This window comes from Parabacteroides sp. AM08-6 (assembly GCF_003473295.1).
Classification (GTDB): Bacteria; Bacteroidota; Bacteroidia; order Bacteroidales; family Tannerellaceae; genus Parabacteroides.
Map to the genome: position 1 here is coordinate 1 of NZ_QRMP01000018.1, position 57,671 is coordinate 57,671.

At 41.6% G+C, this 57,671-nt stretch carries 46 protein-coding genes, 1 tRNA gene and 2 pseudogenes (1 of these 49 running past the window's edge); 22 read left to right on the forward strand and 27 right to left on the reverse strand.

Going from position 1 to position 57,671, the window contains the following annotated elements; translation table 11 throughout:
- Nucleotides 1–11: 11 nt before the first annotated feature.
- The 6 genes from DW103_RS11650 to DW103_RS11675 form a co-directional block, all read right to left on the reverse strand.
- Entirely contained in the window at nt 12–677 is a 666-nt protein-coding gene (locus tag DW103_RS11650; protein WP_122276316.1) for a DUF3164 family protein, read from the reverse strand.
- Nucleotides 678–707: 30 nt separating this feature from the next.
- Entirely contained in the window at nt 708–929 is a 222-nt protein-coding gene (locus DW103_RS11655) for a hypothetical protein (protein ID WP_122273626.1), read from the reverse strand.
- Complete coding sequence (locus DW103_RS11660) at nt 929–1,420, reverse strand: hypothetical protein (protein ID WP_147381206.1); 492 nt, start codon at nt 1,418–1,420, stop codon at nt 929–931. Before DW103_RS11660 ends, DW103_RS11655 begins: the two co-directional genes overlap by 1 nt.
- 70 nt (nt 1,421–1,490) lie before the next feature.
- Complete coding sequence (locus tag DW103_RS11665) at nt 1,491–1,757, reverse strand: hypothetical protein (RefSeq protein ID WP_147381207.1); 267 nt, start codon at nt 1,755–1,757, stop codon at nt 1,491–1,493.
- Nucleotides 1,758–1,783: 26 nt separating this feature from the next.
- The gene (locus tag DW103_RS11670; protein ID WP_122276322.1) at nt 1,784–2,761 is read right to left on the reverse strand and encodes an ATP-binding protein; all 978 of its coding nucleotides are present in this window, start codon (nt 2,759–2,761) and stop codon (nt 1,784–1,786) included.
- Nucleotides 2,758–4,320, reverse strand: a complete 1,563-nt coding sequence (locus DW103_RS11675; protein WP_370453479.1) for a hypothetical protein — start codon at nt 4,318–4,320, stop codon at nt 2,758–2,760. Before DW103_RS11675 ends, DW103_RS11670 begins: the two co-directional genes overlap by 4 nt.
- A 111-nt stretch (nt 4,321–4,431) precedes the next feature.
- Between DW103_RS11675 and DW103_RS18635 the strand changes: the two genes are divergently transcribed.
- Nucleotides 4,432–4,848: a hypothetical protein gene (locus tag DW103_RS18635; protein ID WP_370453480.1), complete on the forward strand. Its 417-nt coding sequence runs from the start codon at nt 4,432–4,434 to the stop codon at nt 4,846–4,848.
- A gap of 163 nt (nt 4,849–5,011) precedes the next feature.
- Here DW103_RS18635 and DW103_RS11680 read toward each other — a convergent pair.
- The 5 genes from DW103_RS11680 to DW103_RS11700 all read right to left on the reverse strand — a co-directional run bounded on the left by DW103_RS11680 (nt 5,012) and on the right by DW103_RS11700 (nt 6,607).
- Nucleotides 5,012–5,093: transfer RNA gene (locus DW103_RS11680), tRNA-OTHER, on the reverse strand.
- Between the two features lie 72 nt (nt 5,094–5,165).
- Entirely contained in the window at nt 5,166–5,402 is a 237-nt protein-coding gene (locus DW103_RS11685) for a hypothetical protein (protein ID WP_122276326.1), read from the reverse strand.
- Between the two features lies 1 nt (nt 5,403).
- Entirely contained in the window at nt 5,404–5,781 is a 378-nt protein-coding gene (locus tag DW103_RS11690) for a hypothetical protein (protein WP_122276328.1), read from the reverse strand.
- A 355-nt stretch (nt 5,782–6,136) separates the two neighbouring features.
- A complete protein-coding gene (locus DW103_RS11695) occupies nt 6,137–6,409 on the reverse strand; it encodes a hypothetical protein (RefSeq protein ID WP_122276330.1) in 273 nt (90 codons plus the stop codon).
- A gap of 12 nt (nt 6,410–6,421) precedes the next feature.
- Nucleotides 6,422–6,607: a hypothetical protein gene (locus DW103_RS11700; RefSeq protein ID WP_122276332.1), complete on the reverse strand. Its 186-nt coding sequence runs from the start codon at nt 6,605–6,607 to the stop codon at nt 6,422–6,424.
- Nucleotides 6,608–6,730: 123 nt separating this feature from the next.
- Between DW103_RS11700 and DW103_RS11705 the strand changes: the two genes are divergently transcribed.
- The 4 genes from DW103_RS11705 (at nt 6,731) to DW103_RS11720 (ending at nt 9,768) form a co-directional block, all read left to right on the forward strand.
- On the forward strand, nt 6,731–7,378 hold the full coding sequence (locus tag DW103_RS11705) for a S24 family peptidase (protein ID WP_122276334.1): 648 nt from the start codon (nt 6,731–6,733) through the stop codon (nt 7,376–7,378).
- Nucleotides 7,379–7,892: 514 nt separating this feature from the next.
- Nucleotides 7,893–8,381: an RNA polymerase sigma factor gene (locus DW103_RS11710; protein ID WP_122276336.1), complete on the forward strand. Its 489-nt coding sequence runs from the start codon at nt 7,893–7,895 to the stop codon at nt 8,379–8,381.
- A 13-nt stretch (nt 8,382–8,394) separates the two neighbouring features.
- Entirely contained in the window at nt 8,395–8,955 is a 561-nt protein-coding gene (locus DW103_RS11715) for a hypothetical protein (protein WP_122276338.1), read from the forward strand.
- 159 nt (nt 8,956–9,114) lie between these two features.
- Nucleotides 9,115–9,768, forward strand: a complete 654-nt coding sequence (locus DW103_RS11720; protein ID WP_147381208.1) for a PorT family protein — start codon at nt 9,115–9,117, stop codon at nt 9,766–9,768.
- 24 nt (nt 9,769–9,792) lie between these two features.
- Here DW103_RS11720 and DW103_RS11725 read toward each other — a convergent pair whose 3' ends face one another.
- The 6 genes and pseudogenes from DW103_RS11725 to DW103_RS11745 all read right to left on the reverse strand — a co-directional run bounded on the left by DW103_RS11725 (nt 9,793) and on the right by DW103_RS11745 (nt 16,668).
- Complete coding sequence (locus tag DW103_RS11725) at nt 9,793–11,001, reverse strand: hypothetical protein (protein WP_122276342.1); 1,209 nt, start codon at nt 10,999–11,001, stop codon at nt 9,793–9,795.
- Nucleotides 11,002–11,064: 63 nt separating this feature from the next.
- Nucleotides 11,065–12,975 (reverse strand): DUF349 domain-containing protein, encoded by a 1,911-nt coding sequence (locus tag DW103_RS11730; RefSeq protein ID WP_122276344.1) that lies wholly within the window; start codon nt 12,973–12,975, stop codon nt 11,065–11,067.
- Between the two features lie 228 nt (nt 12,976–13,203).
- Nucleotides 13,204–14,439: a sodium ion-translocating decarboxylase subunit beta gene (locus DW103_RS11735; protein WP_122276346.1), complete on the reverse strand. Its 1,236-nt coding sequence runs from the start codon at nt 14,437–14,439 to the stop codon at nt 13,204–13,206.
- Nucleotides 14,436–14,813 (reverse strand): annotated as a pseudogene (locus DW103_RS18640) (acetyl-CoA carboxylase biotin carboxyl carrier protein subunit); the annotation flags it as partial. The pseudogene DW103_RS18640 and the gene DW103_RS11735, both read right to left, overlap by 4 nt.
- A 24-nt stretch (nt 14,814–14,837) precedes the next feature.
- Nucleotides 14,838–16,364: pseudogene (locus tag DW103_RS11740) on the reverse strand (oxaloacetate decarboxylase); the annotation flags it as partial.
- A gap of 22 nt (nt 16,365–16,386) precedes the next feature.
- On the reverse strand, nt 16,387–16,668 hold the full coding sequence (locus tag DW103_RS11745; protein WP_122276350.1) for an OadG family protein: 282 nt from the start codon (nt 16,666–16,668) through the stop codon (nt 16,387–16,389).
- A 646-nt stretch (nt 16,669–17,314) separates the two neighbouring features.
- Here DW103_RS11745 and DW103_RS11755 point away from each other — a divergent pair.
- From DW103_RS11755 to DW103_RS11780, 6 genes are all read left to right on the forward strand, one after another.
- Nucleotides 17,315–18,280, forward strand: coding sequence for a tetratricopeptide repeat protein (locus tag DW103_RS11755; RefSeq protein ID WP_122276354.1), 966 nt, complete (start codon nt 17,315–17,317; stop codon nt 18,278–18,280).
- A gap of 105 nt (nt 18,281–18,385) precedes the next feature.
- Nucleotides 18,386–18,538: a 50S ribosomal protein L34 gene (gene rpmH / locus DW103_RS11760; protein WP_005633099.1), complete on the forward strand. Its 153-nt coding sequence runs from the start codon at nt 18,386–18,388 to the stop codon at nt 18,536–18,538.
- Between the two features lie 120 nt (nt 18,539–18,658).
- Nucleotides 18,659–19,288, forward strand: coding sequence for a PASTA domain-containing protein (locus DW103_RS11765; RefSeq protein WP_122276417.1), 630 nt, complete (start codon nt 18,659–18,661; stop codon nt 19,286–19,288).
- Nucleotides 19,289–19,290: 2 nt separating this feature from the next.
- On the forward strand, nt 19,291–20,364 hold the full coding sequence (locus DW103_RS11770) for an RluA family pseudouridine synthase (RefSeq protein WP_122276356.1): 1,074 nt from the start codon (nt 19,291–19,293) through the stop codon (nt 20,362–20,364).
- Nucleotides 20,365–20,366: 2 nt separating this feature from the next.
- Complete coding sequence (locus DW103_RS11775; protein WP_122276419.1) at nt 20,367–21,344, forward strand: D-alanine--D-alanine ligase; 978 nt, start codon at nt 20,367–20,369, stop codon at nt 21,342–21,344.
- A gap of 5 nt (nt 21,345–21,349) precedes the next feature.
- Nucleotides 21,350–22,504, forward strand: a complete 1,155-nt coding sequence (locus tag DW103_RS11780; RefSeq protein WP_122276358.1) for a 1-acyl-sn-glycerol-3-phosphate acyltransferase — start codon at nt 21,350–21,352, stop codon at nt 22,502–22,504.
- 88 nt (nt 22,505–22,592) lie between these two features.
- Here the strand turns inward: DW103_RS11780 and DW103_RS11785 are convergent, their stop codons facing one another.
- Nucleotides 22,593–26,564 carry a hybrid sensor histidine kinase/response regulator transcription factor gene (locus tag DW103_RS11785; protein ID WP_122276422.1) on the reverse strand — a complete coding sequence of 1,324 codons (3,972 nt, stop codon included), beginning with the start codon at nt 26,562–26,564 and terminating at the stop codon, nt 22,593–22,595.
- Between the two features lie 225 nt (nt 26,565–26,789).
- On the opposite strand from DW103_RS11785, the gene DW103_RS11790 reads away from it, so the two are divergent.
- The 3 genes from DW103_RS11790 to rocF all read left to right on the forward strand — a co-directional run bounded on the left by DW103_RS11790 (nt 26,790) and on the right by rocF (nt 30,376).
- On the forward strand, nt 26,790–28,019 hold the full coding sequence (locus DW103_RS11790) for an MFS transporter (protein WP_122276360.1): 1,230 nt from the start codon (nt 26,790–26,792) through the stop codon (nt 28,017–28,019).
- Nucleotides 28,020–28,259: 240 nt separating this feature from the next.
- Complete coding sequence (gene rocD / locus DW103_RS11795) at nt 28,260–29,468, forward strand: ornithine--oxo-acid transaminase (RefSeq protein ID WP_122276362.1); 1,209 nt, start codon at nt 28,260–28,262, stop codon at nt 29,466–29,468.
- 11 nt (nt 29,469–29,479) lie between these two features.
- Complete coding sequence (gene rocF / locus DW103_RS11800) at nt 29,480–30,376, forward strand: arginase (protein WP_122276364.1); 897 nt, start codon at nt 29,480–29,482, stop codon at nt 30,374–30,376.
- 380 nt (nt 30,377–30,756) lie between these two features.
- On the opposite strand, the gene DW103_RS11810 is transcribed toward rocF, so the two are convergent.
- Nucleotides 30,757–33,051 (reverse strand): BamA/TamA family outer membrane protein, encoded by a 2,295-nt coding sequence (locus tag DW103_RS11810; protein WP_122276424.1) that lies wholly within the window; start codon nt 33,049–33,051, stop codon nt 30,757–30,759.
- 73 nt (nt 33,052–33,124) lie between these two features.
- Entirely contained in the window at nt 33,125–36,424 is a 3,300-nt protein-coding gene (locus DW103_RS11815; protein ID WP_370453481.1) for a translocation/assembly module TamB domain-containing protein, read from the reverse strand.
- Between DW103_RS11815 and DW103_RS18645 the strand changes: the two genes are divergently transcribed.
- The 3 genes from DW103_RS18645 to DW103_RS11825 all read left to right on the forward strand — a co-directional run bounded on the left by DW103_RS18645 (nt 36,380) and on the right by DW103_RS11825 (nt 39,330).
- Nucleotides 36,380–36,553, forward strand: coding sequence for a DUF3060 domain-containing protein (locus DW103_RS18645; protein WP_370453482.1), 174 nt, complete (start codon nt 36,380–36,382; stop codon nt 36,551–36,553). The two genes, DW103_RS11815 and DW103_RS18645, sit on opposite strands and share 45 nt — an antisense overlap.
- Before the next feature lie 1,334 nt (nt 36,554–37,887).
- Entirely contained in the window at nt 37,888–38,673 is a 786-nt protein-coding gene (locus DW103_RS11820) for an inositol monophosphatase family protein (protein WP_122276370.1), read from the forward strand.
- A gap of 93 nt (nt 38,674–38,766) precedes the next feature.
- Nucleotides 38,767–39,330 carry an epoxyqueuosine reductase QueH gene (locus tag DW103_RS11825; RefSeq protein ID WP_122276372.1) on the forward strand — a complete coding sequence of 188 codons (564 nt, stop codon included), beginning with the start codon at nt 38,767–38,769 and terminating at the stop codon, nt 39,328–39,330.
- Here DW103_RS11825 and DW103_RS11830 read toward each other — a convergent pair.
- From DW103_RS11830 to DW103_RS11850, 5 genes are all read right to left on the reverse strand, one after another.
- Entirely contained in the window at nt 39,319–41,136 is a 1,818-nt protein-coding gene (locus DW103_RS11830) for a tetratricopeptide repeat protein (protein ID WP_122276374.1), read from the reverse strand. The genes DW103_RS11825 and DW103_RS11830 overlap by 12 nt on opposite strands.
- Nucleotides 41,137–41,620: 484 nt before the next feature.
- Nucleotides 41,621–44,878 carry an efflux RND transporter permease subunit gene (locus DW103_RS11835; protein WP_122276376.1) on the reverse strand — a complete coding sequence of 1,086 codons (3,258 nt, stop codon included), beginning with the start codon at nt 44,876–44,878 and terminating at the stop codon, nt 41,621–41,623.
- A 14-nt stretch (nt 44,879–44,892) separates the two neighbouring features.
- Nucleotides 44,893–46,374 carry a TolC family protein gene (locus DW103_RS11840; protein WP_122276378.1) on the reverse strand — a complete coding sequence of 494 codons (1,482 nt, stop codon included), beginning with the start codon at nt 46,372–46,374 and terminating at the stop codon, nt 44,893–44,895.
- Complete coding sequence (locus tag DW103_RS11845) at nt 46,371–49,475, reverse strand: efflux RND transporter permease subunit (protein ID WP_122276380.1); 3,105 nt, start codon at nt 49,473–49,475, stop codon at nt 46,371–46,373. Before DW103_RS11845 ends, DW103_RS11840 begins: the two co-directional genes overlap by 4 nt.
- Nucleotides 49,476–49,526: 51 nt before the next feature.
- Nucleotides 49,527–50,594: an efflux RND transporter periplasmic adaptor subunit gene (locus DW103_RS11850; protein WP_122276382.1), complete on the reverse strand. Its 1,068-nt coding sequence runs from the start codon at nt 50,592–50,594 to the stop codon at nt 49,527–49,529.
- A 676-nt stretch (nt 50,595–51,270) separates the two neighbouring features.
- On the opposite strand from DW103_RS11850, the gene DW103_RS11855 reads away from it, so the two are divergent.
- Together DW103_RS11855 and DW103_RS11860 are read left to right on the forward strand one after the other, a co-directional pair.
- The gene (locus tag DW103_RS11855; protein WP_158576692.1) at nt 51,271–51,726 is read left to right on the forward strand and encodes a hypothetical protein; all 456 of its coding nucleotides are present in this window, start codon (nt 51,271–51,273) and stop codon (nt 51,724–51,726) included.
- 669 nt (nt 51,727–52,395) lie between these two features.
- Nucleotides 52,396–53,580: a 6-bladed beta-propeller gene (locus DW103_RS11860; RefSeq protein ID WP_122276386.1), complete on the forward strand. Its 1,185-nt coding sequence runs from the start codon at nt 52,396–52,398 to the stop codon at nt 53,578–53,580.
- A gap of 290 nt (nt 53,581–53,870) precedes the next feature.
- Here the strand turns inward: DW103_RS11860 and DW103_RS11865 are convergent, their stop codons facing one another.
- Both DW103_RS11865 and DW103_RS18595 read right to left on the reverse strand, forming a co-directional pair.
- A complete protein-coding gene (locus DW103_RS11865) occupies nt 53,871–54,992 on the reverse strand; it encodes a Fic family protein (RefSeq protein ID WP_122276388.1) in 1,122 nt (373 codons plus the stop codon).
- 13 nt (nt 54,993–55,005) lie between these two features.
- A complete protein-coding gene (locus tag DW103_RS18595; RefSeq protein ID WP_255418460.1) occupies nt 55,006–55,128 on the reverse strand; it encodes a hypothetical protein in 123 nt (40 codons plus the stop codon).
- A gap of 330 nt (nt 55,129–55,458) precedes the next feature.
- On the opposite strand from DW103_RS18595, the gene DW103_RS11875 reads away from it, so the two are divergent.
- The 3 genes from DW103_RS11875 to trpS form a co-directional block, all read left to right on the forward strand.
- Entirely contained in the window at nt 55,459–56,352 is an 894-nt protein-coding gene (locus DW103_RS11875) for an ion transporter (protein WP_122276426.1), read from the forward strand.
- 89 nt (nt 56,353–56,441) lie between these two features.
- Nucleotides 56,442–56,669 carry a hypothetical protein gene (locus DW103_RS11880; RefSeq protein ID WP_147381209.1) on the forward strand — a complete coding sequence of 76 codons (228 nt, stop codon included), beginning with the start codon at nt 56,442–56,444 and terminating at the stop codon, nt 56,667–56,669.
- A gap of 44 nt (nt 56,670–56,713) precedes the next feature.
- Nucleotides 56,714–57,671, forward strand: the 5' portion of a protein-coding gene (gene trpS / locus DW103_RS11885; protein ID WP_122276394.1) for a tryptophan--tRNA ligase. Its footprint extends 92 nt past the window's final position; 958 of the gene's 1,050 nt are visible here — the first part of the coding sequence; it begins with the start codon at nt 56,714–56,716; its stop codon lies beyond the right edge, outside the window.

Consider the following 57,671-nt stretch of genomic DNA (forward strand, 5'->3'; position numbering starts at 1 on the left):
ATACGCTCATGCTACAGGCGATTAAAAGATGGTTCCAGCTTTCGCCATACGCCTATAGCGTCTTTTTTCCAGAAATAAAAGTTGATGGCCGTACCGTCGACAATATTACTTTCGCGAAATAGCTTCATGATGGAAGTATATTCTTCGTTGGCAAAACGTTCCTCCATTTCATACAATTTCGAAATGGACTTATAGTCCAAATCACCGTATTTGTTGCGCTCCAACAAAGTCATTGCCAACTGGTACATTAAGTTTTCAGTACCTTCAGGAGTCTGCTTTACCCAAGCGAGAAGAAAGTCGATTAAACGGGTAGCCGCAACGTCAGCACGTTCGTCAAAACGTTTCACCTTGTTACTTTTCACCTCAATTTTAAAATCACCGGACTTGATGGTATAACTTAGTTGTCCCGGATTTCTAAGTTGTCCGTATTCGGACAATACTTCACGAAATGCTGCCGTCTCATCACACATAAAGGAATGTAAGCCTGATACTTCCTCTATTACAGATAAAACCTTCGTACTGATTTTTTGTACCAATTCAGCCCGAATAGCTTCATACGCCTCCCGCTTAATAAGTGCCTGGCGACGTTCTTCTTCCTTTTTCGCTCTTTCTTCCTCTCTTTTGGCCTTGGCCATTTCAGCCAATTCCTTACTTGTTAAACTGCTTAAATCTTTCATTTCTGTTTTATTTACTTGTTAATCATGTTTTTATCTCCTAAAATCCTCATTCACCTCCAGCGCGCTTTCGCCTTTAAGGTCGAGTACTTTTTTATCTATCCAATTCAGACGACTAATCAGCTTGCCATTATCCTCTGTCGGATGGTCGAAAATCCAATCCAGGATACCATCGCTTTCGGTCTCCAGGGATTTAACCTGTTCCTCTTCCTCCGGAGTAAGGATTTTTACCGGTTCTTGCTTCATTCGTCCCATTAGTTCTTCGATATTATGTAATCCAATGCCGGGTCACCGTTTATATCGATGCTGTTTTTCTTGCAATACAAGCTGTAAATTGCCGTTAGCCGGCTTTCGGGAATCTTGTTGAAGTTTCCGCAGTTGGCCGCCCGGCAGGCAATGGCCATCGCATAGCGTATTTTGTCGGCAGGGGTATCGAACTTATATCCCAATTTGTCAATCCAGGTACAGATTGCAGCTATGACACGTTTGGCAGCTTTGTCGCGCTCTTCGTCATAGCGCGCCAGACGTTGGTGGCTGTCTCCCTTCATCGCCTCAATCATCATGCTGTAACGTTCCGGATACTTCCGATACATTTCCGTAAGCGAACAGGTAAGACCATCGCTGTATTGGCTTACCAAGCCTTCCTTTATCACGTCCTTGTATTGTTCCTTATAACCGGGGACATTACGAATAAGCGTCCAGAACAAGGCATGAGGCGTACGTTTTGAAACTTTCTTTGTTACCATAATTTTGTTTTTTATGATTGATTGCTCCCGGAGGCGGAATCGAACCGCCTCGCGATAACCGTTCGGGATATTATTTCTTTTGTTTCCAGACAAGTTGCCGTTCCAGCAATCCATCTTCCTTTACATTATTGTAAATCTCACCACGGCAAAATTCACAAAGACGGTCAACCGGATCAGCCCGGAGGCTGCAATAACCTTTTCCACATACACCGCATACGGAAAATTCTACCTCTACCTGTTCACGCATTGTCTTATCTTTGGCCTTGCAGATGTCTACGTGAACTTTGTCCTTCCTGCACCGGGTACAGATGGCCTTTTCGTCTAATTTCAGTTCCATTTTATCAGTGTTTAAATAATGAATAATCAATCTTTTATTGGAAGCCTGTATTTCATCCTGAAAAAGCGTTCAGTAAGAGGAACACCCATTTCGTCAGCCTCACGCATGGCTGGAACGAGGAAATCATACAATTCACCGTAATTCTCACATACGGCCCGGACCGTGTTTTTGAAACTTGCGGGATAAGGCATATCGGACAGGAAGGCGTTGAAACTTCTATCCAATGGGGTAATGTGACGGATGCCGGCCTTGAAACGGCGATAAAATTGGGGTATCCCTGGTTTGTTCTTCGCTTTTAGCCTGTCCAGAGTGATGATAAGTTGGTCCGTCCCGATTAATACCGTGGCGCAACTCCATTTGATTGTGTCGTACATGGCCTTTAAAGCCTGTATGGTGGTCATGGTCAAGTTCTCGGCTTCATCGAAAATAATCATAGGCTTGCTTCCTTCGAACCGTCCTTGCGTATACAGCCAGACATTCAGTTCGGTTAGACGGCGGCTTATTGTCCTTCCCTCCACGTTCCGCCCCGTAGCCTCGGCCATTTTGTCGATCAGGTCGTTTACCTTGTCATATTTGTGGCAAGTCACCACGAAAACGCGGTTCGGAAACTCCTTTTTGAAACGGTCAACCGTATATGTCTTCCCGGCTCCGCTCTCACAAATCAAGACACGGGTGGCGCTGGTGGCGAGAGCTTCACGCAATTCCAAATCTATTTCCTTGTATTGCGGTGTATCCACGTGAGGCCAATACTCCTTTGCCAGCTTCAAACCTATGCAGTCGGCTAATTGTCGGAACCAACGGTCGGCGATATCCTTGTTCTCGCCAGTCTTGGAATCCTTGTAGGTGAAATCAGATCGCATGATATGCGACACATACATAACGTTTACCTTCGTAAATTGGGCCAATTGGTTCACGCCGGAAGATTTGTCCGATACCCAGCCGTTGGCCGCGGCATATTCGTTACAAGCGTTCGCTACCTGCTGTTTTTGTTCGATTGAAATCATATCTGTTTGTTTTTATATAGTTGTTCTTTCATTCGTGTATATTCGTCCGTACCGTCATCTACAGTAACAGGCTGTTTCTTTTTAGCGGCTTTCCGGTTCTGTTTGGCTTTCGCCTCCAAAGCCCGTTCGCGTTCCTCGTTGGACCTTTCTTTGGCGTGTTTGGTCTGTCTGCATACATTTCCGTATCGTTCAGGGAAATCGTTGTAAATGGCCTCTGCTACAGCCTTTGCCTCTTCCGTAAAGTCCTGAACCTTCTTTATTACCTTTGCCTTGCGTATCATGCCCTTTCCGATGGCCGCCATGTTTTCGTCGGTTGCTTCGGCATGGGTGATGGCCGCTTTTGGAGTGGGATAACAAGAAAACATATAGCGTCCATCCTTCGTGTAGACATCGGCACATTCCGCGTCCCAATAGATATCCGTCTGTACAAGACTGGCATATCCCAGATATTCACGTACCAATTGTCCCAAAACCTCGAAATCCGGTATGTCGAACTTGTAAATGGTTCCTTTGCGTTCCAATTGGATCGTACCGCGTTGCCGGGTGATTTCCTTGCTGCTGCAACGTCCGGTCAACTTACGCCATATACGTTCGTCGATTTGTTTACATTCCGGATGCAGGTTTTCCGCATACATTTCCGAACGGGAAAGGCCGACATGTGTCTTGTCCTCGTTCCATTCGTTAATTTTAGCTTCCAATTGGGCGACAGCCTCCTCATAGGTCGGAAACTCTTCGATATTGGTATAATCATCGTTGTTCTGATTTTCAATGCTTTTAGCGTCCCAACTCGACCCCATCCAGTTCATCATCCGGCGGAAACGCTTTTTGAACAGGCGGAACTGGGTTTCTGCGTAGTTAGATTGAGAATTGCCCGCTTCAATCGTACGGAAATGGCGGCAAACCAATTCCAGAAACATTTTACTTTCTTCGGCAGTAAACGCTCCGTGATTATCGCTTACAAACTCCATCACCTCATGTTTGTCACATCCCTGCAAAGCCATCAACATCGCCTGTTTCATCATATAGGGCGACTCACTGTGATAACCAGGAGCGGAAGGACACCAGCCGACAATCTTCCCGGTAGCCACATCGCTGACCAACATCACATATAGACGCATGGAACGCAAGTCACCGTCTTTATCATAATATTTATATCCGATAGTACCGGAACCGTCCGCACACCAAAGGGAATTGGAGTGAATAGGCTTGTCGCTTGATATATAGGGAAGGCATACTTTGTTGAAAAAGCTTGATCCATGTCGTTCCATAGTTGTATTGAAAGCCGTATCATATGAGTTCGTGTAGTGGCAAAAAGTTGAATAACTCATAGGTTCAAGCCCCATGTAGGCAATATCATCCCGGTATTGGTTCCAAAGTTCAATCTTACTACCCTTTCCGGCACCTCCCGGATTCATCCAAAGGTCGAGGATGATAGCCTGGTGCATGTCAAAATCGTATATTTCACCTGTTATTGTATCTACCAGCCGGTCACGGCCCAACTTCCGGGCATTGTCATTTCCAAAACGGCCGGAAACCAGATATTCGCGTTGCCCGTCCACATCCATAGGAAAATAAACAAGCTTTTTGCGAAAGCTGCCTCCGGTCGTAATTGTGAAACCATATAGTTTTCTGCGATTCAGGATGGAACCGCATAGGGAGAAAAAATCCTCTTGACGCCTGATACCAAGTTCCTGATAGCTTTTATCGGTAACCATCTCACGGGCGACACGAAGCCAGTTCAATGCCTCTGCAAGATTCCGAGCCATATCCTGATTATATTTGTTCACACCTTCAACTTGTTTAAAGAGGTAGTATTCGATATCGGTACGGGTAATCCGGTTTGTCACTTTCCGGATAAGGCATTCCTCAACCTCTTTTCTGGTCATTTCGCGTTTTTCTTCCTTAATCCGGTCCACTGCATGAAGCAATGTATCCTTGTCTCCCAAACGGGAGCGATATTGGGTGTCTTTCCGGTTGGGAATGTAGTCGTAATCATAATAAAAACGGCCGTCTATACGGGCGTAACGCCAAGACTTACCGGTGGCGGGCAAGATTTCTTTTGTGCGGTGGCAAGGAGAAACAGATGATTTATAGTTTAAACGTCCTTTCGTTCGTAAATATTCATCCATACCATTTCCTAGCGTATTGCAGATAAACCGTTCCGAGACCCACACCGTCGGCGTGTCCTGGAACGTCCTGATAATTATGTCATCCTGTCCGATATTCATCGCTTAAATACTATTTTATTAGTTCCCGGAAGAGGATTCGAACCTCTGACCATATCGCCTGAATTACCAGTTTCGATTGTTCTACCTGACTGAACTATCCGGGTCCCACCCTCGTGCCGCGGGTCGCGTACCGTGAAACCTAAACCAATCTTTCCTAAAAAACCAACCTCGATTGTTTATTTCATTTTTCCGAAGGTTCGATCGAACCACCGATCGAATTCATCGGCTGCCTGTTCTGCCTCCTTTTCATTTTTTATCACCAACCAGCAGAAGACCACAAACACCATAAACATAGACAGGCCCAGAATAAACACTGGTTCGCCCGTTTCCATCTCCCATTCCATGCAGCCCAGTCCGCCTATCATCAGAAGCCAACTGAACAGCCATCCGTAAAGAATTATCCTGCCTTTCATATCATTCGTCCTCCATTAATTGTGCCTTTGCCAAAACTTTTGTCTCCAATATCAGTGCCGGATCAGCCAATTCCATCCAGCCGAACCGGTTCTTTAATAACCTATCCAGTACCTCCCAGTTTTCCAAACTGACACAGTCATTGTAATTATACCATTGACTTTCGCCAGTTTTAGGATCAAGTCCAACAATCCCCCAAAACAGTTTACCTGCCGTCCCAATCCTGACCTTGCAGCAATCCGTTGCATATACCACCCGGAACACCGGACGTTCCTCTTCCTTATCACCGGTATAGACCAACATCTTGAAGCTGATATCATACGAGGAATCCATCTCGAACGGAGCCTCGCACAATTCTTTGTAATTCATTTTCTCTGCCATCTCTGTATCATATTTAGTAATTGCCCCGCCGCCGGACCCGATCCGGCACTTGCAAGCCTTTAGCTTTCTTGGCGGGAATAGTTGGAGGTTATGGTTAAATAGCCTACTTTTAGGCGTTATTAATCAAAAATTATTGTTTATGGAAAACTATAATGGACTATATGAAGCATCCTATGGGATTACAGTTAAGTCTGACAATCACAAAGATTGCTTATTTACCTATAATAGGTTCAAGCATTTAACCGCTGCATTCAATTATGGGAACATCAGCATCTATGAGTCTAAATCAGCACGAAAAGGAGATGTCTTATCTCGTGATATTCAAATAATATTTACAGGATATGCAGATCAAGTCCTAATTTTCAAAACAGCTATTGATAGTATTATCTGCGATATCAACATTTCCTCTGCTGAGACTACTGCTACTTTGTACAGGGCTATTGTAATTAGGGAAAATGCACGACGAAATCTTATCGAGCAAACTTCCTAAATTTTCTATAATATGATCACATATTACGACTTCATCAGGAACAGCTTTTTGACATTCGATACGTCCTAATTCAATCTCTTTGGCTGCTCTGTCCAAAAGGGAAGATAATTCTTTGTAATTCATTTTTTCAGCCATCATATTCGTACTGTTTTAAATCGTTATCACTCGTTCTTCTTTTTTCACTGATCCACCCAACTTGATTGCCATTGCCCGGATCTTTCTTGCCAGCTCCGTATCGATGTGACAGTTCAATGCCAGGCTGATTGTTTTGTCACTACACTGAAGGATTTCTTTTACCTTCTTTCTGATTGCTGTGTCTGCTAAAACCTTTGCCATATTTCAACTTTAATTAATAATTCATATCTTTACAGCGTCAGTAATGTTCATTACGACGATGCAATATTAGTAGTAAATCTTCTAATATCAAAATATTTTACGAGTAAATTTACTATTAAAATTATGGGAACAGTTCAAAGAGTGCAGCAATTTATTGAAACAAAGGGGATTAGCAAGTATAGATTTTATCAAGAATCAGGGCTTTCTAATGGGTCTCTAGATAAAGGAGAGAATATAGGCTCAGATAAGTGCGAGAAGATACTCTATGTATATCCGGAGCTTAATCCTGACTGGTTGATTACTGGTCGTGGTTCTATGTTGAAAGAAGAAAAAGAAAACTTGAAACCTCAAATTAACTATGAAAACAAAGGTGCGCCTTATTATAATATAGATTTTATAGGTGGATTCGACCTTGTTATGAATAATCAGACCCTGAATCCTGATTATTATATTGATTTTGCCCCATTTAACAAAGAAGGGGTGGTATGGTGCAATATTACAGGGCGTTCTATGGAACCAGAATTGAACAATGGCGATTACATAGCGATGAAAGAAATGACTGATCCTATTCAATATTTACCGTTTGGTGAAGTATATGGTTTTGTCACCAATAGTTATCGTACTGTTAAACGTATGGGGAAATCAGATAGAGAAGGATTTATTCGTTTGATTCCGACAAATAAGAGTCCAGAATACAGTGAACAGGATATCCCCGTCAACATAATCCGTAAAGTTTATGCTGTTTTGGGAAGCATGCACAGACTATTTTAACCGACGAAAGCTATAACAACACCCTCCAAGCAAATCCACCAATAAAACAAACGGTACAAAAAATGTCCTATAAAAAAAGTAGGACAAAAAGTAGGACATTTTTTAGGACATTCCATTAGTACAAAAAATGTCCTACTTTTATCATTTTTTGCCCAGCAAAATCATCTGGCAAAATCATGCGTCCCAAATTAAGGCGTTTTTAGCCCCATAGAACGCTTCAAATTAAAACGAGGTTGAATTTAACCGTAAAATTAAAGGTCGCGTTTAAAACGAAATTCAATTCGATTCAACTTTAAACAAGGCCGTTCGAGGTTGTTATTTTATGGTTACTCTTTGTTTTACAGTCGTTTATGTTATTATGTATAAACTGTACTATTGGTTTTACCCCCTATAAGGAAAACGGGAAAGGATAGCGTTCTGGAAGTTAGAAAAGAAAAAAGTTGAAATAAATTTACTACTTTCATGTAATATATTGCTTGTCGGTGCGACTAACTAAGTATAACGATTGAGTGAAATGGATAGACAAGAATTGGAAAAGGCTTTTATTACATTAGTGGAAGATAATAAGCGGATTATCTACAAAGTCTGTTATGTGTATGCGGCGGACAAGGATGGATTGAACGACTTGTATCAGGAGGTGGTGATTAATTTATGGAGGGCTTATCCTCGCTTCCGGGGCGAGTGCCAAGTCTCAACCTGGATTTATCGTATTTCGTTGAACACATGCGTCTCTTTCTACCGCAAGTCCAAATCTCATCCGGAAGTAGTGCCTATCTCTGTCGATTTGGAAGCGTTTCCGGAAGAGGAAAGCAAAACATCGCAGCTTCGGGAACTTTACCGGATGATAAATTGCCTCAAGCAATTGGAAAGGGCGCTTATCCTGCTTTGGCTCGAGGAAAAGAGTTATCAGGAAATGGCGGAAATAACCGGCCTTTCGTCCAACAATGTCGCAGTTAAGCTCAATCGTATTAAAGAGAAATTGAAACAAATGTCGAACCGTTAAAGAAGGATATAGTATGGAATTGGAAGAATTAAAAGCAAGCTGGAATGTATTAAATGAAGAGTTGAAGAAACAGACGGTGTTGAACCGGGAGATGGCAATGCGTATGCTCCGTAACAAGGGGGAGAGCGCTTTGAGCAGCCTGATGCTTTGGGAAGGATTTGGAGTGGGAGTTGCGGTTGTTCTTGCGTTGTCGGGAATCCTGGTTTATCTGCTTACCCATTGGCTTGGACAGTTGTTGCTGGGGGAATTTGTGGTGTTGCTTATTCTGGCTTGGCAATTGTATAAATACTGCTTCTTGAAGAATATCCGCTTGGAGGAGCTAAGTGTATGTGATGCTTTCCTCCGGATTAATAAGTATAAGAAGATGCTTATAGGCGAAATCTTTTCTACTCCGTTTATATTGGTGCCTTGGTTCTTTGTGCTGGACTGGGGGCAGGAGTTTGTTTGGGGGAAATGGATATTTATGATTATTGCTTGCCTGATTTGTGTCCCTCCGCTTTATATGTACTATTGGAGGCGCATCGCCAAGCTTCGCCAGAGCTTGGAAGAACTGAAAGAGTTTGAAGCGGAATAATATAGTCTGGAAAGAGCAAGCTTATTCGTCTAAAATATTCTTGTTCAACAATATCCCCTTTTGCTTCAGCATGTCCGGCTTTTTGTACAAAGGATGAAGAACCGTATACGCAACAGTTTGTATCCCCGTTTTGGAATTATAACGAAATGGATACAAGATATGAAAAAGAAGAGTTGTGTATGGTTGGTATGTATATTGCTTTGTCTGTCTTCGGCAATGGAAGGACAGGTGATACGGTTGGATGGCGGAGCTGCTTTCTCCAAGCTGGTAACGAAAGGGGTGCCGGACGGCTATTCTTATAATGCGGTCCGCCCCTTTCAGATATCGGCAGGTCTGGAATACTGGGATAAGGGGACATTCAATTTGTCCAGTTCAATCGGTTATCTGAGGAAAGGGGGAAGCATGGACGTTGCTGTAGAGGAGAATGTTGGAGATATTCCCTACTATACGAAGTATAAAGATTATATCGATTATCTGACTGTCAATACCCTGTTTAACTTGAAGCGCTCCGTGCGCCGTGAAACGTATTACATCGGAGTTGGCCCTCGTCTGGACTTTAAGTTGGGAACGAGTAATTATTCGGAAGCGGAGAAAATAGATATAGGCCCTATACAGGACGCTCGTGCGGTTGTATTCGGATTAAAATGTGAAGTGGGCTTTTGGTTTGATTTGACCGAGCATTACCGGATTGGCACTAACTTCTCTTATCTTCCCAGTTTTACGAAAGCATGGGTGTCTCCTGTTGAAGACTCTAAAATGAAGATTGGTGACCGGACATTTACTTTAAGCTTGTCTTTGGGATACCGGTTGTAAGCAGGTTGAGCCACAGGTAGTTGGTTACATGACCAATATGTAAGCCCTGTAATGCGTGTCTTTTGTGACCGGGCAAAGTGGAAGGTATCCTGCTCTGATTTTACCGTTCTGTATCTTCAGCGGATAGGCATTCTCCATGAGGCGGTGGTACTCGTAAGCCTCTCCGGACACGCTTTCGTAGGTGATGTGCATATCTCCTATGGCTTTAGGGGCCAGATACTTTTGGCTGATACGTAAAGCTACTAACCCCATGGTGTAGCGCATGTTGATTTCGATGCAGGGATGAATGCCCAGGCTCTTGTCCGCCTTGTAATAGACAAGCATATCAACGCCCAGGTAACCGGTATAAATACTCCCGTAAATGGGTTGCAAGGCCTCTTGTACTGCCCTTTTTATCCGCTCAAACTGTTCTTTCCCGAACTTCTCATAGAAAAAGGTTTCCAGATATTCCTGGCTGCCTAACACGTTGCCGGAATAGGCTCCTTTCTTTCCTGCGCCGAACACGGAAAGTCCTTCGTAGGTAACATTCCCTTTCCCGTCCGAATAAAACTCCATGGCGAAGTCCTGCAGTTTCTCCAAAGCACATTCAATGCTGACAGTGCCTTGCTTCTTTAAAGCTCCTTCTATCCAGGTTTTATCTTTGGCAGTCAGCGTGCGTTCCGGGAGCCAATGTAGTCCGCGGCCGGATGAGGAGTAGGGAGTCTTTAGCACAAACGGAGCATTTTGCAGACGGATGTATTGCTCTATTTCGGATACATCCTTGCAGAACTTGGGGACGCCAGGGATGGACATGTCCGGTAGAAGTTCGCGTATCTTTTCCAGGCATTGGGCGGCGGTTTGTCTTCCGGTAAGCCCTACATAGGCTTCTTTCCATTGGGGAACCGACAGATTTAATTGGTAAGTCTCTTTTAGTTCATTAAATAAACGGAGGCTTTGCGGAGATAATCCCCAAGGGGCAGCCTCTGTCTCCGGCATTGTTTTTGCTTTGAGTGGCAGCTCTTTCCGTGAAAGGACGGTTGCAAACGGCCGGAGTTTCTCCGGAAGGGCCGTGAAGAAAGAAGGGGAACAGCTCTCTTCAGTGAAAATGAAATCTTCCGGTTCTGCATACCAGACGGGTAAAAGGGATAATTCCCTTATCATCCGTTGTACATTTCTTGGAGGCGTGTAATTCTCGGAACCGAGCAAAACGGCTGTCTCATGACCGGGATTGAAGTAGTGTATTTTAGCTGTCATTTCTATTAAAAGCAACAAAGCCGTCTGGGTTGGAGACGGCTTCGTGGTTTATTTCCTGAGGATTTATTCAAGATTTTCGTCGATAGCATCAATCTTTTTAATGGTAAGTGCCATCTCGTTCTTCAATTTCTCAATCTTTCGTTCCATTTCTTTTAGCAATCCGCCTCCGCCTTTAGAGGAGATGCTAAGGAAACCGATATTGTTCTCATATGTTTGAAGCTCGTTTTTCATCCGTTCGTACATGCGCATCAGTTTCTCCCGTTCGCCGTATAATTTCCCTTTACCCCGTTCACCACTGCCGATGTCGGTTAGGTTACTACGGAAAGTCTGCATCTTACGGTCGTTCTGGTCTATCTTCAGGCGGTCGAATTGTTTGTCTATCGCTTCATGATATTCCTTATACACTTTGTCCTTTTCTTTAAAAGGAACGTGGCCGATTGTGCCCCATTCTGCCATATAGCCTTTCAGAATGGCAAGAGCTTCGTCATGCTCTGTTTCTTCTACTGCGTTTATCTTTTCGATGAGAGCTTTCTTGGCAGCCAGATTGGTTTGTTCTACGCTTTTCTGTGAAGATACGTTTTTGTTCTTTTGTTCGAAGAAGTAATCGCAAGCGGAGATGAAACGTTTCCAGACAGCATCCGAATGTTTGCGCGCTACGGAACCGATGGTTTTCCATTCTTTCTGGAGAGCAATCATTTTTTCTGTCGTACTCTTCCATTCTGTACTATCTTTCAGTGCTTCCGCTTTTTCACAAAGAGCTTTTTTCAGTTCGAGATTTTTCTCCATCTCTTCCTTAATGCTCTTATAGAACTCGCTTTTGTTGTTGAAGTAGACATCGCAGGCGGCACGGAAACGTTCAAATATCTTGACGTTAGACTTTTTCGGCGCGAAGCCAATAGTTTTCCATTTCTCCTGAAGTCCGATTACTTCTTTATTTTTTTCTTCCCAGTCCTTAAATGATTTAAGGGTGGAGAAGTCGATACTCTCGATTTGCTCACAGATGGCCGTTTTAGCTTCCAGGTTTTCCTGTTCTTTTGCTTTCAGGTTCTCGAAATGTTCCTGGTGGCGTTTGTTGATGATGGTGGAAGCTGCCTTGAAACGAGCCCACAAATCTTCACGGAGTTCTTTGGCTACCGGTCCGATTTCGCGCCATTGCTGGTGTAGTTTCTGAAGTTGATGGAATGCCGAAACGACATCCGGTTCATTTTCTAATTTTTCTACAGCTTCACAAAGAGCCGTTTTCAGTTCGAGGTTCTTCTTGAAGTCGTAATCGCGGAACTGATTGTTTATCTTGATGATGTCGTAAAACTTTTCACTGTACATCTGATAATTCTTCCACAATTCGCTGACATGCTCCTGGGGAACGGCCTTCACTTCTTTCCATCTCTGTTGGATGTCTTTGAAGTCGTTATATAATTTGTTGAAATCTTCCTGGCTTTCGGTTAAAACTTTCAGTTGATCAATCAGTTGAAGTTTTAATGCGTAATTGGCAGCTTTGACTCTTTCTTCTTCTGCAGTTATGGCTGCTCTTTTTTCTTTGTATACCGCGAGAAGTTCTTTAATTTTATTTTCTGTGTCATCTTCAGGTGCTACAAAATCCTTTTCTTCTCCCCCGTTTTCGAGGAATGCTTTCTTCAATTCGTCCACTTCGGCACGGTGGATTTTATAATAAGCCTGCTTGAGAACTTCTATCTCATTGCGCGTTGTGTCGGCTGCGGTTTCAACCAGAGTTGTTAATTTCTCCAGAATTTCTTCTTTCGATAACTTTCCGGCTGCGACAACAAGTTCCTCACCCGTAGCTTCGCCTGTGTCGGTCTTTGCTTCGGGGGCATCTTCTGTTACGGCTTCTGCTTCCGGTGCTTCGTTAGCTACAACTTCTTCCACCTTGTTTTCCGGAGTTACTTCCGGAGCTTTAGTTTCTTCCAATTTGCCGTTTTCTTCAATCGGTAAATTAGTTTCCTGAGTGTCCTTCATATTCAATCACATTTACGAAAAGGATAAAAACATCCTTATCAAGTCACAAATTAAAGTAAATATTTTTGGATTACAGCATTTGAGAACGATTTATTTATAAGAAGTTGTTAAAATAATAAATAAAAGGATGAAAAAATCATTCAAATCTCTTCATTGTGCGGTATATAAACAAAAGAAGCCGGATTTTAATCCGGCTTCTTTTACTCTAATATGGATGTTATACTTGATTTATCCCAGGAATGAAATCAATACACCGGCAGCTACGGCAGAACCGATAACGCCGGAAATATTACTTGCCATACAGTATTGCAGGACATGATTCTTCGGGTCATATTTCAGCGCAATCTCATTGGCTACACGCGAAGCCATCGGTACGGCACTCAAACCTGTCGCTCCAATCAGCGGATTGATTTTCTTTTTTGTGAAGAGATTGAATATCTTTACAAAGAAAATTCCTCCGGTAATGGAGAGAGCGAATGCCAGGAAACCGCCGACAACAATGCCTATAGTCGTCAGGTTCAGGAATGCTTCGGATGTCATAGTGGCTCCAACCGACAATCCGAGGAAAATGGTAGCGGCGTTCATAATACTGTTGGAAGCCGCATCGAACAAACGGAAAGTGTTTGTTCCGATTTCCTTTACCAAATTACCAAACATTAGCATACCAATCAGTGGAACGGCACTCGGTACGAATAGTGCTACAACCGTAGTGACTACGATAGGGAAGATAATCTTCAATACGCGTAGATTCTTAATCTCTGTCGTAGAAGGATATTTCTTTTCCTGTTCCTTCATATTGATACACAACTCTTTTTTCGAGCAGAGTAATTTGACAACCAAAGGGATGATGACCGGAACCAATGCCATGTAGGAGTAAGCTGCAATAGCAATCGGACCTAGCAGGTGCGGAGCCAACTTAATAGTCGTGAAAATGGCCGTTGGTCCGTCGGCGCCACCGATAATTCCCAGAGCGGCTGCTTCTTTCGGTGTGAATCCAATCAAAATGGCAACCAGCAGAACCGTGAAAATACCCAGCTGGGCGGCAGCTCCGAAGATGGAGAGGCGTAAGTTTCGAAGCATTGGGCCGAAATCTGTCAGCGCACCTACTCCCATAAATATGATGGGGGGCAAAAAACCGGTCTTGATTAACATATAATAGATAAAGTTCATCAGTCCCAGTTCGTGAGCAATATCGTGGAGTGGCATCTCCCAGATGTTTTTCATTACCCCATGTATATTTATAAACCCGTTCTCGTCAGCTTGTATCACACCCATATCACCTCCGGGGAAGTTTGCCAGTAATACTCCGAAGGCTATCGGCACGAGCAGTAGCGGTTCGTACTGCTTTTTGATGCCGAGATAAAGAAGTATGAATGCGATAGCATACATGATTAGAAACTGCGGTTCAGCAATGATATTACTGAACGCAGTCATTTCATACAGATTTTGAAATATCTCTTTCATTCCTGTATAATCATTAATACATCATCTTCCGAAACCGCATCTCCTGAAGCCAGGCAGATGGCGGTGACTGTTCCGCCGAATTCTGCACGTACGGCATTATAAGTCTTCATCGCTTCCACATAACAGAGCACGTCGCCTTCCTTTACAGTGTCGCCCACTTTTACAGGGGTATCGGAAGCATTCTTTACCAGGAAGAATTTTCCTTCCAACGGCGAAAGCACTTCTTTTCCTGTTCCGGTTGGTGCGGCGGCAGGAGCCGATGCCGGCTCTGTTGCTTTTTCAGCTGCAGAAGCGGTAGGTATTGCTGTGTTGTCCGTATCACCGAAAGCAACCGTTACGCGATAGCTTTGTCCGTTTACATCAACTGTCATGACTTGCGGAGTTGTCGGCATCGCCATTGTCACGCTTGTAGGAGCGGTTACCGGAGCCGATGCTGCAGGAGCCGGTTGTGTTTTAGCTTGCAGGTCAGCTTTTCTTTTTGCTACATCTGCTGTAAATTCGACTTTGGCCTTACCGGAACGATAAGCTTCATATTGAGCCGGATGCATGGCGTATTCGAATAATTCTTCATCATCTTCACCAGTTTCCCACTGTTTTTCGTTCATCAACTTACGGTATTTGTCGAGAGCATCGGGGTAATTGTCTTGCGGATTACCTTCAAAGAATTGACGTCCTTCGGCTTCTGCTTTTGCGATGATTTCGGGAGCCAGCGGTCCGGGGAGCCTACCCGCCTTGCCCAATAGCATATCCCAGATGTCGTCGGCAATCATGCTCCAGCGAGCTTTTCCTTTTTCCATCTGCATAACGTTCATCAGTGACAGGTTCTTGACATATTGACTGAAAGGAGTCACTAATGGAGGGTAACCTACACGTGGCCAAACATAAGCAACTTCGTCGAATAGTTTGATAAGCAATTCGTCTTGCGACATGAGCGGTTTGCCTTGTTTGACATGGCTTTTGTTGATGGTTTCGAGGTTCTTTTCCAAATCGGCCATCAAACTGCCCATCATACCACCCGGCAGGCCCGGTCCAATCAGCAAGGAGTTCATCAACCGGTTTTTCGGGCTGATATACAATCCCAGGAAGTCGTCCATATATTCCTGTATCAGGCTACGGACTTTCATATAAGCTTCCATATTGATTTCCGGAACTTTATAACCGGCATCTTTCAGCATAGCCTGTACGGTCAGCAGGTCGGCATGGCCTGTTCCCCATGAAAGCGGTTCCATGCCTACATCGATATAATCGCAACCGGCATTGCACACTTCCAGGATGGAAGCTACGTTGAACCCGGGACCGGCATGGCTGTGATACTGGATAGGGATTTCGGGATATTTGGCTTTAATATTACCAACAATCTGTCCCAATGAGTGTGGCCGGCCGATACCCGCCATATCTTTGATACAGATTTCATCTGCTCCCAGTTCGATTAATTCCATTGCCATTTTCGTGTAGTATTCAACGGTATGGATGGGCGAGTGGGTGATACACAAAGAACATTGGGAAATCATTCCGGCTGCTTTCGCGTATTTAATGGACGGTGCGATATTGCGTACATCATTCAGTCCGCAAAAAGTGCGGGCAATATCCGTGCCCTGTGCTTTTTTTACCTGATAAAATAACTGTCGAACATCGTCGGGGACGGGACTCATGCGCAAACCGTTCAGGGCACGGTCCAACATATGTGTCTGGATACCGGCTTCATGAAACGGCTTGGTCCATTCGCGAACCGCTCTATTTGGATTTTCTCCGAATAATAAATTAACCTGTTCGAATCCTCCTCCATTGGTCTCAACACGGGCGAAACAGCCCATTTTAATGATTTCAGGGGCGACCCTGGTCAGCTGGTCTACGGTGGGAACATATTTCCCGGCTGATTGCCACATGTCTCTGAAGACCAAGCTAAATTTAATTTCTCTTTTCATGATATCTTAATGTGTGATAATATTATGATTTCTCAATTTTAACGACTTTCCCTTTTCCGCCGGTAACGACGCTGACTGCCGAAATAATTGCTGCTGTGGTCTGGTTTGTAATGCCCGTAACAGGAGCTGTCGTTGCAACTTGTGGTTGCGGTTTGATTTGTTTCTTTACGGTGACCTCTTCGGGGGCGTATTTGTTTACCAGTGTAATTAGTCCTTTCCCAAGATTAATGACAATCAGCAAAATCGCAAAAACTGTTGTCATACCGACTACCATTAGTAAAAGTCCAGTTTCTAAGTTTTCCATATAATATATTTAAATTAGGGAATAATTGTGCAAAAAGTGTGAGTGGTACAATCTCTCCCAAGTTATAAATTCGCATGCAAAATTAGAAAAATGTATTGTAACCACTCAATGGGAATATATAAAAAAACAAAAGAAAATGAAATTGAACAGGCCTAAGTGTGTTATCTTTAAAGCAAAAACGCCTTTTTGCTTTAAAATTGAAATATTTTCTCTCCTGTTTGTTGTAAACTACAAAAAAGAGACCAAAGGGATTTTGAAATGCACCACTGCACAGTACATGACAAAAAGTATGTAGTATAAAACTATCAGTTAAAAAATAACGAAGAATTCCCTTATCCATTTTCAGTGTATTAAATAGATAGTACTTCCCTCGCCCCATCTCGGCAAATTGGCAAGTTGTTCTCCATTTTGGTGTTTTGCTGTCTATTTGATATGCTAAAAAGGGTTACATGTGCGGGTAATTTATTTTACCCGCCATATTAATCCCATTTAGTTGTTATACTAATGACATTTTGATAATTATGGAAATGTTCTTCCAATAACTCGCCAGTTGTGTCGGTAAAATAAAACATTTCTTTTATCTCTTCTTTCTTAAAAAAATAGAAGTCGTATCTTTGTCGTCCGAAAACCAACAGCAAATGAAGTCATGGGAAATTTCTTTACATCACTTTTCTCTTCTTCCAAAGCAGCAACACCTGAAGAAGAAGAGAGCAAGAACAAGCAGAAAAATTTTGATATTCTGAAATACGACGGTGTCCGTGCGCAAAAAATGGGACAAGTGGCGTATGCGATTAAATGTTTCACGGAAGCGTTGAATATCGAGGAAGATTTCGAAACAATGACCTATCTGGTCTCGGCTTATACAATGGCAAACAAGTTGGAGGAGGCTTTGGATACGTTGAATCGCATGGTGGAACTCGAACCGGACCATATCAATACACGTCTGACCAGGTCGAATGTATTGTTTATGCTTGATAAAGATGCCGATGTAATTGCTGATTGTACCCGCGTGATTGAATTGGAAGAAAGCAATCATCTTGCTTGGTTTCTGATGGGAAAAGCAAAACGGACAACCGGCGACCCGTTGGGTGCTATAGCCGACCTGACCCGTGCTATCGCCTTGAAGGAGGATTTTACCGATGCTTATCTGTTGCGTGCGGAAGTATTGCTTTCGATGGGACAACCCGGCGAAGCGTTGCCGGATGCGGAGAAGGCCATTACATTGGCTCCGGATGAGGAAACGTCCTACCTGCTTCGTGGCCGTATCTATGAAGCGATGGGTAATGCTGATGCTGCGGCTGCCGATTATCAGAATGCGCTGGATTTGAATCCGTTTAACGATGATGCTTGTCTGTTGACCGGAAATTTACTGATTGCGCAGGAACGCTTGGATGAAGCTATTTCATTTTTTGATGAAGCTATCGAGCTGAATCCCGAGTTTTCCAAAGCTTATGCCGAACGCGGTCGTGCCAAGAATCTAAAAGGTGACAAAGAAGGTGCTTTCGAAGATTTGAAAAAGTCAATCGAGCTGAACCCGGATGGTGAAGAAGCGCAAAAAATGAACGGGCAACATACTAATTTCGATGATATGTATAAAGGAGGAATCTTTTAATTGAGCAAACAAAAAACACACAACTCTTTGTTTATTAAAAAAAAGGCTCTATCTTTGCAGCCCAAATCGATGTGATAAAGATAATAATAAATAATATATAGAAAGATGAAAAGAACATTCCAACCATCCAACAGAAAAAGAAAGAACAAGCACGGCTTTCGTTCAAGAATGGCTACTGCCAACGGTCGCAGAGTATTAGCATCTCGTCGTGCCAAAGGAAGAGCTAAATTAACAGTTTCAGACGAATACAACGGATAATCTGCTTCCGTTTGAAATTTTTTATAAAGAAAGTAGAGGTTTTTACTAAAAAGCCTTTACTTTCTTTGTTTTAACGGCATTCTTTTCTACTTTTGGTTCGCCGATTAAAATAAAATGGAAATGAAAGACTTTTTGGTAAAACTGATTAAGAATCCGTATGTCTTTAATTTGTTACTGGCTGTGGTTCTTTCGTGTGCCCTGATTTATGGTACGCTGAAATGGCTTGACTCTTATACAAGACACAATGAAGCGGTAGTGGTGCCCGATGTGAAAGGACTGAAAATAGAAGAAGCCGAAGAGTTTTTTAAAAGTAATAATTTGCGTTATAGCGTAATCGATTCTGTCTTTTCTAAAAATGTGGAACCTGGAGCGATTGTGGAATTAGTGCCTTCGCCCGGTTCGAAGGTAAAAGAGGGACGTATCGTATTTATTACTGTTAATGCCCAGACTTCGCAAATGGCGACTATTCCGGAAGTGGAAGATCTTTCTTTCCGTCAAGCGTATGCTTTGTTGCGCGCTCGTGGCTTTGAGAATGTTGAGATTGAATATGTACCGGGCGACTTTAAAGATTTGGCTGTTGCTATCGAACTGCGTGGGCGGGAGTTGCAGAAGGGTGAACATGTTCCGCTTACTGCTCAATTGACCTTGAAAGTCAGTAGTGGAGAAAGTGAATTGCCTTCGGACTCCTTGGGTGTGCCGAGTAGTATTCCGATAGAAACGTTGGATAGTGAAGAAGAAAACTGGTTTTAACTATGGATGAGTTTTATGACGAAATGGATGATGGGCAGGTAGACGACCTCCTGCAACCGGAAGAGGATGATTCTCCTCAACTGTATGAACATTTCCGCTTCGTAGCCGATCGCGGGCAATCCTTGTTGCGCGTAGATAAATTTCTGGTAGACCGGATGATGGGGGCTACCCGTAATCGCATACAACTAGCAGCGGATGCAGGTTGTATCATGGCTAACGGCAAACCGGTAAAGAGCAATTACCGCGTGAAGCCCGAAGACGTGGTAACTATCATGATGACGCGTCCGCGTCGGGACTTTGAAATTATTCCCGAAAATATTCCAATAAAAATAATCTATGAAGATGACGACTTGTTGGTGGTGGATAAACCTGCCGGCTTGGTCGTACATCCGGGACATGGAAATTATACCGGAACGTTAGTCAATGCTTTGGCTTGGTATTTGAAAGATGATCCTACGTACGATCCGAACGACCCGTCTCTCGGTTTGGTTCATCGTATTGATAAAGATACATCCGGATTGTTGGTTGTGGCTAAACGACCGGAGGCAAAGGCGAATCTTAGTCTGCAGTTTTTTCATAAAACAACTCAACGCGAATATCGTGCTTTGGTATGGGGGATTGTAAAAGAGGATGAAGGCCGCATCGAAGGAAATATCGGTCGTGATCCCCGTAATCGTATGCAAATGACTGTTTTTCCTGAAGGTGATTTGGGAAAAACGGCTGTTACCCACTACTCTGTATTGGAGCGGTTAGGCTATGTTACCCTTGTTAAATGCCGGCTGGAAACCGGACGTACGCATCAGATACGTGTCCACATGAAGTATATCGGACATACCTTGTTTAATGATGAACGGTATGGGGGCAACGACATTCTGAAAGGTACAACTTTTACCCGATACAAACAATTTGTTGAGAATTGTTTTGCCATTTGTCCTCGCCAGGCGCTTCATGCCAAGACGCTGGGCTTTGTCCATCCGACTACAGGCGAGGAAATGTTTTTTGATTCCGAAATACCTGCCGACATGAGTCAATTGATAGAGAAATGGCGTAGATATGCAACTACTAAAGAAATATGAAAATGAAAAGAAACATTGCTATTGTAGCAGGAGGCGATTCCTCCGAGATTGTTATTTCATTAAAAAGTGCAGAGGGAATCTACTCTTTTATTGATAAAGACAAATATAATTTATATATTGCCATCGTTAAGAAAGACGGATGGGCAGTGAAACTTCCCAATGGTGAACACATTTCGATAGATAAAAATGATTTCAGTTTCCGTGAAAACAATGAGGTCAAGCATTTTGATTTTGCGTATATCACTATTCACGGTACACCTGGCGAAGATGGACGTTTACAGGCTTATTTTGATTTGATAGGAATGCCTTATTCATCCTGTGGAATGTTAGCGAGCACTATTACGTTTAATAAGTTTGTTTGCAATAATTATTTGCGTGGTTTCGGTGTGAAGGTTGCCGACTCTATCCGTCTTTTTAAAGGACAGTCCATAACGGATGAAGAAGTGATTGAACGTTTAGGACTTCCTGTTTTTGTGAAACCGAATGATGGTGGCAGCAGCTTCGGCGTTACGAAAGTGAAAGAAGCCTCACAGCTTCAACCTGCCATAGCCAAGGCTTTTGCCGAAGGCCGGGAAGTGATAATGGAAAGTTTTATCGCCGGAACGGAGGTGACTTGCGGTTGTTACAAAGTAAAAGGTAAAGAGGTCGTTTTTCCTCTTACTGAGGTTGTCACAGATAATGAATTCTTTGATTTTAACGCGAAATATAATGGTCAGGTTCAGGAAATCACGCCGGCTCGTATTTCGGCTGAACTGACTGAGAAAGTACAGCGTGAGACATCAAAGATTTATGATATTTTGGGTGCTAAAGGCCTGATACGTGTTGATTTTATCATTCCGGATGATGGCGAACCCAAAATGTTGGAAGTCAATACAACTCCAGGGATGACAGCTACTAGTTTTATCCCGCAACAGGTGCGTGCCGCAGGCTTGGATATTAAAAATGTAATGACTGATATTATAGAAAACGAGTTTAAATAAAAGATATGGAAGTTCCGAATAATTTTGACGATATCCGTCCGCTGAATAATGATGAGGTAAAAGAAGCTATTGAGAAGCTTGTTGCCAATGATGATTTTGAGCGGGCTTTTCGGTATATTGAACCGGATGTGAACTGGGATGAATTTTCCAAGACAATGCGTTCTTTTAAGACAAAAGAAGATTTTAAATCGAAGTTAGCATACGAAGCTGTAATGAAGGTCGCCAACGATACGACTTTTTCATTAACGATTTCCGGTCGTAGCCGCTTACCGAAAGATAAGAAACCTTGTACTTTTGTGTCCAACCACCGTGACATTGTATTAGACGCTTCTTTTTTGAATGTGATGCTGTATGATGTCGGATATGGAATGACTCAGGTAGCAATAGGTGATAATCTATTGATTCGCCCTTGGATAGAGACATTGGTACGACTGAATAATAGTTTTATTGTAAAACGTAATGTCTCGGTTCGTCAGATGTTGGAGGTCAGTCGTATCCTTTCTGCTTATATTCGCTACACGATTACAGAAACGAAAGAGTCTATTTGGATTGCCCAGCGTGAAGGACGTGCCAAAGATTCGAATGACCGTACACAGGGGAGTGTCCTGAAGATGTTAAATATGAGTGGGAAAGAGGATATTGTTTCTAATTTGATGGAACTGAATATTTTTCCGGTAGCTATTTCTTATGAGTTTGATCCGTGCGATTTCCTTAAAGCAAAAGAATTCCAACAGAAACGTGATGAGCCTGATTTTACAAAGAGCCAGCGTGATGATTTACTTAGCATGGAAACCGGTATTCTGAATAATAAGGGTCGTGTTCATTTTACTTTGACTTCTCCTATAAATGACCAGCTCGCCAAGTTGGATAGAAATATGGAAAAGAATGAACTGATTGCCGCTATAGCCTCTATCATCGATAAGGAAATTTATAAACATTACCGTTTTTATCCTTGTAATTATGTCGCTTATGATATGTTGAACGGAACCAGACGCTTTAGTGAAAATTATAGTCTGAAAGATAAGAAGCAGTTTGAAACTTATCTGCAAGGTCAGTTGGATAAGATTGTTCTTCCCAATAAGGATGAGGCGTTTCTTCGTACCAAGATACTCGAAATGTATACGAATCCATTGAAAAATCACTTGGAGAATAAAGAGTAGAAAAAGATATTTTGTAAAATGGAGGTGTGTCAAAGCATGGATAAAATGCTTTTGACACACCTCCTTTTGTTTTCAGAGCTTTATATTTTTAAGTATTTCGGTGTTCTTTTGCATATTTGGATGGACTCGTACCGAATTGTTTGATGAAAGCCGACCAGAAATAAGATTGTGAGCTGAAACCAACGGTTTCTGAGATTTCATATATCTTCATGTTTCCTTGTATCAGTAGCTCGGCAGCCTTTTTCAGGCGGCTGATTTTTATCAGGTCATTGGGCGTCAGATCCGATATGGCTCGTATTTTGCGGTAAAGTGTCGGGCGGCTTAAGTGCATCAAATCTGCTATCATATTGACATCCAAATCTGGATTACTAATATTCTCATTGATGATATTATTCAGCTTTTCGAGGAAATTCTCATCTGCTTTTGTATAAGCCATCGACTTCATGTTGGCGATTGGAGATTTAAAATAGAATTTGCGGATATTGTCGCGGTTGGAAAGCAAATTCGATATTTGGGCCATCAACAAGTTGGAGGAGAAAGGCTTTTCTATATAAGCATCGGCTCCCAGTTCCAACCCTTCCAGTCTGGACTGGAGTGTATTCTTGGCTGTTAGTAGTATGACTGGAATATGGCTGAATTCAATATCGGTTTTTACTTCTTTCAGCAGGGCGAAACCATCCATGATTGGCATCATAACATCGCTGATAATCAGTTGGACACTGTGTGATTTTAATAAATCAATGGCTTCGGCGCCATTTCCGGCTATCAGCACATTATAGGATTGATTTACCTCATCAGCGATGAAATGACTCATTTCTTTGTTATCCTCCACTATTAAAATACTCGGACGCCCTTCTTCCTGAATGTAAGTGACTTCGTGTTCGATGGTGCCGGCGGTAGTCTCTTCTTCTTCCGGTTTTATGGATTCCGGTAATTTTACTGGTAACGTCAGACGAAACATCGTCATGGAAGAGCTGTCGGGAAATTCTTCTACACGGAGTGTTCCATGGTGCATTTCAGCCAGTGAACGGGCTAGCGGTAATCCCAATCCGGTTCCCGGCTTATTTTCGCTTCCTCCTACCCGGTAGAACGGCTCGAAAATCTTTTCTTTTATTTCGGAAGGAATCGGTTTTCCATCGTTTATAAAGTCGACCATGAAGGTTTCATAATCCGATGATAACTGTATACGAATGATAATGCTATTGTCTGCATATTTGATTGCGTTTGAAAACAGGTTACTGAAAATTTTGGTGATAGCCTCTTTATCCACAAAAACATACAATTCCTGCATTGTCAGGTCAAGGTTCAGCAGCAAATTATGTTCTGTTGCCATCTCTTGGAAGCGACGAGCTGTTTCAGTCAGTAAGGTAACGATTTCCGTACGAACGAAACTGAGCCGATAACCTTCTATTTCTGTTTTGCGGAAATCAAGCAGCTGATTGACCAAGGACAATAGACGAGATACATTTTTATCCATCAGTATCAGTGAATTGTTTTCTTTCTCGCTGATATTCTCCGATTTAAGAAGTCGTTCGAGCGGATTTTTTATCAGTGTCAGCGGAGTTCGTATTTCATGGGCGATATTAATAAAGAAATCTATTTTAGCCTGATATAATTCTTTTTCTTTCTGGTCTTCAAATAATTGCATATGATAAGCCATTGTTCTCTTCGTTTTTCTTCTCCATGAATAAAGGGAAAAGAAAAGAATAGCCAATACAACGATAATATATATGATATAGGCTGTGTCCGATACCCACCAAGGAGGTAATATCGTGATTTGTAATCTGGTAGGAGTATCGCTCCAATTATTCGACAAGTTTGCGGCACGAACCTCGAATGTATAATCACCGGGATGCAATTCTGTGAAATAGACAGTGTTACGTTCACCGATTGGCATCCATTCCTTATCCATATTTCCCATCCGGTAAGCATATTGAATGGAATTGGGTGCAATGAAATTTAAGGCGGAGAAATTAATACTGAATGTTGATTCCTTATGGGTGAGGGTTATTTTCTTTACAGGTGAAGAGGCGGAACAATTCAGGATACATTTTCCTCCAATTTCGTTTTGTATTTCCAATGAGCCTAAGTGTACATCCATCCTCTCGGCTGTCGGCTGTACTTCTAAAGGTTTGAAATGGATGAAGCCTTTTACCGTGCCGAAATAGAAAGTTCCTTTATCATCTTTGAATGCGGAATTGTCATTAAACTGCCGGGTAATAAGACCGTGAGCCTCTGTATAAGTGGTTATTTTACCGGTTTGTGTGTCCAGGCTTACCAAACCGTTGGCAGTACTAATCCACAAGTTTTCATTATCGTCAGGGAGAATGCGGAAAGCAACATTACTCGGCATCCCGTTTTTTACGGTATAATGAAGCGATTCGCCGGTTTGAAAATCATACTTAATAACCCCTTCTACCGTGGCAAACCACATGTTGCTTTCTTTATCTTCACACGCATCATTTACAAAATTATGTCGTTGTGTATTCAGCTTGTCGTAAGGCAGATACATACCTGTATTACTGACCGGATTGTAGTAGAAACTACGGTTGAACATACCAATCCATATTCTACCCAAACGGTCTTCGTAAATACAGTTCGCCGAGAAAGGGGGAAATTGAGGGGCATATAGAAAACGGTCATTTAGAAAATCGTATTTGTAAACACCATCGTCAGTGCCGACATAAATTTGCCCTTCTTGTGAAACTTTGATGCACCGTACCGTACTATTCTTTACCGTAGCCGAATCTTTCAGCAAACTATAGTGTTTGATTACTTTGCGGGTTTTTATATCCATCAGGTCTATACCATGTATGACATGTCCAATCCAGAGCTTGTCGCCGGAAGTTGCCAGACCGCGTATATTGGTGTGTGCCAGTCCTCTTTCGCCCGGGACCGGCTGGTAATTCGTGAAAGTCCCTGTTTTCTTTTCCAGACAGTTGATGCCTGCATCTTCAGTTCCAATCCAAATGTTTCCATAGATATCGGTACAAATATCACGTATGACTTCTCCTTTCAGCGAATGCTGTTCATTCCAAGGATAATAAACTTGGAAAGGACGGAAAGGGGAATAGTAGTTCACTCCGTTTTGGTGGAAACAAATCCAAATCCCGTTTTCGCGATCCCTGCAAAAAGCAGAGATAAAATGGCTGGAAAGTGCGTATGGATCTAATGGGTCTTGGCGGATACGCGTACATTCGCCACTGTTGAGCCGATAGATGAATAGTCCGGAATCGGTCCCAATCCAAAGTTCATCGGTGTCTTTCTCCAAAAAGCTGTTGATAAGTATCGTTCGCCGGTTAAGCTCTTGTATGTTCAAATCCTGATAAGTTCGGGTTACAGTATCGAAAACCTTTACGTCGTCATGCTCGAAAGCAATGTATATACGGTTTGCAGTGAGTGAGGGCTGGAGCATGAATAATTTTTTGGAAGAATAAGAAAGAGAGTGTGCAAACATATTATATGCTTCCGTGCTTCCGTCTTCCGGATTCAGTAAGGATATATATCCTTTTGAATCCCCGACCCATATATTATTTTCAGCTGTAATGCAGAAGGATGTATAATTTTGTTCATCTTTAGTAGAGAATATTTTGAATTGGTTGTCGTTTGTGTTGAATCGGATAAGGCTTCCATCCATTAGAATCCACAATTGATTGTCCATATCAAATTGAAAAACATGAATGCCTTTGTCTGAAGTAAAGGTGAGATGATGGAAGGATTCTGTAGTTTCGTTATAATGGTAAAGTCCGGAAAGAGTTCCCACCCATAAATCTCCGTTTTGGTCGCAGGCAAGATGGGTAATCCAGTTACTCCCGATGGTTTCCGGTATGTCCGGGTCATTTCGGAATACCTTGAATGTATAACCGTCGAAACGATTCAAGCCATCGCGAGTCCCAATCCAGATATATCCACTTTTGTCTTGTACACAGCTGGTTACCATATTGTCACTTAACCCGTTTTCTACCTGATAGTGGCGGAAAAGGTAGTTACTATCGTCAGCATGTGCCTGTGTTAGACAAAATATAAAGAATATGGATAAGATTAGCTTCAAATGTTTCATATATGTTGTTTGCGTTTGCGACCGAAAGATACTCAAAAATGTATTATCTGTTTTCATTTATTGTGTCATGGATTTGAAAAACTGTCTCAATACCCCTGATAATTGCAGAAAATGAGATGAATGCGGGAAAGTTTGCAACAAAGGTGGACTGAATATGGACAGGAATGTCTCTACCTTTGAATTCATAAAAACACAATAAATAAAAACTACCTTTATTTTATTATTATGGATACACTATCTTCAAATCAAGGATGCGCAACGAAAATCCAACTTTCTCTGATGATGTTTATGCAGTATATGTTAAGTGCCGTTTGGTGGGTACCGTTGGCGGCTTATTTATCACATACATTAAAGTTGGAAGTTTATCAGGTTTCACTGGTATTAAGTGCAATGGCAATAGGCGCAATGGCCTCTTCTTTTATAGGTGCGATTGCCGACCGTTATTTCGCAGCTGAGAAAATCCTGGCTGTATTAAATGTATTAACAGGCGTGTTCCTTCTGTTGGCTGCACAGCAGACGGCTTTTCCTCCGTTAATGTTTTTTGTGGTGATGGCAATGCTTTGTCACATGCCCACTCAGAGTCTGACCAGTACGATTGCAATGAGCCATGCTCCTTCCGAAGAATTCCCACGTATTCGTATGTTTGGCTCAGTAGGTTGGGTCGCTTCGGGAATTTTCAGCATTGTGGCTCTTCATGTTTTGAAACTTCAGGCTTTTGACACTACTAATTTGCCGATGTATTGTGGTGCCTGTGTTTGTTTGGTGGCGGCATTACTTAATTTGAGACTTCCTCATACCCCTCCGGCAGTTGATAAAAGTGCAAAAATATCATTTATGGATATTACCGGTTTCAGTGCATTTTCGCTGATGAAAGACAAAAATTACCGGGTTTTTATGATTTTGACTTTTCTTTCTATCATTCCTTTTAATTTGTATCATGTTTATGGTTCGATGATTTTGGCGGACGAGCATGTTCAAAATATAACCGTTACCCTGAATTTAGGACAATTGGCGGAAATGTTCTTTTTGGTTATAACAACCTCCATTCTTGTAAAATCCGGTATTAAGAAGACTTTGATTTTCGGTATGATTGCCTTGTTGGTACGTTATGTAGCCTTCTATTTCGGGGCGGAAACCGGACAGCAATGGTTTTATTATATCGGAATTATTGTACACGGGCTTATTTTCGGCCTCTTTTATGTGGGAGGACAAGTATATACGGATAATGTAGCTCCCAAAGAGATGAAGGCACAAGCACAAGGTTTGTTGTTTTTCTTGGTTTGGGGTATCGGCTTCCTTATCGGGACTTTGTGGAACGGTTGGCTGATAGGTCTTTTCCGTGATGGCGGAAAATGCGACTGGCCGGTCTTGTTTGTTATTTCATCTATATTCTCGTTTGTATTATTAATCCTATTTATATTCATGTTTAAACCTGTCTCGCTAAATAAGAAATGAGATTTGATATAGTTTTTAGATTAGATTTCAATATTTTTAATTCTCAATGTTGATTATATTAACCAAATACCCGACCGAAAGGACTGTACTTCCAAAATAGGTACAGTCCTTTTTTTGTCCGATTTATATGTTTCTTAACATGTACTTTTCTTTGACAATCTGTAAGTAGGTTTGTGTATCTTTGAGGTGAACATTGTAAGAAATGCTTACAATATGCTAAACTTTTAAATCGTGAACAGTATGAAACCGGAAGATTACATTACCCGTGAGGAAAAATATGGTGCACACAACTATCATCCTCTGCCTGTCGTTTTGAAAAAGGGCGAAGGCGTATTTGTTTGGGACGTGGAAGGAAAACGCTATTTTGACTTCCTGTCCGGTTATTCTGCTCTCAGTCAGGGGCATTGTCATCCGAAAATTATCGAGGCATTGAAGAAACAGGCTGAAGAATTAACGCTGGTATCGCGCGCTTTCCATGCTGATGTGCTGGGCGAATATATGGAATTTGCCTGTAAGTTTTTCGGATACGACAAACTTTTGCCGATGAATACGGGAGCCGAAGCTGTAGAGACTGCCTTGAAGCTGGCGCGCCGGTGGGGATATCGTGTCAAAGGCATTGCTTCGGAGCGCGCGAAAATTATTGTTTGCAGTGAAAATTTCCATGGTCGTACGATTACTATAATCTCAATGAGTACCGATCCCGGTTCGTATGCTGATTTTGGTCCTTATACTCCGGGTTTCATAAAAGTTCAGTACAACAATGTGCAGGAACTTGAAGAGGCTTTGAAAGAACCGGATGTTGTAGGTTTTTTAGTGGAACCGATACAGGGAGAAGCCGGTGTGGTAGTACCGGACGAGGGCTATTTACGTGTTTGTTATGAACTTTGCCGTCAGCATAATGTCCTGTTCATGGCAGATGAGATACAAACAGGGATTGGGCGTACCGGAAAGCTGCTGGCTTGCGATTATGAGGCGATTCATCCGGATATTCTGATTTTGGGCAAGGCTCTTTCCGGGGGAGTGACTCCTGTTTCGGCAGTTCTGGCAGATGATGAGATTATGTTGACTATTGCTCCCGGAGAGCATGGTTCGACGTACGGTGGAAATCCTTTGGCTGCCCGTGTGGGAATTGCTGCTCTCGAAGTGGTTCGTGATGAGAGATTATCGGAAAAAGCCTATGAGATGGGAGTCCTTTTCCGGGACGAAATGAATAAGATTGATAACCCAATGATAAAGAAGGTGCGTGGAAAAGGGCTTTTGAATGCTGTCGTTACTGAGCCTCATGGAGATAAAGTAGCTTGGGATATCTGCCTGGCTTTAAAAGAAAATGGTTTGATAGCCAAGCCGACTCACGACCATATCATCCGTTTTACTCCTCCATTGGTTATCACCCGTGAACAAATGTTGGAGGCTATCGATATTATACGGGAAACATTTGCACAATTTTAAGAAGTGTCGTTATGAAAATAAACGTTATAGGAGTCCCTTTAAATCTGGGATGTGATCGAGAGGGCGTAGAACGTGCCCCGAATCATCTTCGTGAACGTGGATTGATGCAATTGATACGGAAAAACGGTCATAAAGCGTTCGATTTGGGAAATTTGTATGTTCCTTCTGTTAGCGAAGCGGATAAATTTGCTCGTAGCCGTAGCATGAAGTATCTGGACGCTATTGTCGAGGTGAATAATAATCTGGCGGAATTGGTTTATGATACGCTTCGAGGAGGGGCTTTCCCGCTTGTTGTCGGAGGCGACCATTCGCTGGGTTTGGGGAGTGCTTCGGGTGTCGGCAAATGTTTTGATGATTTTGGTATTATCTGGCTGGATGCCCATGGAGACATCAATACAAGTGAGACCTCACCGAGTGGGAATATCCACGGTATGCCCCTGAGTGCCTTAATGGGAATGGGGAGTGAGGAGCTGGTGAATGTATATGCTCCGGGTAATAAAGTAACCCCTCAGAATGTCTTCCTTGTCGGGACTCGTAGCTTGGATGAGGGGGAAAGGGAATTGATTGAACGGGAACAATTGAGTGTTTATACCATGGATACCATCCATCTGAAAGGAATTGCGTTTGTTGCCGAAGATATCAAACGAAAGCTGAAAGAGCGTAAAATACGTAATATCCATTTCAGTATTGATGTAGATAGCATTGATCCTCGTTTTGCCCCGGGTACGGGAACGCGTGTCTGTGAAGGGCTTATGCCTGATGAATTTAAAGATTTTGTGGAACATATTCTTTCTACGAATTTAATCAAATCGATGGATATTGTGGAATTAAATCCGGAATTGGATATAAACGAACAGACTTCTGCCCTCTGTTTGGATATTATCGATTATATAACGGCACGACTATAACTGCTTATGTTTGATTTACCAAAATGTTCCACTATATCCCTTGCGGTGGAACAAAAGTTTCTGCATAGTGGAACAAAAGTTTCCATAGCAGGAAACAAAAGTTTCCTCGTAATGGAACAAAATGCTACATGCCGGAAGGATTCACTGATATTCCCGATTGTAATCCTCTTGATAGCTATTCGAACACTGTCTGCCCTTTCTATTCTGAAATGACTATTCGGTAGCGTTCCACAAACTTTTTTATGTAAGAAACCCGTAAAGGTGACAGCAATCCGCCCTTTTTATCAAGATGCGATTTGCTGCCACTGTGGGCGTAAGTTGTTGCTTGTTAGTGCTTAATGGTTGAAAAAGTGACAGTGGTGGCAGTAAGCAAGAAAAACTTAGAAAGGATATCCGATAGCCAGGTGTACGCCCATACCATCCCTGAAATTCGGAATATTATAATATCCTTTTTTCCCTGTATCATAGGGGACATGCAAACCTATTCCCCAATCCAGCCGGAGTACGATAAAAGTAAGGTCGTAGCGCAACCCGATTCCTGTTCCCAGAGCCAAATCTTTCAAAAAACGTCCCCATTTCAGCTGGCCGCCCGGACGTGCTCCGTCGTGGCGAAGCAGCCAGACATTCCCCGCATCCAGAAAGGTCGCACCGTGGAGGTCGCCCAAAATCGGGAAACGATATTCGAGATTGGCTTCGAACTTGATGTCACCTGTCTGGTCCAGGTATCCGTATTTTGTGTCGGTCGGATGGAAGCTGCCGGGACCGATGGAACGAATGGTGAATGCGCGGATACTGTTGGCTCCTCCGATATAAAATTGTTCGTTATAAGGAGTTGTATTTGAATTACCGTAGCTGTAGGCAATTCCTCCCATCAGGCGGCCAACCAAATGCTGACGACCTCCTAAGGCATAATTATAGCGGATTTCGCTTGTTACTTTTACAAATTGGGCAAATTTATTTTTAAATAATGTCTTGTCCTTATCGTTGAAATTCTTTCCGGCTATAGCATAGGCTGCGTCCAGAATATTACCGGCCTGAGTGACGGATGATTGCCACCAAAGATGGTTTTTGCGTGAAGTAATCGGGGAATCATCATACGTATAAGTATAGCCCATTGTTGGGATAAATTGATTGTCAAGGCTTCGTCCCAATGCTTTGTTTACACCGACTATAGAGTCGAATTCGTGTGTTGTATGCTGTAACAGTGAATAGGTTAGCTTGAATGGAGTCACAGAATGATGGCTGGTGGCTGTCGGTTGGAAATCATAAGAGGCACTTCCTCCGAATGCCAACATTTTGAAGAATTTAGCCCGGTTCAGTTGGTCTGCGTAAATACGGAAAGATGTACTGGATGGGTATTTCATATCTCCTTTTATCAGGCTCGGGAAAATAACTTCCGGGAAAGTTAATGTTCCGCTGACACCGAATTCCCAACTGTTGATTGCCGAATTGTTGCCTGATACTCGTTTACCGGTTTGCCATTCATAGGAACCACGCATACTGACACCAAATGTTTCACCTCCTCCGAAAATATTCCGTTTTGTCACACTAAAGATGGCTCCCGGCCCTGTTTGGTCGTTACTTTTGGTCGTTACGTTCAGTTCCAGCTCACCGTCGAGAGGCAGGTCGTATACCGTATTGATTTGCAAGTCGAGTGTATCGCAGCGGCGGGACGTGTCTTGTGGGGTGTATTGCATTTCCGAATAACGGAAAATGCCGAGTCGTGAAAATCCGGTTTGTGTTTTTTCTTGTTGCGATTGGGAATAGAGGTCGCCCGTTCTGAATTTCAAACGATTATAAAGAACGGAAGGGCGTACGCGCAGCTTCCCTTCATAAAAAATAGTCAGGTCCTTATAACGTAATGAATCTGTGGGTGGTTCGCTATTGAAACCGTTTAGCCGGATTGAAATATCTCCTATTTTCCACGGGCGCAAGGCAGTACGGGGAAGGCCCGGTTTGGTAGAAACACGTAAAGCTACGTATCCCGGATTCATGATTGTGTCAGCTTGGTAACTGATAAATTCCGGACGGAAATAATAAAAACCATTATTGCGAAGCAATGACGAGATACGTTGACGCTCTGATTCGAGCCGGGTGACATTGAAATTGTCTCCGTCTTTCAGCAGGCTTTCACCAATGTTGGTTTGGATGAGTGTGTCAATGCGGTGACGAAGACGGATATAGGCTATACTGTCGTAAGTGAAGGCTTTGTTCATCTCGACGTTATAACTGATTTTAGCTTTTTTCGGATTTTTTTGGTCTGGTTCTATTTGATAAGAGGTGGAACCATGAAAGTAGCCATATTCACGTAGTAGATTGTAGGCAACCTTGGTACGCACATCTGGATTTACGGTATTGATATATACCGGTTTGGCGGCGAGCTTTTTAAATATCCACTGTCCGATTTTCCCTTTTTTGTTGACGAAGGCATTATATACCCATAAACCGAATGGGAAAGGAACACGTATGGATGAGCTTCCTAACAAGGCATTATTAGGAGGATAAGCAAGTGCAGCCTCTATTTCCGTCAATGCCTCTTCTCCTTCGGCGCTTTTGTCTTCGTTTGTTACTTCTATCTTTTTAATACCTGTGTAGAGTACTTCGTCGTTCGGCAGGTTTTTGGTAGTCGAGCAGGAAGAAAGGAAAAGGCAACATAAGGCAAGAAATGTTCCCATTCCCCCACAAATGAACTTTCGTACAATTGTTTGTCCATTGTCTCCTCTGCAGTATATGTAATCGATATGTCTTTTATTTTTTTCCATCCTCTTCTTCCACCGGTTTAACTTTATTTTTCTTGAAAATAAACAGCTCTCGCAGGTGACGCATCTTCTTACGAAGAACAATACCCGCTCCTGTTTCCGTAATTTCGCCTTCCAGTAAACTTTCGTAATTCTTATCGTGGAAAAGCTTGATGTAGCGTGTACCGCTATTATCGAGGCGGTATTCGATGGCAACATTGTCGATGAATGGCTGTGCTTGTCCCTGATTGACATTCTCGCCTGTCGAGATACGACCTCCGAGAATGATGCTGATACGATCGTTATAAAAACGTTTGGCAAAACGGAAAGAGAAATCTGTCCGTTCGCCTCCGCCGGCATCACCATTCTGATCGTATTGTTCCATGCCGAGCGTGATATCTACCGATTTTAAAGCACTCCCGGCAATATTATTGATTTCACTCTGTAAGAAGCTGTTAAGTGCCGCTCCCATGTCGAGATTTGGTTTTCCGCCGCCACCGGCATTTTTATCATTAATGTTGAGATACATGCCGGTAACCAACATGGTGACTGCTATTTGTGAGCGTTCGCTTTCACCCATCTTGGATAATTCCTGTTGCATATTTTGGTCTTCAGGCGCCTGTATGACAAATTGCAATTGCAAGTTTTCCAGCGTTTGCTTGATGGTCACTCCTACATTGAAGGTGACGAGGCGTGGAGGTTGTTCGTTTAGTGTAACAGAAGCTCGTACACGTTCGGTTGCCGTTAGATTCATCATCGGGTCCATCGGATTTCCACTCCATTGTATATAACTGCCGTCTTGTATGTTGAATTCTTTCAGCGGGATAATCGGCATGGCGTATTTTACCGTTCCTCCCGTCAGGCTGTAACGTCCGTTCAAAATCATCTCTCCTTGTGTTGTGTATTGGAAAGATAAGTCACCTCCACCTTCAAGTTCGACACGGCTGGATTGGTCGGGAGTGATATCTGCATTCAGACGGACGGATTGGTCGATACGAATAGTCATCAACATATCCAAGCCTCCGATAGGAAGAGGTGCTTCAGGTCTTCTTCGCCTATTGACCAGTGTATCCGAGAAATCTGTGAATGTCACCAAATCAGCTAAACGATCCTGTGCAGTGAGCGGGGAATCCTGCATGACGTAAGTGACATTGGTTCCTCCTAACAATTGCAAGTCACCACGCATGATAAGGGCATTGAGAGGACCTTTTACCGTGGAGTTGAGATTAACAAGCAATTTCCCGTAAACCATGCTTTCCTTATTCCGTTTAACGTTCAGGAGTTGCATATTGTTGGCAGTCAGTTTCAGATTTGCCATCATCCGGGACGGGTTGTGGAAATCAATGTTTCCGTCTATTACAAACGGATTCGTCCCTGATGCGTAGATATTATATTTATTGAATTGAATCAAGTTGTCTTTTACATCAATCTTTTTCTCGTCAAAACGAAAACCGGAACCAACGGCTGTGACGAATACAGTGGAGCTATCCAGTTGCATATAACCGTTGACCAGCGGCTCTTTGCTGGTTCCGGTAATCGTCATTTCTCCTTGAAGTGCCCCGTTCAGCTTGGCCATGTTGTCCGGAATGAAAGGATTGGCCATCATTAGCGGCAAATCCATGACGCTGATATTCCCTTCTACATGTTCGCTTTTTCCTGCTTGATAAAGAGCGGTGACGGCAGTTACTTCATTTTGGTCGCAAAAGAGGTGCATATCTACCTGGTGCTTGTTGTCATTAAGAGGTAGATAAACCGCGTTGAACATTAATTCGCCAACCCGTCCGCCTTCATAAAAAAGGCTGTCTATGTGTGTGTCGGCAACTACCAGGAAACTGCTGTCGGAAGGAGCATATTGCAAGTCGGCACTCAGCATACCACGCATAGCCGGTATGTTAGGGAAACCTTTGGAGATAACGTCCAGATTAATCTGGCTGAGTTCTGCATGTAATTCCTCCATATTCTCTCCTTCTGGAAGGGAATGAATCCAAAGAGAGGCATTCTCATCGCCGCTTAGTCGAATATTTGCCTGAATATCTTTCATTCCTTTATAGAGAACGAAATTATCACTGTTCAGTTTGAATGGCCGGAAAGCAAGTATTGGATTATCCGGGAAAAGATGCAGGCGGATACCGCTTGGGTCTTTGTCTGCACGCAGTCCAAGTAAAACCCCTGTCTCTCCTTTTCCGTTTGTGTAATGAATTTCGGTATCTGCATAAGTATTTCTTATTTTACCTTTAATACCGGCAGTGAAAGGAGGCTGTTTGCGGAAAGGGGTCTTGATGACTTTCCCTTCGTATAACAGGCCGAGTGAATCCTGGCTTATTGTAAAACAGATGGTGTCAATCTTGCTTGTATCGCGCATCAGCGAAAAAATGTCTGCATCGAAAAGAAATCCTTCTTCCGGGGATGTACTGGCCTCGATTTGGATATTATTGAATGAAATGTCGTATTGCTGTAAAATGTTGTAAATGGGATTATCCTTACCGGCGGTTACTTGTAAGTTCATATCCGGAAGGAGAGGGCGGAAGGCGGGTATGTTTATGATGGAATCGCGTTCCAATTGTTTGTTCATATCTTCGCTGATTTTGCTGAACTTGTTTATCATAGTTTCCAAATCAGCATTGCCCGTAAGGATAATACCTAAGTCACCGGCATGGAAAGAGACACGGGTGGTATCTGTGGTACTTTGTGCGTGCAGTGTCAGGGTTTTCGGGTGGAATGTTCCGGTAGAATTAGTCAGTTCCCAGTTTCCGAGCGTGACGTCTACCAGATTATTTTTACCCATATCTGTTTCTGCTTCGGCAAAAAGCTGGAAGGATGTAGTGAGTGAATCATTCATCAAATGCATTCCGTAAAGGTCGAAATTATCCACGTCGGCAATCAACATCGCTTTAATTTCTTTTTTATAGAGGGTGGCATTGAGCGACATATCGATTTTTGCCAATGGATATTTGCTGAGTAAATCGAATTTAAGTAAGTTCTTTTCCAAAGAACCTGTGAGTGTGACATCTGATACGGTGGAAGTCCCGTAACGAATATCATTGATTTTGCCGTCCAATTTCGCATGTGTGGATGAAAGAAACGGATCAAAGCCTTTTCCTTCTACTTGCATGGAAGCTGCCAGCCAATAGAGCGAATCTTTTGGCAGAAAGTGAGTGGGTTGAAGACTGTCTATTTTTAGGTCGGCTTTGTAAGTTTCGAATGTAGGGTTGAAACTGGCGGTCAATCCGATGCTACCTTTATCCTGCAATAGTTGTAAATCAGCATGGTAACCTCTTTCTTTCAAATTGGCTGTACCGGTAAGTATCATTCCTTGCGGAATATTATACCGTTCCTTTTCTGCTGCCGGCAGGGTACTGAGAATGAAATTCAAATCTCCGGTCAATGCGTTAAGCTTCAGATTTCCGGAACGGCGAATACTATCCGTTACATGCTGTAAATCTCCGGATACATCTATTTTGATGACACCAGGTAATTCGGCTTTTAGCTGCCGGAGAAGGAGAGAGGAAAGATTCCCTTCCACGCCGGCTGTTAAAGTAAAATCTTTATTCGGATAACTGTTCTTGAACTGTTCTGGCAAGGTTCCCATAAAAAGAAACAAATCTTCTTTCCCCAGATTTGCCGTCAGTAAGGAGCGGAGTGTTCCTGCCGGTTCATCGCTAAACGAACTCCAAGGCAATGTTGCTAGCAAACGAAGCTCTGAATAGGGCGTTTGTAAAAGGAGTTGAGGTACTTGTATGATGGAACTGTCACTTTCAATGTTTCCTGTGAGTGAACGGATTGTCAAGCCGGAGCGATCGGTGGCTGTAAATTGTTTAATTTGTGCCTGCATATCTTTTCCGCCGTATAACAGAGAGTCTATATCGATATTGACATTGTTTAAATCTATATGCATCGGGTCGAAACCTGGTTGCGGATACCGATTATCGCCCTCATAACTCAGAGTTGAGCCGGAAAGAAGAAATTTTGCTGCGCTGTAGCGGGAACTACCTAAATCGACTAAACCATTGTTTAGTCCGGCTTTATCTATATAAGTACTGAAACGTAAAGAATCATTTGGTATTTGCATAGCGAAAGCAACCCGGTCAAGATTGATTTTATCTAGCAATAGCTTCCAGTTTATGGCTGTGGAAGTGGTATCGTTTTTTGTCGTGGTATCGTTTAGCAGTAAAGTAATAGTTGTTTCAGAAAGGTCTATTGCGTTCAACCGGGCAATTTCTTTCCCCAAGTCAATGCGATCGGCATGAAGGTATAACTTACCTACTATGCCTTTTATTTCCATGCCTTCTATCAGTGTGCCTGTGTTGACCTTTACATTTTGCAGGTCAATGGCTTCGACCAGTACTTCTTTTTTCAGCAAAGGTAAAGGACGGATGTTAACTTTAAGGCTTTGTAGTGCTAATAGGGTATCCGGAGCAGATATGACTTTTACCCCACGTACCGTTAGGTTTAGCGGGAAAGATAATCGTATTTGTTCAATCCCAATCTGCATTCCGGTTGCTTTACCGGCATATTGAGTGGCTTGTCGCACTGCAAAGTTTTGAAAGGGCGGTATATATAAAAGGACAGAAATGAGCAATACCAATACCACAGGTATCAGGCACACTATCCCTATCCGCTTCATCCAACGTCTCATTTACTATTGTGCTTTTTCGTTATATTCATAACGGTTAAACGGTATGTTTTGTTTGAGATTTATTAAACAAATATAGAAGAAAAATAGTCTTAAACCAATAAAGACTTTACATTTGTCAGAAAATAAATGAGTAGAATATGATAGACCTTGAGAATCTCTGTGAAAAAGTACAACAAATAGCCCGGAAAGCCGGTTCTTGTTTGGCAGAGGAACAGAAAAAATTTGATAGAGCCCGCGTGGAAGAAAAGGGTGCTCATAATTATGTCTCTTATGTGGATAAAGAATCCGAACGGTATCTGGTTGAAAAGCTTTCCGCATTACTGCCGGAAGCAGGTTTTATAGCTGAGGAAGGTTCGGGAAGTTTGGCGGATGAAGCCTATTGTTGGCTGATTGATCCATTGGATGGTACTTCCAATTACATTCATGATATGGCGCCTTATGCTGTTAGTATCGCTTTACGTAATAAAGAAGAATTATTACTGGGTGTTGTTTATGAGATTAGTCGGGACGAATGTTTTTATGCTTGGAAAGGTAGTAAAGCTTATTTGAATGGCCGCGAAATCCATGTGTCGACTGTCTCGTTGTTGGATAAGGCTTTTATTGCGCTTGGTTTTCCTTACGATTCAGATCGTTATCGTCCAATGGCTTTACGTTTGATTGACAAATTGTACGGTTTTGCCGGGGGAACCCGTTTGCTGGGTTCGGCAGCATCTGAAATCTGTTATATAGCTTGTGGACGTTTTGAAGCCCGTATCGAAGCCTATTTGGGGCCCTGGGATGTGGCGGCGGCCGGTTTGATTTTAATGCAGGCAGGCGGTAGATTGACGGATTTTGCAGGTGGCGATACCTGGCCTGAAGCCAAACAGGTTCTTGCCAGCAACGGTGTCTTACATGATACAATCTTGAAGTTGATTAAAGGTTAATACAGTCAAGATGCTTTTGGGAAGAAATCTTATTTTAGTCTTGTTTGTGATTAAATTTAACGGATTATATACAAATATGTAAATCAGAATAAAATGTTAGAATTGCATACACCGAACGGTGAAGATAGGGTCTTGTTGCATTCTTGTTGTGCGCCTTGTTCTTCGGCTATTATAGAATGTTTGTTGTCGAATCGGATACGGCCTACAATTTTTTATTTTAATCCTAATATTTTCCCGGAAAAAGAATATTTGATACGAAAAGCGGAAAATCTGAGATATGTAGAGAGCCTTCATCTTGACTTTATCGATGCGGATTATGACCATACTCACTGGTTGGAAACTATCAAAGGATTGGAGCGGGAGCCGGAACGTGGAGGACGTTGTCTGAAATGTTTTTATTATCGGTTAGAGGAAACCGCTTGCTATGCGGTTGCAAACGGTTTCACTCTTTTTACCACGACGCTGGCATCTTCACGCTGGAAAAACCTGGAACAGATAAATGAAGCCGGGCGTAAAGCCGCAGCCTTGTATCCGGGGACTCTTTTCTGGGAACAAAATTGGCGTAAAGGTGGATTAAGCGAACGTCGTAATGAGATTATAAAGGAATATCAGTTTTATAATCAGCAATACTGTGGCTGTGAGTTTTCATTCCGTTGATTCTTTCATGAGACGAAGGACTTCTTCTGTCATTTCTTTGGAAATACCGCTTTGTTTACAAAATTGGAGCTCTAAAATTCTACTGGCCGCCGATATACGTTTTTCCGGTTGGAAGAAATAGGGGTTGGAGTAGAGCTTCATAAGCAGAAAGTAAGCATATCCTTTTTCCGGCAGAATGTGTATTATTTGTTGTAAATATCTTTCTGCATCTTCATATTTACCGCGCGCTTCTTCATTTTGGGCTATCGCATAATAGATATTTGGCGAGGAACTCACCTTTAATGCTTGTTTCAACCAAATAGCTGCCGTATCGTATTTTTTCAATTGTGTATAACAATCGGCTCCTTCGAGTAGAAAATCCGGACGGTGTTGTAGTTCGTAATACAGGTTTGAATATTTGTCGGCTGCAATATCATAGATTTGCTTGCTGTGTAACTCTTTTAGATTTTTCCATTCTTTATATACGTTGGAACAATCTTTTTGCTCATAAAAAAGAAAAAGTGATGCTATTGCTGCTAATGCGCCTATGTATGGAATATTGGCTTGTTGTGATATTTTGTCTTGTTTGGGGTCGGTAACGCAAATAACAGTTAGAAATAACAAGATTACCCAAAAGGACGGCATTTGCAACGGGTAGGAATATATGGCAAAAACAGAAAGAGCGACAATTCCTCCGGATGCACCTATTTGCCTGTGTTTGATGCCGTAATAAAGTGAAAAAGCAAGCCACAAAATGAAGATGAGTAATCCTCCAATTCCTAACTCGAGTCCCAATTGTAAATATTCATTGTAAGCATGTACCGGGCAAACCGCATTGATTTTTTCTTTTTCAGAAGCTAAACCCGATGAAAAATAAGATGCTTGTGTCCGGGCAAATGCAGTTGAGAATCCTCCTAAGCCTGTACCTGTTAAAGGATGCTCGGTTATGGCTTTTGTCGTAACATTCCAGATAAGTAGCCGCCTGCAACCATTTTCTGCTTTGAGTGTACTTTCCCATATGGCTGCTATTCCCAGTATGAATAAGATACTCATGGAAAAAATACTGAATAGTTTGTGATGTTGCTGGAGTGTTTCTTTTGTTTTTCCCCAACCAATCATCTGCATCCATCCAACCCAGATACCTGAAATGAGAGTGGCAACCCAGGCCGGACGATTCATCCTTATTGATAAAGCTATGATAATGAGGATTACTCCCATACAGGATGTATAATATAAAAAAGTAGGAACTTCCCACCAATTTGATTTGTTACAGTTTTTGAATCGAAAGATGAGATTCAGACATACCGGAAATAATAAGGATACATATCCGGCGAAAGGTATGGAATTAACCACTTTTTGCATTAAGCTGAATAGCGGATGGGGCGTTGGTGTTTTTTCATACAGGCCGATACCTGACAGGGTTATTATTATACCGGTGAATATAATAATTGTAATGTAGAACAACCGTAGTTCCTGATGGACTTGTAAAGCAGTTCTCAGCATAAACCACAGAACGGTCAATTGTGCTAGAAATATGATTTTTTCAGGTTGCAGGTTAAGTTCTTGATTATAGGTCAATAGTACGAATCCAAATGTCATAAGCAATAGGACATCCGGCAATGAGAAAGTAAAACGGCTTGTTTTTACAGTGAACTCCGTAAAAAGAATGCTTATGGCAAATAGCAAAGATGAAAAATGAAACCAACAGACTTTTCCCATAATGGCCCCGTGGGCTAATTCAGGGTTGATGGCAAAGACTATACACAAAAGTAACATTCCACTAGTAGATAGTAGAAGAAGACGAAAATAGTTGAATAAGTTGTTCATTTTATTATATTTATTAAGTAGTAAATGATTCTCCGTCTTTATAGTAAAGCGACAGAAAATCATCTCATAGCTCGTCTGTTCTACTGTTATTAGGCAGATGACGGGAATTAGGCAAAGGCAGTTTTCCCCAAAAAGACTGTCCTTGTTTGCTACTTTTTCAACTACTGTATAAAACAGAAAGAGATGTCAATGAGTTTACCCTATTATAGGAATCAGGCTTTACCGGATTAGTTTTATGTAGTTTTAGAAGAAAAAACAGCCTCATCAAATAGTTTAGGTATAAAAACTATAGATGAATAATGCTTTCTCTTTGTAAAAACTGCCCAAAAGTAGACTTTGGTTAAAATACAAGAAAGCTTTGGCGTTGACATTTTGTTGACAATTCCGGATAAAACTGTAATAAATTAGATGTCAAATTGTTATACATGCTCAAATATAATCCTTCCGGGAATATATATGCTCTTCAATATGTATAAAAATATATTTATTGTATGGCTTTGGGTTCTTTTTTTAAAGTGAAGATAGGTAAATAAAGGAAAATTCCGAGTATAGACATAACTAGTCCTCCGATTGTTCCGGCTGCCAAGGGGAACCAAAAAGCTTCCTTATCACCTAACATAAAAGGTACAAATCCAAGGATAGTGGAAACTACAGTTAGGAAAATAGGGATTATTTTGGCACTCCAAGCTTTCAGATACGCTTTCCATGCAGGCATTAAAGGTTTTCGTAATCGTATCTGGTTATATTCGTTCAGAATATAAATACTGGCATTCACCGTAATACCGCACAACAGTACGAATGACGCGAATCCTCCTTGGTCAAAATTAAGCTTGAATAAGTAGAATGTAAGGAATACGCCTATATAAGAAATCGGAATAACGAATATGACTGCTAACGGTTGTTTCAGTGAATTGAATAGGATACTGGTGGTAAAGAAGATAATAACGATGACAAGAAATAATAAAAAATATTGCTTATTATCTTTCTTGCCCCAATACCAACTGGAACCTTCTGATTTTGCCGTATATCCCATTGGCAGTATCTTATTGAATTCTTTTAATTCCCGTTCTTGGATTTTCTGACTCTGGTTGCCTGCTCCGATATATTCATATTGGAGACAAAGACGGTATTGCTGGTTCTCTTTCGCCACTTGTTGCGGCATTTGTCCTTTCTCAACAGTAGCGAACTCGGCCAATTTATATGTTTTGCCGTTTATACTTTGAGGAATATATTGCATACTCCAAACATCATATTCTTCTGACTGCTTGGAAGAAAGTTTCAGGTTTTCCATCTCATTGTCCACTACAATTGTTCCACCGTGCATATCTTTGCCAAATACAGGGCTTAACGATGAGAATAAAGAAATCGGATGTATATTTTCCTCGGCCATTCGTGCCTTGTTGAGGTTGAAATAAAATTCCTGATAATCGTCTTTCCACCACGAAAATTCGGAGTTGATAATGACTTCCTTGATACGGCGATAGGTAAGGAGCTTCGCTTTCAGTCGCTCTGCCCATTCGTAGAGTTCATCATAATTATAACCGTACATAACGATACGGGATGAGCCTGCTCCTTCTTCGACACTATTGTTGAATCCCTGATCTTGTAACCCGTATACTGACCAGCTACCGCCTCCCAGTTCGAGTGCCTTACTGACAATTTTGCTTTTTAGCGTGTAAGGAAAACCGCTTTTTTCGCTTTCTTTTGTAAAATAAACATGTAAGCTGGCCTGTCGGGCATTGTTGATATTTGTCTGGAATTGGCGTATTTCGCTGAAAGTACTTAAATAAGCTTCCATACGCCCTATTAGGTTATTCATTTGTGAGAGTCTGGTTCCGTTGGGCAGAGAGGCTGTTATACTAAGAACGACCTCCTCATTACGGGTAAAATAGCTCCCTTCATACACCTTTTGTACAAACAGCCGAAGTGTTCCTCCGAGTGCTTTTTCCATGATAGGTTTTATTTTTTCTTTATAGACATCACTGGTTACAATCTTGTTGTAGCCATCAATAAATTTTGATTCTAAAGGTGTGTAGACCTTGTCTTTATCATTGTAGTCATATTCCAATTTTTCCGGAATAAGGAATACCGGCAAACCAAATGCCAATAATAAAATAAAACATGCCAACTTTTTCCAACGGCAAAGGATATTGATTTGCCAATGATAATATTTGTTGAAATAAACAGGATAACGCTTGAGAAAACGGTTTGCCTTTTTCTGCATGCGTGTTATTAGTCCGACTTTTGTGGTAGCAAGCTCTTCCTCTCCTTTTTTCTTGCTTTTTTTGTATTCCAATCCCATTTTGTCAATTAAAGCGGGAACTAGAAATAGGGCGATAGCGAGTGAAACTCCCAGATTGATAATTACGACGGCCGCAAAATCTTGTAAATTGAGTCGTATCCTTTCATCCAGAAAGAAAATAATAACCAATGCACCCATGGTAGTCAGGGTGGCTGTCATAATAGACAAAATAGCTTTTCTATTGTGACGGTTGCGGATATGTTCCGTCATTACAATTGTATTATCTATTACCAGACTGAGTGATATCGTCACACCGGCCAGCGAATACAATTGCATTTCAAGTCCTAACAAATAATAAATAATGACGGCTATGCAAAGATTGACGGAAAGACTGATAATAATCAGGAATAAATATTTCGTTTCCCTGGAAATCAGTAAAACAAAAAGGAGTAATATCAATATGGTCAATCCGGTACGGATATAAATTTTGTTTAATTCATTCTGTATGAATTCGGTCGCGTCATAACTGGGATGTATTTCATAACCGGAAGGCAGAATAGAACGGATATGCTCCATCTCATTTTTTACTTGCTTGGCCAATTCCAATTGATTGGCTGTTTCTTCCGCTTGTATAGACAGATAAATGGAATTAAGACCGTTTATACGGTAATAACTACTTGGGGCCTCTTCCTGGTGGGTTACTTTCAATAGTTGATCCAAACGTATTAATTTCCCGTCTTTATTTGACATTGTAATCAGGGTAGGGTCAAACATATTATTGTTGCCTGCTTCAGGAATTAAAGCTAAACGTATCCATTCCAAATGATTTTCAAACTGGACATTTCCGGTTCCCAGAAATTCTTTTTGATAATATTGATTGATTGCCGATTGTATATCGTTTACGCTGATACCCAATGATGTAAGTTGACGACTGTCATATTCCAATCGCCATTCCATTGGAGTTGCCCCGCTTACATTTATTTTGGAAATCCCTTGAATATTACTGAGACGAGGTTTTATTTGATTCTCCGCGAAACGCTGGATAAAAATAGGAGTGGCTGCAGCATTCAGGGTATAACTCATAAAAGAACGCGTAGCTCTGTTGTCTGGACGGCTCGTTTGCAGGGACGGATAACTCAAATCCTTCGGTAAGCTCGGCCATGTCTGACGGATAATGGTGGAGGCTTCGAAGCGTGCCGCATCTATATTCGTGTGTTTATCCAGTGTGAGTGTCACATATCCCCAGCCATTGCCGGACGTAGATACAATCTCCTTGATTCCTTTGATTCGTGCCAACATGGCTTCCAGACGGGAGGTGACTTCCATTTCAATCACGCGTGCCGAATTTCCCGGCATACTATAACTGACTGACATTTGCGGCAATGCACGCGATGGCGCCAATTTAATTGGCAACAACGGAATGAAAGCAATCCCCGCCAACGCCACACATAAAAATACGACGATGATGGTAAAAGAGGATATTTTAGGAGATGCACTCATGCTTATACTTTTATTTAGAGTCCGTTTTTATAGTTGAACTCGCTTGAAAGAGAAAAACCTGTTGAAAAATCATGCAAAGTAAGTTTTCTTATTTTGTAATAACTTTGCCAATAATTCCGTAACGCGGATATATAATTCCGTTGTGCTTCTTGCTGACGGTTGAGTGACAGGGTCAGACTATTAATATCCGCTTTCCCGATTATAAAACGTTGTTTTGTTTCGGCATAAGCTGTAATTGCCAAGTTTAGAGCTTCTTCGGCACTTCGAATCAAATTTTGCTGGATATTAAAGTCGCCGACAGTCATAATAACGTCTTCTTCCACGCTCAGTTCTTCCTGTTTAGCCGATATTTGTGTTACATTCAAGTTGTTTTTGGCAATATTGTGTTTACCCCGGCGTACTCCCCAGTCTATTAACGGAATGCTGACGGATACCGATACTACATCTTGTTGGAGCGGGTCCCGGTATACGTCACTGAATTTATTGGCAACTTGGTTGAAACCGATACTCGCATTTACCGAAGCGTTGAACAATGCTTCTTTTTTAGTCCTGTCTACTTGTTGTTCCGCTTCCAGTATTTGTTGGCGTAATCCCAGAAATGTCGGGTTATTTTCGCGTGCCAGCGCCAATGCTTCTTCCACCGATATTTCCATATCACGCGGACGAGACGGGAGGCGAAGGTGTATTTCAGTGTTTTTGTCGAAATTGAGATAGGAAGCAAGGCTGAACATGGCACGTTTCAACGCGATTTCCGCATTTTGCAGCGTATTACGGGCATTGACGGCATCCAATTTCAGAGTGAGCAATTCAGCACGGCTGATGGAGGCTATTTTATGACGTTCCTGTCCTGTCCAGTATAAAGTATCTGTCGATGCTACGTTCTCTTTCGCCAAATCATATTCGGCTTGTGCCATAGCTAGAGAAAAGAAATAACTGGTAGCTTGTTCGCTCAGTTGTTCTATATTATAAATAAGTTCCTTTTTCGCTTTTTCAAATTTTAGCGGTTCTATTTTCCGCTCCCATTTAAAGGGGTTGTAACCTAAAAGGCTTTGCGAATAACCGATACGGATAGGTACAGACGTATATTGGCTATAAGTGTTGTCGCCAAAGTTCCGGATATAACCCAAATCCGAATCCAAAGTGAAAGTACCACCTAACAAGTCGAAATTCTGCCTGATTTCCAGGTTTCCACCTGCATAATAAGATTGTTGTTTACGGTAAACATCGATATCGCTTTCCGAATCATATCGGCGCGTGATGTCGCGGTAATATTGTGCCGGCGTCAGATTCAACGTCATACTAGGTAAACGGTCTGCTTTGTAAGTACGGTACTGCCAGTAACCGGCCAAGAACATATTCTTACTCCGGAATGCTTCCAATGAGCTGTCCGCAGCGATTTCGATAGTTCTCTCCAGTGTAAGAGTTAGCTCTTGAGCCTGCGAAACCGCAGGAAGGCAAATCAGCCCAAAGAGTATTTGTATGAACTGCTTTTTCATATTTGTTTTGTTTTAACAACATCATGTTTGCGATAAATAAACCAGTAAACCAACGGAATAACGAACAGACTGACTGCCGTACCTATAATCATTGCCGAAATCATGGCGATAGAAAGAGGTTTTTGTAGTTCGCTACCCATATCGAATGTGAAGAGTAGCGGAACCATTCCGAAAATAGTAGTCAGAGAGGTCATAATAATAGGACGCAGACGACGACGGCCGGCTTCGTGTATTGCCTCCATCAATGGTACTCCCTCTTTTCTGAGTTCGTTAATAGCATCCAGTTTCAGAATGGAGTCATTAATGATAATACCGCAGGTTACTACGATACCGATAGCACTCATCAGGTTCATCGTATGTCCGCATACCCACAGTACTATTAAAGATGCCGCAACGTCAATCGGTATTTCCAGCAAAACAATTAATGGTTGCAAGAAACTTTCGAATTGGGATGCCAAAATGAAATACATCAATAGTATGGAAATAAACAGGATTATGACTAGTTCGTTCAACATTTGTGTGTTGGAGAAGAAGCTACCGGAAAAGTCAATATCCCAGTCTTTGTTCACTTCTTGTTTGACTTCACTCATTAGGTTCTTGGCATTTGTCACGTCATAGAAACTGAAAGGTATATATTCCCCGTTTTTACCTGCGGTAATTGTTTTCAAATCCTCTCCCGGAGTTATGCGGACTAACGACTGCAGGGGTATATATTTTGCCTTTCCGTCTTTATCGGTTCCGGCTGTACGTACCAATGTATTTTGCATTACCTCGTTTACCGTTTGTTCGTCTCCGGCTAATGCTATCGGTAAATATTGTTGATAGGAGCGGAGTGTAGCAACTTCGTTATCTCTAAAAGCTGTTTTCAGCAGGTTGTATACTTCGTTATAATTTACGTTATACAAAAGTAATTTTTGTCGGTCGATTGAAATGTTCAATTGATTTTCAAATGCAATCCCTACTGGAGCATGGCCTGTCCGCACTTTTAAGTTTTGTCCCAATTTTGATAAAGAAGAAGCGTCCGGTGCTTCTGTTTTATTATGGGTATAAAGTTCCGCAACTATATCAGCTTCTCCGGTAACAAACAGTTTTTCAAAAACTGTTTCGGGAGGAGAAAATGAGATTACTGCGTTCGGGTAATTCGTCTCCATCCATTGGGCAATCTTCTGTTGCAACGGAGAGATTTCATTTGTTTTCTCTGTCTTAAAATAGAGTTCACTTTCCGAAATGGATAGTTCTTGGTCACGGTTCAGCAGGAATTGCTGCTGGCCTACGTAAGATGTATATTCTTTTGTCTGTTTTTTTACTGAATCAAATAATTTTTGTATTCTTGCCTGATTTTCATCAATATGGATATTTTCATTCCATTCGATATGAGCGATAAGCTCATTCTGGTCGATTTCCGGCATACGGCTCTTCGGTATTTCATAAAATAGAAAAGCGCAAAGCGGAATGGTGATAGCTGTTAATATTAAAGTCGAGCTTTTATGACGGAAAATAAAATCGACTCCAGCATCATAAAAACGATCCAACGTATGTTCTTTTACCAAATTGTTGACTCGCTTGTTGAACCAAGTATGTTTAATATCCGGTATGCTATAGACTAATTTATATAATACAGGCAACAACATGATACCTGTAATATAAGAAATCAACAAACCTACCGTCACGGCAAAAGCTTGGTCATAAAAGATAGCTCCTGCGATACCGCTCATAAATACCAGCGGAACAAATACGGCTATTGTCGTAAATGTGGAACTCAACATTGGGGTTATCACTTCAGTTGTACCCTTTGCACATGCTTCTTCCAATGAATCACCGCGTGCTCTGTATTGCGTGATATTTTCCGTTACGATAATCGAACTGTCTATCATCATACCCAAAGCCAAAATTAAACCGGAAATGGAGATGATATTGAGCGACATTTTAAATAAATAGAAGAATAGGAAACTGATAACCAAGCTGACTATCATACTTAAACCGATAACTGCCGGACTTTTGATATCTCCCAGGAATAGGATTGCAACAATACAGATAAACAAGAAACCGAGTGAAAGATTTTGTTTCAGATTAGAAATCGTATAATCTAACAGTTCTGTCTGGTTTCGACTGATATTAAATTCGATGTCCGGATAAACAGATGCGAAATAGTCTGTGGCTTCTTTCAGCGCAATTTTCATGTTATCCATATTCTCATCTGCCTGCTTGATAATAGCCAAGGTCACGGCTCTTTTCCCGTTTGATAAAGAAACACCGGTCTCTTTTTCCGGGACAATTGAAATTTTGGCCAAATCTTTCAATTGGAAAAGACGGTCGCTTTTGCGTATATAAATATTCCCCACATCTTCCGCTGTTCGCAGGACTGTCGAAAATTTAATGTTGTATTCGTAGTAACCGTCGCGTACGGTCATACTCCCGGCTTCAATATTGTTGGAGGATAGAGCTGATTCTATGTCATTCAATGTCATGTTTGCCATTTCCAGCATACTCATGTCCGGCACAATTTGCAGTTGGCGTTTCAATACGCCTGTGACGTCTACCATCGCTACTTCCGGCAATTGCTCAATCCGTCGTTTAATAACCGTTTCTGCAAATTGGCAAAGTTCCAGGAAGGCTTCCTGGTTTTCATTTATCCGGCTGTCGGTTATATCTTTATCTGTATTACCTCCTTTTAGTGTCAGATTTAGGCAGAATACCGGTATATCGGTTGCACTGGCTTTGATTACCCGCGGACGTTCTATTTCGCGTGGCAGGTAATTCATCGCAGCATCAATCTTTTCATTTACTTCGATAAAAGCAAGATCCGTATTTGTCCCGAAATCGAACTTAAGGCGGACGATAGCTGCACCGTCGCGTGTCTCGCTGTGTATATCTTCCAAATTGGCAACCTGCATTAACTGTTGGCGGACGCTTTTCACTACCGTGTTTTCCAGTTCGCGTGCCGAGGTGTTTGGACCGGAGATTTGTACAGTGATTTCCGGAATTGCGATATCAGGCAACAACGATACCGGAATGGTAAAGTATGTGACCAATCCCACGATAAAGCAAGCCGTGAAAGCCATCAGTACCGCGATAGGACGTTGTAGTAAGAACTTTATCATAATAATTGAAGATTGATAGTTGTTAATTGAAAATTATGAATAATGGATATTTTAATTTTCAATTACAGAAACCGGAGCTTCATGTGCCAAATTAATATTTCCACTGGTTATCACTATATCACCTTCTTTAACTCCGTCGATAATCGTGTAACTGCTTGCATTTTCCAGTCCTGTATGGACATAATTCCAATATGCTTTGTTATCTACTAAAGTAAATACAACTTGTTTTCCGGAACGGAGTACGACTGCTTCTTTAGGTACAACCAATTGTTTTCCCAGAGAACGGTGGATACTTACGCGTACATTCATTCCTTCGAACAATTTTCCTTTATCATTGACTGCAGCTCTTACCTTGACCATCCCGTTTGCATCTACAATCGGATTTATTTCGGAAATATGTCCGTCGGTTTTGACATCCGTAAGAGCAAAAGGTGCAACTTCAACCCGGTCGCCCGTCTTTATTAAAGGTAGTTCATTTTCCAGAACGGTGAAATCGGCTTCCAGACTGTGGCTGTCGATAATCGAGCAAAAAACTTCGGATGCAGATGCTGTATTATATTGTTTAGCGAAAAGGTTCGCAACTACACCGTCGAAAGGTGCTGTCAGCACAGCGTTACGTCGTTCGTATTCTGACAACTGATAGGAGGCCAGCGCTTGGTCGTATCCGCTTTTTATCCGGGCTAGTTTCATCGTGGCTTCCGGAACTTTGGCGGAGTCTTCCAATGCGTATCCTTGTCCAATCAGCACATCTTGCAATTCCAGTTTGGCATTGTCGAACGAACTTTTAGCTTGTGCTGCTCTGTTCGTAATACGGAAAAGGGAAAGTTCTGCTAATTTTTGTCCTTTTGTAACCCGGTCGCCATTCTTTACATAGATGGCGGCAATCGGTTCCGATGATTCAAATTTAAGGTCTACATAATTATGGGCAGACAGTTTACCGTTACTAACCAGTTCATGGTTGAAATCGGTGGATTGCAGAGTCATTACCGTCACCTCGTTTTTTTCATCCGGTAAAGCCGTTTCAATCGATTCTTCTTTGGTATCTCCCTCTTTTGTCTCTCCTGAACAGGATATCATCCCGGCTAGAAATAGAATTACGAACAAATTGTAGTATCTCATATCGTTTAATTATTATCAAAGTACTTCGCAAATATACAAATTATTTGTTACGATGGCATCGTAATCTGTTTATTTCTATCAAAATTACGATTTAGTCGTATGTTATTAAACATCATTCTTTAACTTCTTTTTCGACTGTATTTGCATCTATTTGCTTGAAGAATAGGACTTTGAATGGCTAATCCGGCTTAAAATCTGCTTTATTTCTTTTTTTATTTTCTGTTTAGGTGTGTGTTTGTTTTATTTTTCAACAATTATTGCTCGTAAAAGGACGAAAAAAAGAATAGCTGGCTGTATCTGTTTGTATATGAATGATTTGGTACTAAAAGTGTCGAGAAAGATAATGATAGTGCATGTGTTTGATATGAAATTTGTATTTTTGGATGATAATAAGATTTGTGTAAAACGATTTTTCTCGATTATTATAAATTCAGAATATATGTATAGAGAAAAATATTGTAATCGGATTCATGAATGATGGAGCTATTGTTTTATGTCTGGATGCAGAACAGGGAGCCCTTCTGGAATGGATGGTAGAATAAAGTCAGATAATCGGATGAGTATGAAAAAACAAAAAATTATGGAGCAAATATTGGGAAGTGTATTAATATGTATATGGCTATTTCTTGTTCTCTTGTGTTGGATATATATTTCTCCAGGTTTATGCTTGTGGTTTGTGCTTATAAGTGGAGGGATAGCCTTTTATCTCTGGTGGAAAAGGAGGCATTCTGTTGTTTCTGAAGAATCGGAGTCTGTACCGAAAAGTGTTCTTCCTTCAAAATATGAGATTGCGGTTGACTGGACCGAACTACCCTGCAATTTATTGTTTGATGAGAAATACGGTTATCTGCGTTATGAAGAAAAGGCCGCCATACGGCTGAGCGGTAATTCTTTGCGGCTTTTTCGTAGCTTTGTGAATGCGGAAGGATATAAATTGACGTATGAAGATATTTGTATAGATGTATTGGCCCGGCCCATAAAAGGTGGCATATTGAAAGGAGATAAGAGTGTTATGTCTGCGGCGGTTTGTAGCTTGCGGGAGTCTTTGAAGTCATGCCCTTGTATACGCATAGAGGCCATTCGTGGCGTAGGCTACCAGTTATTTATCGACTTACCGGATGTATCCTTGTGATAAGTTCAGAGATGACTTTGTTTGTATTCCCTCCTAAAAGGAAACAAGCTACTGCCGTTTCCTGGAATCGTACTTATGTTTTTGAAAAATCATTCTATACTTTCTTTATTTTGTCCCGAGCAAATATAGTTTCAATATATGTGGAAAGAAAAAAGCATAATTGTAGAACTTACTTTCAATATATGTTGAATGGAATATTGACGAATGTGGTTAGGAAGAAAACCCGAAACGAGTATAAACAGAGAAGAATTTGATAAATCGCGACAAAGATAAGCAGAAAATTTGAAAGGTAGAGCAGAACGGCGCAAGATAGTTGTGAATAAATGGTTCAAGGCAAAAAGGGGAATAGATACTGAAAAACGACGTGTTGAAAGATTACGAAGTTTGCAAGTATATCCATCTGGATGAAAAGTACAGCGTGGACGTGTACAACATGGAAGTGATAATCCCTATTTCGTTCCAATGGGACACGTATTATACAAATGTATTCCGAAAATGGCTGGTATAAAAGACTTTTTCCGAGAAGAAAGAGAAATAGCCGATTTTTATATAGTGTGAAAAAGGTTTAATCTGTTGAAAAAGCATTGTATGATTCAAAAGGTGAGATATAGTATCCATTGCTTCGCCTTTTGATAAGGATTTTCCAGATATTAATAATATCTTTGTATTATGAGAAAAGTATTTTATTTAGTCTTATCACTTGTAATTGCAAGTTGTACCTCTAATAAGGAACTGCAAGAGAAACTGGCATTTATTGATGTCACCAAAGAATATCCCGAAAAAAAAATTGAGCTCACCGATATTGCGGATGTCTCTTATCTGCACCTCTATTCAAAAACTGATGATTATCTCTATAAAGGCAGCATTGATTATGTAACCGAAAACAATATTATTGTTATAGACCGCTCTCAGAACAGCGTGCTGTTTTTCTCAAAAGAGGGAAATCCTAAATCACGTTTTAACCGTAGAGGACAGGGACCGGAAGAATACAGCGATGCAGCTTCGCTAATGTATGATGAGGCAAATGATGAAGTGTTTGTTTCACCCGACTTTAGCAATCATATTATGGTCTATTCATCATTGGGTGAATTCAAAAGGAAAATAAATTTACCTCAGGTGAATGTTAACGGACAAATGGCTTTGTTCGACGATGTGTCCATATTGGTGTATGATAACACGAAATTGTGGCAATCTATCATGCAAAGCAATCCCCCAGAAGAATTTAATCTTATAGAACAAACCATTGATTCAGTTTTCTTTCTTATTTCCAAATTGGATGGTACAGTGCTGGATTATATCTCACTACCAAACAAAAATATAGATTTGAGTTATACAGATTTGAACAGTGTATTTACTGGTCAGGTGAGTTACGGACGTGTGAGAAAGTCGGCTGACGGATTACTTTTATACAATCCTGAATCCGACACCGTTTTTCATTACAGCAAAGAAAAGCATTTAACTCCATATATGCACAAAAAACCGATATTGAGCAGTCAAACCTCAATGACGGTTATGGATATCTGCATGGACGCGGGAAAATATCAGTTTATAGCGGTTTACCCTTATCGGGAAACAGGGAAATCTCCGACGCCAAAGTATTATATGCGCAACAAAGCAACAGGAGAACTGTTTCGCCAAAAAATAACTCTTTCCGATTTTGAAGGAAAAGAGTTGTATATCAATCCTCGACTTTTAAATTATTATGAACATGCATACCACTTTGAACTGGATTTTGCTGAACTCGAAGAAGCATATTACAAAAACAAGCTCAGTGGTAAACTCAAAGAACTGGTTGCTTCACTTCTTGAAGATGAGGAAAGTAATAATGTTTTTGTGTTTGCGGATTTTTATTGATAAAAACACACCTTTTGGGGTTGTTTTCAATATTGAGTGATTTATAAAAAGAGTTACAGATAAGTCTGGACTACATGAAGAGATGATATTACACGTCGTACCAAGATCAATACAACATTTTAGTAATTGCCAACAAGTCGATATAATCGCACTACATGGTTGCATCTTTGATAATGTAACCGTTGCGGATGCAGATTTTACAGGTGTACGCCAAAATCATCAACCAGAAAATGTCACAAAAAATGTCGCATGAGGAGCGGCAGACATAACGTAAAAGCAATTCACCGGGATTATTGATTTTTCTTTATTTCGTTATATAAAGCCACCCCTTTTGCTGTAAGCAGGTATTTTTGTCTTGGGTGATTAGGCTTATCTGGATATAACACTTTGAGAAAACCGGCCTCGACAGCGGGGTTTATATAGTTCTCCAAAAATGTCGGTCGATGCTTTAAGCCTATCTTCTCCATTAGACCTTTCAGAGATAATTGCTCGTTTGACAAGGTAAGCAATAAAGCGCGAACTTGTTCGGTTACTTGTACGGTAAGTTGTTCGGTACTTGTACGGTTGACATGCCACACCTGTTCTATGGGCAGTGCTTCGGGGGCATTGACTACCATATACCTATTCCGCAACTCATTGTTTTCACCCAATAACAGATTGCGAAAGAACCGCTCCAAATATTCGGAATTACGCATGATACCTTTTTGCACGTTTTGGTAGTTGGCGCGTACCAGCGCATTACGGAAATACCACGAATGATTGGCGAACAGGTCGTTTGTTACGTCAAAGCCTATAGAACGTAGATAGAGAATCGTAAAAACGGCAGTCGTCCGAGTATTTCCCTCGCCGAACGGATGGATTTGCCATAGTCCCGACACAAACTTGGCTATGTGGCTCACTAATCCGTTTCTGTCTACTTTTGAATAGTCGAACTGGCGTTCTTGTTCCAAGTCGTATTCGATAGCTTTGTGAAGATCGGGAGCGGAAACATACAGCACCGTATCACCGCGCAGTACCCATTCCTTTTTGGTAATGTTGTAATCGCGGATTTGTCCCGCAAATTTGAATACCCCATCAAAAATCCGGCGATGAATCGACGTTAGTCCGATAAGCGTAAAAGCAAAGGTTTTCTCGGTAAGAAGTCGGCGGATGTTGGTCGATGCCATATCCGCTTCGTGTATTTCCGCATCTTCGGGCGTATGTGCTATTTTCGATTGATAATAGCTACGAATAAGCTGTTCGGCTTCGTCGATTGTAATCTCGCCCTCAATATCTTTACGTGCGGTCTCAATCAAGTAGTCGGAAGGCTTCAAGCCATCGACGGCCTGCAAGCCGATTGCGGTCTGCCATGCATAACCTTTTTCTCGTTTCTGCGGTTCGCCTTGGCGTATGTATTCGTCGAAGTCCATCATACCTGTATATTATTTACTGCTCGGTTGTATCAAACATTTTTGCAAGTGAATGATATTCTGCTTTTTCGAATAGATTTATTTCGCCATTCGTTCCCATCCGAATAACATCGTTACAAGTCTTTAATCGTGCTGACATTGGCATGATAAATGTTACCATACAGTCGTAATCGGGAAGCCCATTTTGAGAGGGGAGCATAATATATTCATCTTGCACCTTACTCCAATATGCTTTATACTCGTAACTGTATTTTTCCCGAATAGATTTTTCTATTGCCGTAGTTAGAAAAAATAGAATTTCTTTCGGGGGGAGGAATTCTTTTATTACCAACAATTATCTACCTCTCTACTACATACTATCATTCAGATAGATACAAGTTTTTTAATTATTTGCGACAAAGATATGAAATATTTTATACCTTTATTGTTTTGTTATAAAATATTGTTGGTTTAGTAAATGGGAATACAAATGAAACAGGATGGAAGTTCCGTCGGCTTTTTTAAAGGAATACGGGAACGTATTCATGCTTTTTTACATGATGAGGAACTGAAGAAAAAGCTGTATGTCATTATTTTTGAGTCGGATACGCCAAAAGGGAAATTGTTTGATACCGTACTGATTGGGTTTATTATAATGAGTGTGCTTGTCGTGATTGTTGAGAGTTTGCAGACTTTTCCTGCGCAATATGGTTTGGCACTTCGTATATTAGAGTACGTGTTTACGGGATTTTTCACATTCGAATATGTGGTTCGTATCTATTGTTCTCCACAACCGCGGAAATATATATTCAGCTTTTTCGGGATAGTCGATTTATTGGCTACTTTGCCTGTTTATCTGGGCTTTTTCTTTGGTGGGACACGCTATTTGTTGGTGATACGAGCATTCCGTTTAATACGTGTTTTCAGGGTGTTCAAGTTATTTAATTTTCTGAAGGAAGGGAATTTGTTGTTGGTATCCCTCAAAGTCAGCGCTCCGAAGATTTTTGTATTTTTCTTTTTTGTCCTGATACTTGTAACCTCGATAGGTACTATTATGTATATGGTGGAAGGAACACAGCCGGGAACGGAGTTCACAAATATCCCGAATAGTATTTATTGGGCGATTGTCACGATGACAACGGTCGGGTATGGGGATATTACTCCTGTTACACCTGTCGGACGGTTTATTTCCGCGATTGTGATGTTGATAGGCTATACGATTATTGCGGTGCCTACGGGTATCGTGTCGGCAACGATGGTAGACCAGCACCGGAAAAAGAGAGATGCAAAATGCCCTCAATGCGGGAAAAGCGGTCATGATGCGTTGGCAGAGTATTGCAAGCATTGCGGTGCAAAATTGCCGGCGATAATAGAGAAAGAATAAGACTGTTCCCGGTAAGTAAATAGCCTGTGTATGGTTGTGGTTTGTTTGTTCTTTTGTATATCTTTGTGGTCTATAAAATGGTTATTGTTATGAAAAATACATCAATGGGGAAACATCTGTTGACCGGAATTGCAACTTTGGTGCTTACATTTATTTTTGCGGGTGGAATATATCTGGTGTCGCGTTCGGGTGATAATCATGTTCTGCTTTCAATCGTATTGGGTATTACCTGGGTTGTGGCACTGATACTTCTTTTTTCGACGGTTTACAACCGCAAGCGGCAGGGGCGTATCGTGATAAACAAACATTCCAAATAATATTATTATCTTTGCCCTCGTTTGAAATAAATGAATAATTAAAAATGGAAACAGTAGTAAGTGGCATTCGTCCAACCGGTAATTTGCATCTGGGGAATTACTTCGGAGCAGTAAAGAGTTTTTTGCAAATGCAGTATGAATATAATTGTTATTTCTTTATTGCTGATTGGCACTCGTTGACTACACATCCGCATCCCGATAATATCCGCAATAGCGTAAAGACTATCTTGGCCGAATATCTGGCCTGCGGTATCGATCCTGAAAAAGCAACTATCTATATACAGAGTGATGTGCGCGAAGTAGCCGAACTATATTTGTATCTGAATATGAATGCCGGTATCGGCGAGTTGATGCGTACCACTTCTTTTAAAGATAAGGCTCGCAAACAGCTCCATATCGATGCTGCCGACAGTGACGGAGATATGGAAAAAGAAATATTCAATGAAGGAAACAAGCATAGTGTGAGTGCAGGATTGTTGACTTATCCGACTTTGATGGCGGCTGATATTATTATTCATAAGGCCGTGAAAGTGCCTGTAGGAAAAGACCAGGAACAGAATATGGAGATGGCACGCCGCTTTGCCCGTCGCTTCAATTCGACGTTCGGTGTGGAATTTTTCCCGGAACCGGCTTCATTCTATTATTCAAACAAAGCTGTGAAAGTGCCGGGCTTGGATGGTTCCGGTAAGATGGGTAAGAGCGAAGGAAATGCCATCTATTTGATTGACGATGAAAAAACAATTAAGAAAAAGGTCATGAAAGCTGTTACGGATGCCGGTCCAACGGAACCGAACAGTGTGAAGCCGGAACCGATTGCAAATTTGTTTACAATGATGGATATCGTTTCGACGAAAGACACCTATGATTTCTTCAATGAAAAATACAACAATTGTGAAATCCGTTATGGAGATATGAAAAAACAGTTGGCGGAAGATATCAATAATTTCTGTGCTCCGATACGTGAACGTATTTTGGATATCCGTGCAAACGATGAATATATGA

Excerpts from the sequence above, each read along its gene's own strand:
- DW103_RS11880 (WP_147381209.1), top strand. The coding sequence starts at position 56,442 with ATGAAAAATACATCAATGGGGAAACATCTGTTGACCGGAATTGCAACT.
- DW103_RS11695 (WP_122276330.1), bottom strand. The coding sequence starts at position 6,409 with ATGATGGCTGAAAAAATGAATTACAAAGAATTATCTTCCCTTTTGGAC.
- DW103_RS11715 (WP_122276338.1), top strand. The coding sequence starts at position 8,395 with ATGGAATTGGAAGAATTAAAAGCAAGCTGGAATGTATTAAATGAAGAG.
- DW103_RS11790 (WP_122276360.1), top strand. The coding sequence starts at position 26,790 with ATGGATACACTATCTTCAAATCAAGGATGCGCAACGAAAATCCAACTT.
- DW103_RS11755 (WP_122276354.1), top strand. The coding sequence starts at position 17,315 with ATGGGAAATTTCTTTACATCACTTTTCTCTTCTTCCAAAGCAGCAACA.
- DW103_RS11850 (WP_122276382.1), bottom strand. The coding sequence starts at position 50,594 with ATGAGATACTACAATTTGTTCGTAATTCTATTTCTAGCCGGGATGATA.
- DW103_RS11700 (WP_122276332.1), bottom strand. The coding sequence starts at position 6,607 with ATGGCAAAGGTTTTAGCAGACACAGCAATCAGAAAGAAGGTAAAAGAA.
- DW103_RS11655 (WP_122273626.1), bottom strand. The coding sequence starts at position 929 with ATGGGACGAATGAAGCAAGAACCGGTAAAAATCCTTACTCCGGAGGAA.
- DW103_RS11815 (WP_370453481.1), bottom strand. The coding sequence starts at position 36,424 with ATGATACTTACCGGTACAGCCAATTTGAAAGAAAGAGGTTACCATGCT.
- DW103_RS11660 (WP_147381206.1), bottom strand. The coding sequence starts at position 1,420 with ATGGTAACAAAGAAAGTTTCAAAACGTACGCCTCATGCCTTGTTCTGG.
- DW103_RS18595 (WP_255418460.1), bottom strand. The coding sequence starts at position 55,128 with ATGTCAGCACGATTAAAGACTTGTAACGATGTTATTCGGATGGGAACG.
- DW103_RS11875 (WP_122276426.1), top strand. The coding sequence starts at position 55,459 with ATGAAACAGGATGGAAGTTCCGTCGGCTTTTTTAAAGGAATACGGGAA.
- DW103_RS11785 (WP_122276422.1), bottom strand. The coding sequence starts at position 26,564 with ATGAAACATTTGAAGCTAATCTTATCCATATTCTTTATATTTTGTCTA.
- DW103_RS11725 (WP_122276342.1), bottom strand. The coding sequence starts at position 11,001 with ATGACAGCTAAAATACACTACTTCAATCCCGGTCATGAGACAGCCGTT.
- DW103_RS11820 (WP_122276370.1), top strand. The coding sequence starts at position 37,888 with ATGATAGACCTTGAGAATCTCTGTGAAAAAGTACAACAAATAGCCCGG.
- DW103_RS11730 (WP_122276344.1), bottom strand. The coding sequence starts at position 12,975 with ATGAAGGACACTCAGGAAACTAATTTACCGATTGAAGAAAACGGCAAA.
- DW103_RS11665 (WP_147381207.1), bottom strand. The coding sequence starts at position 1,757 with ATGGAACTGAAATTAGACGAAAAGGCCATCTGTACCCGGTGCAGGAAG.
- DW103_RS11775 (WP_122276419.1), top strand. The coding sequence starts at position 20,367 with ATGAAAAGAAACATTGCTATTGTAGCAGGAGGCGATTCCTCCGAGATT.
- DW103_RS11825 (WP_122276372.1), top strand. The coding sequence starts at position 38,767 with ATGTTAGAATTGCATACACCGAACGGTGAAGATAGGGTCTTGTTGCAT.
- DW103_RS18645 (WP_370453482.1), top strand. The coding sequence starts at position 36,380 with ATGGTAACCTCTTTCTTTCAAATTGGCTGTACCGGTAAGTATCATTCC.
- rocF (WP_122276364.1), top strand. The coding sequence starts at position 29,480 with ATGAAAATAAACGTTATAGGAGTCCCTTTAAATCTGGGATGTGATCGA.
- DW103_RS11685 (WP_122276326.1), bottom strand. The coding sequence starts at position 5,402 with ATGAAAGGCAGGATAATTCTTTACGGATGGCTGTTCAGTTGGCTTCTG.
- DW103_RS11650 (WP_122276316.1), bottom strand. The coding sequence starts at position 677 with ATGAAAGATTTAAGCAGTTTAACAAGTAAGGAATTGGCTGAAATGGCC.
- DW103_RS11840 (WP_122276378.1), bottom strand. The coding sequence starts at position 46,374 with ATGAAAAAGCAGTTCATACAAATACTCTTTGGGCTGATTTGCCTTCCT.
- DW103_RS11720 (WP_147381208.1), top strand. The coding sequence starts at position 9,115 with ATGAAAAAGAAGAGTTGTGTATGGTTGGTATGTATATTGCTTTGTCTG.
- DW103_RS11745 (WP_122276350.1), bottom strand. The coding sequence starts at position 16,668 with ATGGAAAACTTAGAAACTGGACTTTTACTAATGGTAGTCGGTATGACA.
- DW103_RS11770 (WP_122276356.1), top strand. The coding sequence starts at position 19,291 with ATGGATGAGTTTTATGACGAAATGGATGATGGGCAGGTAGACGACCTC.
- DW103_RS11810 (WP_122276424.1), bottom strand. The coding sequence starts at position 33,051 with ATGGGAACATTTCTTGCCTTATGTTGCCTTTTCCTTTCTTCCTGCTCG.
- rocD (WP_122276362.1), top strand. The coding sequence starts at position 28,260 with ATGAAACCGGAAGATTACATTACCCGTGAGGAAAAATATGGTGCACAC.
- DW103_RS11735 (WP_122276346.1), bottom strand. The coding sequence starts at position 14,439 with ATGAAAGAGATATTTCAAAATCTGTATGAAATGACTGCGTTCAGTAAT.
- DW103_RS11865 (WP_122276388.1), bottom strand. The coding sequence starts at position 54,992 with ATGATGGACTTCGACGAATACATACGCCAAGGCGAACCGCAGAAACGA.
- DW103_RS11710 (WP_122276336.1), top strand. The coding sequence starts at position 7,893 with ATGGATAGACAAGAATTGGAAAAGGCTTTTATTACATTAGTGGAAGAT.
- DW103_RS11670 (WP_122276322.1), bottom strand. The coding sequence starts at position 2,761 with ATGATTTCAATCGAACAAAAACAGCAGGTAGCGAACGCTTGTAACGAA.
- rpmH (WP_005633099.1), top strand. The coding sequence starts at position 18,386 with ATGAAAAGAACATTCCAACCATCCAACAGAAAAAGAAAGAACAAGCAC.
- DW103_RS11830 (WP_122276374.1), bottom strand. The coding sequence starts at position 41,136 with ATGAACAACTTATTCAACTATTTTCGTCTTCTTCTACTATCTACTAGT.
- DW103_RS11705 (WP_122276334.1), top strand. The coding sequence starts at position 6,731 with ATGGGAACAGTTCAAAGAGTGCAGCAATTTATTGAAACAAAGGGGATT.
- DW103_RS11835 (WP_122276376.1), bottom strand. The coding sequence starts at position 44,878 with ATGAGTGCATCTCCTAAAATATCCTCTTTTACCATCATCGTCGTATTT.
- DW103_RS11845 (WP_122276380.1), bottom strand. The coding sequence starts at position 49,475 with ATGATAAAGTTCTTACTACAACGTCCTATCGCGGTACTGATGGCTTTC.
- DW103_RS11860 (WP_122276386.1), top strand. The coding sequence starts at position 52,396 with ATGAGAAAAGTATTTTATTTAGTCTTATCACTTGTAATTGCAAGTTGT.
- DW103_RS11690 (WP_122276328.1), bottom strand. The coding sequence starts at position 5,781 with ATGGCAGAGAAAATGAATTACAAAGAATTGTGCGAGGCTCCGTTCGAG.
- DW103_RS11765 (WP_122276417.1), top strand. The coding sequence starts at position 18,659 with ATGAAAGACTTTTTGGTAAAACTGATTAAGAATCCGTATGTCTTTAAT.
- DW103_RS11780 (WP_122276358.1), top strand. The coding sequence starts at position 21,350 with ATGGAAGTTCCGAATAATTTTGACGATATCCGTCCGCTGAATAATGAT.